This is a genomic window from Sphingomonas sp. ACRSK (assembly GCF_022346685.1).
In the GTDB taxonomy this organism is placed as follows: domain Bacteria; phylum Pseudomonadota; class Alphaproteobacteria; order Sphingomonadales; family Sphingomonadaceae; genus Sphingomonas; species Sphingomonas molluscorum.
In genome coordinates this window covers 1-51,421 of the sequence record NZ_JAKRNR010000024.1, presented here as the reverse complement: position 1 = coordinate 51,421, position 51,421 = coordinate 1, and the positions used below count along the sequence as shown (strand labels likewise).

Sequence of the window (51,421 nt, the reverse complement as noted above, 5' to 3'; positions counted from 1 at the left end):
GAAGCTCGTGCACACAAACCCATTCACAATGCAATGCACCCTGGCGCGGGGTGGAGCAGCCCGGTAGCTCGTCAGGCTCATAACCTGAAGGTCACAGGTTCAAATCCTGTCCCCGCAACCAAACACCAAAGCCCGCTTGGTCTAACGACCTCGCGGGCTTTGGTGCGTCCGGGGTATGGGCCAGCGCGAGCTACAGCAGGGCCGCTTGAGGCGCCCATCCGACCTTAGACGCTGTGGCCTGATCGCAGGCACCCCGCCACTCACGCCGACGCGCCCCGCTCCCCCACAAAACGCACCTAACTGGACCCCGGCCTCCGCCGGGGTACGAAAAGGGCTGTCTGGAGGCGGGGGCGCCTTGGCTCTCGGACGCCTTGAGCAACTCTAGCGATCTAGCGGGCTAGTGGTCCGCGCAGGGTTAGCGAAGATCCTCAAGCACCGCTGCGGCGCGACCACGGGCGGCCGCGCTAGCGGCGGGCCGGGGCGGTGCTGCTGCGGACGACGAGTTCGTGGGTGAGCGTCAGCTGGCGGCGGGCGGGGGTGGTGCCGCGCAGGATGTCGACCAGAAGCTCCACCGCGCGCTGGCCGATCAGGCCCTTGGGCTGGGCGATGGTGGTGAGCGGCGGCGAGAAGAAGCGGGCGAGCGGCAGGTCGTCGAAGCCGATCACCGAGACCTGGCCGGGACAGGAGAGCCCCGCCTGGGCGATCGCGCTGATCGCGCCCATCGCCATCTCGTCGCTGAAGCAGAAGATCGCAGTGACCCCGCCTGCGAGCAGTTCGCCGGCGCGCTGGAAGGCGGAGGCGGCGGAATAGTCGCCGGCACGTAGCTGCAGCTGATCGCCGAGGCCGTGGCGGTCGGCGGCGCGTAGTGCGCCCGTCAGGCGATCGCGGCTGATCGGGCTGATCGCCGGGCCGGTGATGACGCCGATGTCGCGGTGCCCGAGCGCGATCAGATGTTCCATCGCGTCGCTGCTGGCGGCGGCATTGTCGATATGGACGCTCGGCACGCCGATGTCGGGGCTGTATTCGCAGCCGTTGACGATCGGCGCTGCCGTCCCCTGGGCGGCGAGCAGCGGCGCAAGGCTGGCCGGCAGGCGATGGCCGAGGAACACCAGCCCGTCGACCTCGCGACGCGAAAGCATGTCGGCGTACTGATCCTCCACCTCCGGATCGTGGCGGGTGTCGCCCACCACCACCGAATAGCCGGCATCGCGCGCCGCTTCCTCCGCGCCGCGGATGACGCTGGCGAAGAAGGGATTGGAGATGTCCGGGACGGTCAGCAGGATCTTGGCGGCGCGCAGCGTGCGCAGGCTGCGCGCGGCGACGTTGGGCTGGTAGCCGAGCGCATCCACGGCATCGAGCACGCGCCGGCGCGTCTGTTCGGCCACGCGCGCAGGCTGGCTCAGCACGCGCGACACCGTCGCGGTGGAGACCCCGGCGACGGCGGCGACCTGGATGATCGTCGTCATGCCCGCTTCATGTCGCCTGCGGCCAAGCGTGTCGATAGGGGTGATGTAATCCTTTACATGCCGGTTCGCGCTGTTAGGCTGCCTCCAAGAGCAGGAAAACTGCAGCGGAGGGGATGAGCGCATGGTCGCTGCCGAAGGGACGTTGACGGGTGACGTGCGCCCGGCGTCGGGAATGCTGACGGGGCGGCTGAGCGCCCTGATGTTCATGCAGTTCTTTGTCTGGGGCGCGTGGAACGTGACCCTGGGCCTGGTGATGCAGACGGTCGGCATCGGCAACCTGATCGCCAACGCCTTTTCCGTGGGGCCGATCGCCTCGATCGTGGGCTCGTTCCTGCTCGGCATGGCGGCCGCGCGCTATTTCAGCCCCAAGATGCTGATGGTGATCCTGCACCTGGTGGGCAGCGTGCTGCTGTTCGTGCTGCCCTCGCTGGTGACGCCCGAGCATGGCGACAGCTTCGTCTGGCTGCTGCTGGGCTACATGATCCTCTACATGCCGACCGTGGGCCTGGCGAACACCATCGCCCTCAAGAGCTTCGGCGAGCGGGTCGACCGCTTTCCGTTCGTGCGCGCGTTCGGCACGCTGGGCTGGATCGCGGCCGGGCTCATCATCGGCTGGGCGGGTCTGTCGGCGAGCCCGCAGATCTTCACCATCGCCGCGGTCGTCTCGATCGCGCTCGGGCTCTACAGCGTCACCCTCCCCAATGTGGAGGTGGACGCCCCGCGCGACGAGAGCGTGATCCGGCAGGTGCTGTGCGTCGAGGCGTTCGGCCTGATGCGCCAGCGCTCGTTCCTGATCTTCATCGCCTGCGCGACGCTGATCTCGATCCCGCTGGCGATGTATTACGCCTATGCCTCCGCCTATATCGGCACGGCCGGTATCGAGAACGTCGGCGGCACCATGTCGATCGGGCAGATGTCCGAACTCGCCTTCATGTTCTCCATGCCGTGGCTCTATCGCCGCTTCGGGGTGAAGCCGCTGCTGCTGGTGGGCATGATCGCCTGGGCGGTGCGCTATGCGCTGTTCGCGATCGGCGACGGCGGTGACTCGCTGTGGGCGATCTACCTGGGCGTGGCGCTGCACGGCGTGTGCTACGACTTCTTCTTCGTGGCGGGCGCGATCTACACGGGCACCATCGCCTCGCCCAAGGGCGTCAACGCGCAGGCGCAGGGGATGCTGACGCTGTTCACCTATGGCGTGGGCATGCTGCTGGGCTCGCAGATCGGCGGGCTGCTCTATGCCCAGCTGCCCGCGACGCCGAGCGTCGCCGACTGGCAGCACATGTGGTGGTACCCCGCGATCGCGGCGGCGGTGGTCGCGATCCTGTTCCAGATCAGCTTCCGCGACGAGACCAAGGGAGAGGCGCGCGCATGACCGCGATGAAGGGGCCGGGCATCTTCCTGGCGCAGTTCCTGGGCGACACCGCGCCGTTCGACACGCTGGACGGGCTGGCCGAATGGGCGGCGGGGCTGGGCTTCGTGGGCGTGCAGATCCCGTGCGACCCGCGGCTGATCGACCTGAAGACCGCGGCCGAGAGCAAGGACTATTGCGACGACCTGCGCGGGCGGCTCGCACGGTTCGGGATCGAGCCGACCGAATTGTCGACGCATCTCCAGGGCCAGCTGGTGGCGGTGCACCCAGCCTATGACGCGCTGTTCGACGGCTTCGCGCCGGCCGAGGTGCACGGCAAGCCCGCCGAGCGCCAGGCCTGGGCGGTCGAGCAGGTGACGCTGGCGGCGAAGGCGAGCGCCAACCTGGGGCTGTCGGCGCATGCGACCTTCTCGGGCGCGCTCGCCTGGCCCTATGTCTATCCCTGGCCGCAGCGCCCTGCCGGCCTGGTCGAGGAGGCATTTGCCGAACTGGCACGGCGCTGGACGCCGATCCTGAACGCGTTCGAGGATGCGGGCGTCGACTGCGCGTTCGAGGTCCACGCCGGCGAGGACATTCACGACGGCGCGTCCTGGGAGCGGTTCCTGGAAGCGCTTGGCGGGCACCCCCGCGCGCGCCTCCTGTTCGATCCGTCGCACTATGTGCTGCAGCAGCTCGACTATCTCGACTTCATCGACCGCTATCACGACCGGATATCGTGCTTCCATGTGAAGGACGCCGAGTTCAACCCGAGCGGCCGGTCGGGCGTCTATGGCGGATACGAGAGCTGGGTGAACCGGGCCGGGCGCTTCCGCTCGACCGGCGACGGCCAGGTCGACTTCGTCGGCGTGTTCAGCAAGCTTGCCCAATATGGCTACAAAGGCTGGGCGGTGCTGGAGTGGGAATGCGCGCTCAAGCGTTCCGAAGACGGGGCGCGCGAAGGCGCACCGTTCATTCGCGACCACATCATCCGCGTGACCGAGCGCCCGTTCGACGACTTCGCGGCGAGCGGGGTCGACCGGGCCGCGATCCGATCGCTGCTGGGCCTGAAGGAAGGCGACGCGTGATGCGGCAGCCGCTCCGGCTCGGCATGGTGGGCGGCGGCGAGGGCGCGTTCATCGGCGCCGTGCACCGCATGGCCGCCGCGCTGGATGGCGACTGGCGGCTGACGGCCGGCGCGTTCAGCACCGATGCGGGGCGCAACACCCGCACCGGCGAGCAGCTGGGGCTCGATCCCGCGCGCGTCTATGGTTCGATCGACGCGATGCTGGCGGCCGAGCGCGCGCTGCCGGCCGAGGCGCGCATCGATGCGCTGGCGATCGTGACGCCGAACCATCTCCACGCGCCCATGGCGATCGCCGCGCTGGAGGCGGGCTTCCACGTGTTCTGCGAAAAGCCGATGGCGATGAGCGTCGCCGAGGCGGAGGCGATCGCGGCGGCGGCCGAGGCGAGCGGGCGGACGTTCGCGCTGGCCTTCACCTACAGCGGCTATGCGCTGGTCGAGGAGGCGCGGGCGCGCATCGCGCGCGGCGACCTGGGCGCGATCCGACTGGTGCAGGTCGAATATCTCCAGGGCTGGCTGAGCGCGCCGATCGACGAGGCCGGCAACAAGCAGGCCGAGTGGCGCACCGACCCGGCCCGCGCCGGGATCGGCGGCTGCCTGGGCGACATCGCCACCCATGCGTTCCAGCTGGCCGAGCACGTGTCGGGGCTGTGTGCCGAGGCGGTGGCGGCGGACCTGACCATCTATGTGCCGGGACGGCGGCTTGACGACGACGTGAGCGCGCTGCTGCGCTTCGAGGGCGGCGCGCGCGGCACGCTGAAGGCGAGCCAGGTCGCGGCCGGGGAGGAAAACGGCCTGAAGTTGCGTATCCATGGCGAGCGCGGCGGGCTGGAATGGGCGCAGATGGAGCCCAACACGCTGACGCTGCGCTGGCTGGACCGGCCGGCGGAGATCCTGCGCGCGGGCGGGCCGGGCTTGAGCGACGGTGCGAGCGGGCTGCTGCGCACCCCCGCCGGGCACCCCGAGGGCTATGTCGAGGCGTTCGCCAACCTCTACCGCGGCTTCGCGGCGGCGATCCGCGGCGAGGGGGAGCGGTGGTTCCCCGGCGTCGGCGACGGGCTGCGCACCATGAAATTCGTCGAGGCCGTGGTCGCCAATGCGGCCTCGGACCGGAAGTGGACCAGCATCGATCCGGGAGAGAGTGTATGAAGCGTATCATCAGCCTGGGAGCGGCGGCAGCGATGCTAGCCGTCACCGCGGCACCGGCCGTCGCGCAGACCGCGCCGCCGCCGGCCTTTGCCGCGTGCAAGGCGTGCCACACGGTCGACAAGGGGGGCCGCAACGGTGTCGGCCCGAACCTGAACGGCGTGGTCGGCCGGCCCGCGGCCGCGGTGCCGGGCTTCAACTATTCCAACGCCATGAAGGCGTCGAAGCTGCGCTGGGACGAGGCGACGCTGGACCAGTTCCTGGCCGCGCCGACCAAGAAGGTGCCGGGTACGCGCATGCCGATCGGCATGGCCGACGCCGCCAAGCGCAAGGCGATCATCGCGTTCCTGAAGGCGCAGGGCGGCAAATGATCGGGCGGGGGGCATGACGGTCTCACGCCGCACCGTGCTGGCTGCCGGCGCGGTCGCGCCGCTCGCGGCGAGCGCCGGACTGGCGCAGGGCGGCGGCGGCTCCAACGCCGCGCGCTTTTCGCTCGGCTATGCGCCGCACGAGGGCAGCTTCGCGAGCCGCGGCGGCCTGCTCGAGCAGATCGCCTATGCCGCCGACCAGGGCTTCACCGCCTGGGAAGACAATGAGGCGCGCAGCCGGCCGGTCGCGGAACAGCAGCGCATGGCCAAGGCGCTGCAGCAGCGCGGCATGACCATGGGCGTGTTCGTCGCCAGCATGCCGAAATGGTCGCAGTCGCGGCCGCTGCTGGGCGCCAACGACGGCGCCGAGCGCGAGGCGTTCCTGACCGACGTCCGCAGCGCCATCGACGTCGCCAAGCGGCTGAATGCCAACCGGATGACGGTGGTGACCGGCTTCATGGACCCCAAGGTGCCGGTGGAGATCCAGACCGCGCGGGTGATCGACGTCATGCGCCGCGCCGGCGACATCGTCGCGCCCCACGCTATCGCGATGGTGATGGAGCCGCTCAACACGCGCACCAACCATCCCGGCGTCTACATGCAGAGCATCGCCCAGGGCTATGCCGTGGCGCGCGGCGCGAACAGCCCGGGCGTGAAGATCCTGGCCGACCTCTATCACGAGCAGATCCAGTCCGGGAACCTGATCCCGGTGATGGACGCCTGCTGGAGCGAGATCGGCTATATCCAGTTCGGCGACAATCCCGGGCGCAACGAGCCCGGAACCGGCGAGATTCATTACGCCAACATCGTCCGGTGGCTGCGCCAGCGCCGCTATGCCGGGGTGATCGGCATGGAGCACGGCAATTCGGTCAAGGGCCGCGCCGGCGAGGACCGGCTGATCGCCGCCTATCGGGAAATCGACGCACAATAAGAAGGGGAGGCACGAATGCTTCGCACCACGGGAGGAGAGGCCAAGTGATCGATCGCAGAACGGCGCTTGCCGGCGTCGTCACGATGTTCGGGGCGGGACTGTTCGCGCCGATCGCGCGCGCGGCCGGTGCGGCCCAGGCATCGCGGGTACCGGTGATCTCCGACGGCCCGCCGAGCACGGCCGTCTTCACGCCGGACCAGCGCGCGCTGGTGACGGTGCTGAGCGAGCGAATCATCCCGACCACCGACACGCCGGGCGCGATCGCCGCGGGCGTGCCGATGTTCATCGAAAAGCTGCTCGCCGACTGGGGCGTGCCGGACGATCGCAAGCCGATCCTGGCTGGGCTGGAGGCGGTCGAAGCTCGCAGCCTGAAGGACTATAAGGTCTCCGCGGCCAAGGCGACGCCCCAGCAGCAGGATGCGCTGCTGACGCTGGCGATGAACGGCCAGATCCCGGGCGGCAAGGACTTCTTCGAGGCGATGCGCCAGATGGTGATCACCGGCTATTACACGTCGGAGATCGGCATCACCCAGGAGCGCGAATATCTGCCGGTGCCGGGCGAATACAACGGCGCCTTTCCTTATTCCCAAGTCAACAAGGTCTACAGCGCATGATCAGCCGCCGTACCCTGCTCGCGGGCGCCGGGGGCGCCGCGGCCATCGCCCTGTCGGACCGGATCGTCCCGGCCGCCCATGCAGCCCAGATCCCGGCGGTGGGGCTCCAGCTCTACACCGTGCGCGAGCTCTTCCAGAAGGACCCGGTGGCGACGCTGGGGCAGGTGGCGCGCATCGGCTATCGCGAAGTCGAGTTCGGCGGCGGCGGCTATGACGCGATGGATCATGCGCTGCTGCGCCGGACGATGGACCGGCTCGGCCTGCGCGCACCGTCGGTGCACATCGGCTATGACGCGCTGCTCGGCCAGTTCGAGCGATCGGTGACCATGGCGAAGACCTTGGGCGCCGACACGGTGGTGCTGCCGTACATGACGGACCAGCACCGCACCGAAGCCGGATGGAAGGCGGCGCTGCCCAACATCGCGCGCTTCGGCGCCGATCTGAAGAAGGCGGGGCTGGGCTTTGCCTATCACAACCACGACTTCGAATTCACGGTGAAGCCGGGCGGCAAAAGCCTGTTCGACCGGCTGATCGAGGAGACCGACCCGTCGCTGGTGCAGGTGGAGCTCGACCTCTACTGGGCCGCGCACGCGGGCGAGGACGTGGCCGGGCTGATCGAGCGGCTGAACCGCCGCATTTATGCCTATCACGTCAAGGACATGCGCGCCGACCGCAGCATGACCGCCGTGGGTCAGGGCAAGACCGACTTCGCCGCGCTGTTCCGCCTGAAGGGAAGCGCCGGGGTCCGCCACTTCTATGTCGAGAACGACGAGGCGCCCGCGCCCTATCTTCCCGACATCACCACCAGCTTCAAGACGCTCCGCGCGCTGCGGTTCTGAGCACGTACGGGCAGGGGAACAACATCATGGCTTCGACCAACAGGTTCGACGCGATCGTCATCGGATCGGGCGTGAGCGGAGGCTTCGCCGCCAAGGAACTGACCGAAAAGGGGCTGCGCGTCCTGATGCTCGACCGGGGCGTCATGGTCGAGCACGGCGAGGGCTATCCGTACGACGGCAAGCCCGCATTCGAGGTGCCGGCGCGCAACATCATGCCCAAGCCGGTGATGGACAGCAATTACTTCATCGCGCGCCACGGCTATGTGCAGCCCAGCAACCAGCGCTTCTACAACGACGACCGGCAGAACCCCTATGCCTATGACGAGGGGGACAAGTTCTACTGGATCCGCCCGGGCGCGGTGGGCGGCAAGTCGCTGATCTGGGGGCGGTGGAGCTTCCGCTGGGCGCCCGAGGATTTCGAGGCGAACAAGCGCGACGGCATCGATGGCGCCTGGCCGATCGGCTATGACGATGTCGCCCCCTGGTACAGCTATGTCGAGAAATATGTCGGCGTGTCCGGCTCGCGCGAGAACCTGCCCTATCTGCCGGACAGCGAGTTCCAGCCGCCGATGCCGATGAACGTCGCCGAGCAGTGGCTGAAGCAGCGGCTGGAGACGAAGTTCCCGGGCCGCAAGCTGATCCACACCCGCCTGTCCAACCTGACCGAGGACAAGCCCGAGCAGAACCGCACCAAGTGCCAGATGCGCAACCAGTGCAGCAACGGCTGCTCGTTCGGGGCCTATTTCTCGACCCAGGCGGTGACGCTGCCGGCGGCGCGCGCGACCGGGCGGCTGACGCTCCAGTCGGACGCGGTGGTGACCAACGTCGACTATGATCCCGCGCGCAAGCGGGTGACGGGGGTGCGCTATGTCGATGCCAAGACCGGGCAGGCGCAGACGGTGTCGGCCGACCTGGTGTTCGTCTGCGCATCGGCCATGGCGTCGGTCCAGATCTTGATGAACTCGCGCGCGCCGGGAAGCGAGCGCAGCCATTTCGACAGCAGCGGGACGCTGGGCCGCTATGTGATGGACCATATCTTCCGCGTCGGCGTGGCGGGCGAGATCCCCGGCATGACCGACCTGATCGAATATGGCCGGCGGCCGGGCGGCGTCTATATCCCGCGTTTCCGCAACATCGGCGGCGAGGAGGGCGTCGGGTTCAAGCGCGGCTATGGCTATCAGGGCAGCGCCAGCCGCGACCCGTCGCCGCCGGTCGGCTTCGGCGCGTCGATGAAGCAGGGCCTGCGCCGCTATGCGCCGTGGAAGTTCAGCATGGGCGCGTTCGGCGAATGCCTGCCGTACAAGGACAATCGCGTCTCGCTCCACGCCAGCAAGGTGGACCGGTTCGGGATACCGCTGATGCGGTTCGACGTGCGCTTCCGCGACAACGAGCTCAAGATGATGGCGGACGCGCGGGTGCAGGGCGAGGCGATGCTGAGGGGCGCCGGCCTCCTCAACGTGCGCAGCTGGGAGGGCGAGCATGTGCCCGGCGACGCCATCCACGAGATGGGCGGCGCGCGCATGGGCGCCGATCCCCGCACCTCGGTGCTGAACGGCTGGAACCAGGCGCACGACGCGTCCAACCTCTATGTGACCGACGGCGCGCAGATGGCGTCGGCCTCCTGCGTCAACCCGTCGCTGACCTACATGGCGATGACCGCGCGTGCGGCCGACCATGCGGTGAAGCAGCTGCGGGCGTAACCGGCGGCGCCCCGGGGTTGCCCGGGGCGCTGCGCCTGACCGCAACAAGCTTTGCGCGTGCTGCGGTCGTTCGGCCTGTCCCCAGGCCGGCCTAACCTCCGAACAGCTGCGCCAGGTGCACGTCGATGCGCAGGCCCAGCACCACGGCGTCCGGAATGTCGGTCTTGCGACTGGTCGCGTAGATCGGGTCCGGATTGATGACGTACTGGACGTTGGGCATGATCCGGAGCCCGGGCAGCGCCGCCCAGCCATAGTTCAGCTCGGTGATGATTTCGTTCGCCTCGGGCGATCCGGTGCCGCCTGCCTTGGCGCGCAGGTCGCGGAGATAGGCGATCTGCTGGTCGCTGAAGTGCGTGTTGGTGACGAGCAGGCCGATCGTGTCGTTGTCGCGGCCCTTGAACGTCCCGGTCTTCACGAACCCGGCCGAGGCGAACCAGTCGATCGACTGGACGTTGCCGGCGTTGAGGAAGAAGCGCCCGAACAGCGCCAGGTTGCGCTTGCTGGCGCCTTGCGCGCGCGACACCGTCTGGTCCGCCATCGCATACAGGCCCAGCCGGTTGCCGCCGCGCCCGGCGCGGGGAAGGCCGCTCAGCGCCGCGGAATTGCCGTTGGCGTCATAATAGGGGCTCTGGCCGCCGTCGGTGTTGAGATAGAAGCCGAGCCGATAGCGACGCGGCAGGCGCTCCTGCGCGAAGCTGGTCTGGTAGCCGACTTCGCCCGGGATCAGCACGCCCGTTCCCTTGCCGAGCGAGAAGTCGAGCCCGCCCTTGCCCTTCAGGTTGAGGTCGTTGTTGTATTCGAAGGCGCCGGTCTGGACGTACCAGCGGTCGTCGATCGCGTAGCGCGCCTTCGCCGCCCAGGACGAGTTCGGATAGGCGGTGATGCCGATGTCGCTGATCGCGCCATAGGCGGTGAGGCAGCTGGTGTTGCTCATGAACGCGCAGTTGAGCGGCGAGTTGTTGAAATAGCTGTTTACCGCCGCGCGCCCGACCATCAGGTTGAGCTTGCCGAAGTCGTGCTCGATGTTGAGCTGGGTGAGGCGGGGGCCGGAGACGGGCCGCCACGTCTGCTGGAAGCTGATCGAGTTGCCGATCGAGTCCCGGCCCAGGCTGTCGCCGGTGAACCAGGCGCCCTGGACGTGCAGCTTGGTGTCGGACCAGCCGAGCGCCTTTTCGAGATCGATGTCGGCAGCGGCCATCACCCAGTGCGATTCCGCGCTGCCGTGGCGCACGCCGCCGATCGGATTGGCGGCGACGTTGCCGACGAAGTCGAGCGTGAGATCGACGCCCTGGTCGTTGAGCGAGCGCAGCGCCTTGCCGATGGCGTTGTTTCGCTGGAACCGCGCGAAGCCGGTGGGCGCCTTGCTCTGGTCCGCGGGGGCGGCCTGCTTGGCACCGGGGGAGAAAGCGGCGGCGGCATCGCGGCCGCTCTCGCGCTCACCCTCGCCGGTCAGCGGCGGTGCGCTGGTGGTGGGGGCGGCGGTGGCGGGCACGTCGCGCGTGTCGGGCGGCAGCGGCGCCGCCTGCGCCTGTCCGGCGAGCAGCAGCGCGGCGGCAGTGGTGGTCAGAACGGGCATCGGAATCTCCTGTCCGGCCGCGTTCGCGCCGCGGCCGGTTATCATGGTCGTCGCAGCCGGGATCAGGCGGCGGCGATGTCGTGCTTGGCGCGCAGCTTGCGCGTGCCGATGGTGGCCGCGAGGGTGCGCTCGTCGAGCTTGCCCTCCCACTTGGCGATCACGACTGTGGCGAGCGCATTGCCGATCAGGTTCACGAAGGTGAGCCCCTCGGCGAGGATGCGGTGGATGCCCAGGATCAGCGCGATGCTGGCGACCGGGATGACGCCCGTGGTGTTGAGCGTCGCGGCCAGCACGACGAAGGCCGCACCGGCGATGCCCGCCGCGCCCTTGGACGTGAGCAGCAGCACCGCGATCAGCGCCAGCTCGTGCCCGAAGGTGAGGTGAGTGTTGGTCGCCTGCGCCAGGAACACCGCGACGGTGGTGAGGTAGAGGCAGGTGCCGTCGAGGTTGAACGAATAGCCCGCCGGGATCACGAAGCCGACGACGCTTTCCTCGCAGCCGACCTTCTGCATCTTCTGGATGAGGCGCGGCAGCACCGTCTCGGTCGAGGTGGTGGCGGCGACCACGACGATCTCGTCCCACAGATAGCCGAGCAGGCGCCACAGGCTGACGCCGCACCACCAGGCGACGCCGCCCAGCACCACCCCGGTGAACAGGGCGCAGACGACGAAGAACTCCAGGATCAGCTCGCCCAGCGACAGCAGCGATGCGGTGCCGAACTGGCCGACGGTGAAGGCGATCGCGCCGAACGCGCCAAGCGGCGCGAAATACATGATGTAGCCGATGATCCGGAAGAAGCCCTGCGACGCGCTGTCGATCACGTCGATGACGGGCTTCGCGCGCTCGCCGATGGAGGCGATGGCGATGCCGAACAGCACCGCCACGAACAGCACCTGCAGCACATGCGCCTCGGTCAGCGCGCTCACGAAGGTGTCGGGGATGATCGCCATCAGATAGCTGGTGATCGACTGGTCGTGGGCGGAGGCGACATAGCCCTGAATCGAGGCGGTATCGATCGCGGCGGCGTCGATGTTCATGCCGGCGCCCGGCTGCCACAGGTTGACCGCGACCAGGCCGAAGACCAGCGCGATGATCGTGATCACCTCGAAATAGAGGATCGACTTCAGCGCGACCCGGCCCACCGCGGTCATGTCGTTCATGCCGGCGATGCCGTGGACGACCGTCACGAAGATGATCGGGCCGATCATCATGCGGATCAGCTTGATGAAGGCATCGCCGAACGGCTTCATCGCGACGGCGGTGCCGGGTGCGAAGTGGCCGAGCAGGATGCCGATCACCGTGCCGGCGAGCACCTGGAACCACAGCTGGCCCAGGATGCCGAACCGTCCGGCCCGCTTCGTCGTCTCTCCTATGCTTGTCATTCTTTTTATCTCTCGTTGGGGCGGCGGGCGGCGGTTCAGCCGAACAACATGCCGTCGAACAATTTGCGGGCGGTGCGCAGCATGGCCGCGCCGGTGATCGTGCCGCGCTCGTCCACGTCGATCACGCAACCGGTGGCGCCGGTCGGATGCTCGACGTCGAGCGTCTTGGACCGGCCCTCCGGCACCACCGCCAGCGCGTGCGCGGGCGATCCGTCGACCAGGCAGGCGGTGGCGACGCTGACCGCGCCCAGCACGCCGATCGACGCGTGGCAGCGGTGCGGGATAAAGGAGCGCACGCTGATGGCGCCGCCGTGTCGCGGGGCGGCGACCAGCATCATCTTGGGCACCGATTGGTCGGCGACATCGCCCAGGTTCATCATCGGCCCAGCCTCCAGCCGGATCGCCTCGATCCGCGCCTTGAGCGACTCGTCGGCGTCGAGGGTCTCGCGATCCTCATAGCCGGTGATGCCGACATCGGTGGCGCGCAGCACCACGCAGGGCATGCCGTTATCGATCAGCGTCGTCTCCACGCCCCCGATCACGTCCACGGCGTTGCCGGTGGGGAGCAGCGCGCCGCAGCTGGAGCCGGCGATGTCGGCAAAGGCGAGCGGCACCGGGGCGGCGGTGCCGGGCACGCCGTCGATGCGGGCGTCGCCTTCATAGGTGACGGTGCCGCCGGGGGTGCGGACGGTCGCGGTGGCGAGCTTGCCGGTGTTGACCATGAAGATCGAGACCGGGGTCTCGCCGTCCTGCGCCTCGACCAGCCCGCGCTCGATCGCGAACGGGCCGACGCCGGCGAGCATGTTGCCGCAGTTCTGCGCGTCGGTGACGATCGCCTGGTCGACGAACACCTGGAGGAAGAGATAGTCGACGTCGGCGCCTTCATGGGCCGAGCGGGAGACGACCGCGACCTTGGACGTCAGCGGGTCGGCGCCGCCCATGCCGTCGATCTGGCGCGGATCGGGCGAGCCGAAGGCGCGCAGCAGGAAGGCGTCGCGCGCGGCCGGATCCGCGGGCAGGTCTTCGGCGAGGAAGAAGCCGCCCTTGGACGTGCCGCCGCGCATCCACATCGCGCGAATGCCCTCAGACATAGCGCAGGCCCTTCTGTTCCAGCCGCTCGCGCATCGCATAGATGTCGAGGCCGAGTTCGCCCTTGGCCAGCCGCTCGCGCTTCTCGGCTTCCTTGGCCTCGCGCGCCTGCGCCTTTTCGAGCACCGAGGCGGCATCGATGCGGCGGACCACGCAGACGCCGTCGTCGTCGGCGACGATCACGTCGCCCGCGTTCACCAGCTCACCCGCGCACACGATCGGCACGTTGACCGATCCCAGCGTCTCCTTGACCGTGCCCTGCGCCGAGATCGCGCGCGACCAGACGGGGAAGCCCATCTCGGTCAGGTCGCGCACGTCGCGCACGCCCGCGTCGATCACCAGCCCGCGGCAGCCGCGCGCCAGGGCGGAGGTGGCGAGCAGGTCGCCGAAATAGCCGTCCTCGCACGGGGAGGTCGGTGCCACCACCAGGATATCGCCTTCTTTCAATTGCTCGATGGCGACGTGCATCATCCAATTGTCGCCCGGCGGCACCGACACGGTGACCGCGGAGCCGGCGATGCGTGCGCCGGAATAGATGGGGCGCAGGCGGCTGCCGAGCAGGCCGATGCGGCCCTGCGCCTCGTGCACGGTGGCGACGCCGGCATGGGCGAGACCGGCGACGACGGCCGGATCGGCGCGTTCTACGGTGGTGACGACGCTTGGCATCCTGGCTCCTTCGACAAACTCGTTGCGCCGCTCTCTAGGCCGCCGTTCTGCAATCGGGGACGTGGATTTGCGCACGAGCCATAAGCTGTGCTGAAGTGTGTCACATGATCGCATTCGCTCAGATGAACCTGCGGCACCTGGATGCGGTGGCGCAGGCGGCGCGGCTGGGAAGCATCAGCGCCGCGTCCCAGGCCATGAACCTGTCGCAGCCGGCGCTGACCCAGGCGGTGGCGAAGGTCGAGGCGCAGCTGGGCCACGCATTGTTCGACCGCCAGCCCGGCGGCGTGAGCCCCACCGAGGCCGGGCGGCTGATGACCGCGCGGATCGAGCGGGCGCTCAGCTATGTGGCGCGCGGCGGGCATCGCGTGCGGCGGGGCGCGCGCCTGCCGCCGCTGCCGCGCGTGGAACGGCGGATCACGCTCGGCCAACTGCGCGCGCTGATCGCGGTGGACGAGGCGGGGAGCTTCGCGCTCGCCTCCACCCGCACCGGCATGTCGCAGCCGGCGCTGCATCGTGCCGCGCGGGAACTGGAGCAGCTGCTGGGCGTGCCGCTGCTCACCCGGCAAGGGCGCACGGTGCAGCCGACCCGGGCGGCGGTGCGGCTGCTGCGCTTCGCCAGGCTGGCGCGTGCCGAGCTGCAGGCGGGCGTGGATGAGCTGGAGGCGCTGCGCAACCAGGGGGCGGGGCGCGTCACCGTCGGCACCATGCCGCTCGCGCGCGCGATCCTCCTGCCGCAGACGCTGGCGCGCTTCGCCCGCGCCTATCCGGGTGCGTCGGTGAACGTGGTCGAGGGGCCGTATCTGGAGATGCTGGGGGCGCTTCGGCAGGGGGACCTGGACCTGCTGGTCGGGGCGATGCGCGATCCGCTGCCGGTGGGCGACGTGGTGCAGGCGCCGCTGTTTCTGGACGATGCGGTGATCGTCGGGCGCGCCGGGCACCCGCTACGCGCGGAGCCCGGCTTCGCGTTCGAACGGCTATTGGATTTCCCGTGGGTCATCGCCGCGGCCGGGGCGCCGGTGCGCGCGCGCTGGGAGCGGATGTTCGTCGATCGCGGGCTGGAGCCGCCGCGGCTGCGGATCGAGTGCGGATCGGTGCTGGTGCTGCGCGGACTGATGCTGGAGGACGACTGGCTGACGCTGATGTCGCGCGACCAGTTCCTGTTCGAGCAGCGCGCGGGGCTGCTGGCGGAGATCGCCGGCGCGGGCGAGACGCTGCGCCGGAGCATCGGTCTCACCCACCGGGACGACTGGCACCCGACGCAGCTGCAAAGCGCGTTCGTGGCCCTGTTCCGGGAGGTGTGCGCGGACTGGACTTCCGGAAAAGCAATGGAGAGCCAACCGTTCCGATATGCCTGAGGACGTGCCGGCGCACTAGCTCGGGAGCATGGACCGAGCAGTATCCCTGGCGTTCATCGGCTTCGGCGAAGCCGCGCAGGCCTTTTGCGAAGGCTGGGGCGCGCAGCCGCCGGGCGCGATCCGCGCCTTTGACATCAAGACCGAAGGCGCGGCGGCCGCCGCCAAGCGCGCCGACTATGCGCGCTGGCAGGTCGACGGCTGTGATCGCGCCGCCGACGCGCTCCGCGGCGCCGAGGCGGTGCTGAGCCTGGTCACTGCGGACCAGGCGCTTGCGGCGGCGAGCGATGCGGCGGCGGGGCTCACGCCCGGAAGCCTGTTCTTCGACATGAACAGCGTCGCACCCGAGACCAAGCGCGCCGCGGCAGCCGCGATCGAGGCGGCCGGCGGCCGCTATGTCGACGTGGCGGTGATGGCGCCGGTGCGCCCGGCGCTGCTGTCGGTACCGCTGCTGGTGGCGGGACCCCATGCCGAGGCCGGCCGCGCGCTGCTGGAGCAGATCGGCTTCCAGGCGCGCGTGGTTCCAGGCGACGTCGGGGCCGCGAGCGCGATCAAGATGCTGCGCTCGATCGTCATCAAGGGGCTGGAGGCGCTGACCGCCGAATGCCTGCTGTCCGCGCGCGCCGCCGGGGTCGAGGAGGAGGTGCTCGCCTCGCTCGACGCGAGCTTCCCCGGCTGGGACTGGCGGACGCGGGCCGACTACAACCTCGACCGCATGCTCGTCCACGGGCTGCGCCGCGCCGCCGAGATGCGCGAATCCGCCGCCACCGCCGCCGCGCTCGGCCAGTCGGGTGCCATGGCGGCCGCGACCGCCGACTGGCAGCAGCGGCTGGGCAGCCTCGGCCTCTCTCCGCTTCCCGAGGGGCTGGCCGCCAAGGCCGATGCCGTCCTCGCCGCCACAGGAAAGCACGACCAATGATCATCGACTGCCACGGCCATTATACGACCGCACCCGCCAAGCACACCGAGTGGCGCGAGCAGCAGAAGGGCGCGTTCAAGACCGGCGGAGACATCGATCCCGCCTATCCGCAGATCAGCGACGACGAGATCCGCGAGACGATCGAGGCCAACCAGCTGCGGCTGCTGCGCGAGCGCGGGGCCGACATGACGATCTTTTCGCCGCGCGCCTCCGCCATGGCGCCGCACGTCGGCGATGCCGCCACCAACCGCATCTGGGCCGAGCGCTCGAACGACCTCATCAAGCGGGTGGTCGACCTCTACCCCGAGACGTTCGTCGGCGTGTGCCAGCTGCCGCAGACGCCGGAGCTGTCGATCGACCAGTCGATCGCCGAGCTGGAGCGGTGCGTGACCGAGCTGGGCTTCGTCGGCTGCAACCTCAATCCCGATCCGTCGGGCGGCAAGTTCAGCGCGCCGCCGCTCACCGACCGCGCCTGGTACCCGTTCTTCGAGAAGATGGTCGAGCTGGACGTGCCGGCGATGATCCACGTGTCGGGCAGCTGCAACCCGGCGATGCACGCGACCGGCGCCTATTACATCGCCGCCGACACCATCGCCTTCATGCAGTTCATCGAGGGCGACCTGTTCCGCGACTTCCCGGACCTGCGCTTCATCATCCCGCACGGCGGCGGGGCGGTGCCATATCACTGGGGGCGCTATCGCGGGCTTTCGGACATGCTCAAGCGCCCGCCGCTTGCCGAGCATGTCATGAAGAACGTGTTCTTCGACACCTGCGTCTATCACCAGCCGGGAATCGACCTGCTGTTCGAGGTGATCGACGTGGACAACATCCTGTTCGGGTCGGAGATGGTGGGCGCGGTGCGCGGCATTGACCCGCAGACGGGCCAGTATTTCGACGACACAAAGCGCTATATCGACGCGCTGGCGATTCCCGACGCGGACAAGCGCAAGGTGTTCGAGGGCAACGCCCGCCGCGTCTATCCGCGGCTGGACGCGCAGCTGAAGGCACGGGGGCTCTGATGGCGGACTTCCAGATGGATCCGAACTGGCTGTGCTGGGATCCGGCGCCGAGCACGCCGCGCTTCACCCCGCCGCCGGGCGCCGTGGACGCGCATTGCCATGTGTTCGGGCCGGGCGACGTGTTTCCCTATGCGCCGGAGCGCAAGTACACGCCGTGCGACGCCAGCAAGGAGCAGCTGTTCGCGTTGCGCGACCACCTGGGCTTTGCGCGCAACGTGATCGTGCAGGCGACCTGCCACGGCGCCGACAATCGCGCGCTGGTCGATGCGCTCGAGGCGGCCGACGGCCGCGCGCGCGGCGTGGCGACGGTGCGCGACACGGTGACGGACGAGGAGCTGGCGGCGCTGGACGCGGCCGGGGTGCGCGGCGTGCGCTTCAACTTCGTGCGGCGGCTCGTCGATCCCAAGCCCGACGCCTATTACCGCGCGATCATCGATCGCATCGCGCCGCTCGGCTGGCACGTCGTCATCTATTTCGAGGCGGCCGACCTGGAGGAGCGCTGGGACTTCTTCACGTCGCTGCCGACGACGGTGGTGGTCGACCATATGGGCCGACCGGACGTGACCAAGCCGGTCGACGGGCCGGAGTTCGGCCGCTTCGTCCGGCTGATGGCCGAGCACGAGAATGTCTGGAGCAAGGTCAGCTGCCCCGAGCGGCTGTCGAAGTCGGGGCCGCCGACGTACGACGACGTGGTCCCGTTCGCGCGCACGCTGGTGGAGCGCTTCCCGGACCGGGTGCTGTGGGGCACGGACTGGCCGCACCCCAACATGACCAGCCACATGCCCGACGACGGCGCGCTGGTGGACATCATCCCGCGCATCGCCCCGAGCGAAGACCTGCAGCGGCGGCTGCTGGTCGACAATCCGATGCGGCTCTACTGGGGCGCCCGCTAGGAGCGCCCCGGCCGGTCAGGCGGCGCTGCGGCCGCCGGCCGGCGGCGTCTCGCGGAGGCTGGAGGAGCCTTCCCACAGGTTGATGCCGCCTTCGGCCGCATGGGCGTCGATGCGGGCGAGCTCGTCCTCGGAGAAGTCGAGGCGCTTGAGCGCATCGAGGCTGTCGTCGAGCTGGGCGACGGTGCGCGCGCCGATCAGCGCGGAGGTGACGCGGGGATCGCGCAGCACCCAGGCGATCGCCATCTGGGCGAGGCTCTGGCCGCGCGCCTGAGCGATCTCACCCAGCGCCCGTACCCGCGCGAGGTTTTCCTCCGTCAGCAGCCCCTGCGACAGCGAGCCGCCGCGCGAGGCGCGGGCATCGGCGGGGACGCCGCCGAGATATTTGTTCGTGAGCATGCCCTGGGCGAGCGGCGAAAAGGCGATGCAGCCGGTGCCGAGGTCGGCGAGCGTCTCGAGCAGGCCTCCTTCGATCCAGCGGTTGAGCATCGAATAGCTCGGCTGGTGGATGAGGAGCGGCACCTTGTGCTCGGCAAGGATGGCGGCGGCCTGGCGGGTCGGCTCGGGCGAGTAGGAGGAGATGCCGACGTAGAGCGCCTTGCCCTGGGCGTGGATCTGCGCGAGCGCGCCCATCGTCTCCTCCAGCGGCGTGTCGGGATCGACGCGGTGCGAATAGAAGATGTCGACATAGTCGAGGCCCATGCGCTTCAGGCTCTGGTCGCAGCTGGCGATCAGATACTTCTTGCTGCCGCCGATGCCGCCGTACGGCCCGGGCCACATGTCCCAGCCGGCCTTGGTGGAGATCAGCAGCTCGTCGCGGTGGGCGCCAAAGTCGTGCGCCATCACGCGCCCGAAATTCTCCTCGGCCGAGCCATAGGGCGGGCCATAGTTGTTCGCGAGATCGAAGTGGGTGACGCCGCGGTCGAACGCGCGGCGCAGGATCGCGCGGCCGGTTTCGAACACGTCCGCGCCGCCGAAATTCTGCCAGAGGCCGAGGCTGATCGCCGGCAGGTCCAGGCCGCTGCGACCGCACCGCCGATAGGGCATGCGCCCGTCATAGCGGGCGGGATCGGGCTGGTAGGGGGGCTCGAACGACATTCGGCAGGTCTCCGGTTGCGGGGGCCTGCGCCTTGTAGATGCATCGGCGTGCCGGAGCTATTCCGGACGCGGCCCCGGAAAGGGAAAGCGCGCGCCAGCCAGCGGCGCGGTGCCGCCGGCTGGACGTGCGAGGATCCCGGCGGGTGCCGGGAGGGGCGATCAGCGACCGCCCGAGCTGCCGCCGGTGCCGCCACCCGAGCTGCCGCCGGTGCCGGTGGTGCCGCTGCCGGTGCTGCCGGTGCCCATCGTCCCGGTCGTGCCGGTGCCGGTGGTGCCGGTCGTGCCGGTGCCCGTGGTACCCGTGGTTCCGCTGCCGCCGGAGCTGCTCCAGCTACCGGTGGCGCCGCCCGAGCTGCCGGGGAGGCCGTCCGGAGACGTGGTGGTCGAGCCGGGCGTGGTCGAACGGTCCGGCATGGTCGTGGTGGAACCGCGGTTCGTCCGCGAACCGCGGCGCGACGGACGATCGGACCGGTTGGGGGTCGTCGTCGTCGACGTGTCGGGGCTGGTGGTCTGCGTCCCGCGCTGCAAGTCGGTGGTCGTTTCCGTGCCCGGCGTGGTCGTCGGATTGGCCGTCGGGTTCGTCGTCGTCGTCGGGCTCGTGGTCGTCTGTGCGATCGCGGCGGCTGAGCCACAAACCGCCAGCATACCGATCAGGATTGTCTTGCGCATGATGGGGTTTCCTTCTCCAAAACCGACTGCTCAACGCCGTGGCTTCGAAGAAGTGCCATGTTTTGGCCAAGATTCTCGGCCGAAAAATCCTTATTTTATCATAGGTTGATTCCACCGCATTGGGCGCGGTGCAGCAGTTTCTGGTCGGCGAGGACTAGCGCGACCATCGCCTCGACTACGGGCACACCGCGAATGCCGACGCAGGGGTCGTGCCGGCCGCGGGTGGCGAGCGTCGTCGCCTCTCCGGCCCGGTTGATGGTCTCCATCGGCGTCAGGATCGAGCTGGTCGGCTTGAAGGCGACGCGCAGGCGAACCGGCTGGCCGGTGGCGATCCCGCCCGCGATGCCGCCGGCGTGGTTGGCGAGGAAGCGGGGGCCGTCCTCGCCCGGGCGCATCGGATCGGCGTTCTCCTCGCCGGAAAGCGCGGCGGCCGCGAAGCCGTCGCCGATCTCCACGCCCTTGACCGCATTGATCGACATGGCGGCGGCGGCGAGCTCGCTGTCGAGCTTGGCATAGAGCGGCGCGCCCCAGCCGGCGGGCACGCCGGTCGCCTCGCACGCGACCACGGCGCCGAGCGACGAGCCGGCCTTGCGCGCGCGGTCGACCAGCGCCTCCCAGCGGGCGGCGGCTTGCGGGTCGGGGCAGAAGAAGGGATTGCGGCCGATCTCGGCGGCATCGAAGCGAGCGTAGTCGATCGCGTCGCCGCCGATCGCCTCGACCCAGGCGGTGATCGTCACTTCCGGGATCACCAGCCGGGCGACGGCGCCGGCTGCCACCCGCGACGCGGTTTCGCGCGCGGACGAGCGCCCGCCGCCGCGATAGTCGCGGAAGCCGTATTTGGCGTCATAGGCATAGTCGGCGTGACCGGGGCGATAGGCCTGGGCGACCTCCGAATAATCCTTGGAACGCTGGTCGACGTTCTCGATCATCAGCGAAATGGGCGTGCCGGTGGTGCGGCCGTCGAACACGCCGGAGAGGATGCGAACTTCGTCCGGCTCGCGGCGCTGGGTGGTGAAGCGCGAGGTGCCGGGACGGCGCGCGTCGAGGAACGGCTGGATCTCGGCTTCGGTCAGCGCAATTCCCGGCGGGCAGCCGTCGACCACGGCGCCGATCGCCGGGCCGTGGCTCTCGCCCCAGGTGGTGAAGCGGAACGCCCGCCCGAAGCTGTTGACGCTCATGCGGTCTCCCCCAGCAGCGCGAAGGCGCCGGCGTGCGTCGCTTCGCCGCGGACGCCGCAGGGCATGGCGCCCTGCTGCAGCGGCAGCGCGAGCAGATAGTCGCCGGCATAGGGCGAGGCGAAGCCCTGCGCCCAATCGGCGGCAAAGCCGAAGCGCCCGTAATAGTCCGGATCGCCGAGCACGAAGCAGAGGTGCACGCCCGCATCGGCCAGATGCTGGAGCCCGGCGCGGACCAGCGCCTCGCCCACGCCCTGGCGGCGGTGCGAGGCGGCGACCGCGACCGGCGCCAGCGCCACGGCCGCAACGGGCTTGCCGGCAATGTCGACCGCCATGCGGCTGAACGCCACCATGCCCGCGAGCATGCCGTCGTCCTCGTCGTCCGCGACCAGCGTCAGCACCATGTCGCCGTCGATGCACAGCCGCTGGACAAGCATCGCCTCGTCGGGTGCCGGAAAGGCGGTGCGCAGCAGCGCGTCGATGGCGGCCACGTCCCCGCCCGAGGCCGGGCGGATGGTGATGCTCACGACAGTGCGATGTCGGGCGCGTCCTCGGCCTTCATGCCGATGACGTTGTAGCCACCGTCGACGTGGTGGATCTCGCCGGTGACGCCGCTCGCCAGGTCGGAGAGCATGTACAGGCCGGCGCCGCCGACGTCCTCGATGGTGACGTTGCGGCGGAGCGGCGAGTTCAGCTCGTTCCACTTCAGGATGTAGCGGAAGTCGCCGATGCCCGAGGCGGCGAGCGTCTTGATCGGCCCGGCCGAGATCGCATTGACGCGGATGTTGTCGCGCCCGAGGTCCACCGCCAGATACTTGACCGAGGTGTCGAGCGCCGACTTGGCCACGCCCATCACGTTGTAGTGGGGGACGACCTTTTCCGAGCCATAATAGGTCAGCGTCAGCAGGCTGCCACCGTTCGGCATCATCGCGCGCGCGCGCTTGGCGACGGCGGTGAAGCTGTAGACCGAGATGTTCATGGTCATCAGGAAGTTTTCGAGGCTGGTGTCGTAATAGCGACCGCGCAGCTCGTTCTTGTCGGCAAAGCCGATCGCGTGGACGACGAAGTCGATCGTCGGCCACTTCTGCGCCAGCTCGTCGAACGCGCGGTCGAGCGCGCCCATGTTCGACACGTCGCATTCGATCAGCGTGTCGGAGCCCAGCTGCTCGGCGAGCGGCTTCACGCGCTTGCCCAGCGCCTCACCCTGGTAGGTGAAGGCCATCTCCGCGCCCTGCTCGTGCAGCGCCTTGGCGATGCCCCATGCCAGCGAACGATCGTTGGCAAGCCCCATGATGAGCCCACGCTTGCCCTGCATCAGTCCCGTCACGCCGCTGTATCCTCCTGTGGTCCGGCCGGCTCCTCTAGCCCCGCTTCGGGGGTTTCCGCCAGCGCCGCGTTCAACTCTGCGCCGACGACCACCCCCAACCCCACGACGAAGAAGAAGATCAGCGCGATCATGACGCCTGCCAGGCTCCCGTAGGTGAGATCATAGCCCCCGAGCAAGTCGAGCGACAGCGGCAGCAGCGCGGTGGTGCCCAGCCACCAGCCGGCCGTCAGCGCCGCACCCGGCCATTTGGGGCACTTGCTGTAGCGATACTTGCTGGGGGTGAGGGTGTAGAAGAGCATGTAGAGCGCGATGAACAGCGCGACCGCGGGCGCCAGCCGCGCGACCGAGAGGATGCGCGCCGTGTCGGTCAGGAAGGGCATCACGCGCAGGATGAACTGCTCGACGCCCAACAGCGCCACCTGAAAGCTGAACGCCGCCATCGCCAGGATCACCGAGCCGACGATCAGGCCGATCGAGCCCAGCCGATATTCCCAGAACGGCCGGCTGAACGGGATGCCATAGGCTTGGCGCAGGATCGAGCGCACCGTCTCGATGAAGCCGGTGGTGGTCCACAGGCCCACCAACGCGCCCAGCCACAGGAGCGAGCCCGAACGCGCCTGGAGCACGTCCAGGATCGGCTTTTCGAGCACGCTTGCAACCTCGGGCGGGACGGTGCGCAGGAACGCCTCGACCGCGTGGACGCCGTCGCCGGTGCGCCCCACCAGCCGCGCGACCGCAGCCGCCACGATGAAGAAGGGGAACAGGGTGACGAGCGAGAGATAGGCGAGATTGCCGGCGTGGGTGAAGCCGTCGGTATAGGTGCCGACCGCGACCCGGCGGACGATCTCGATCACGCGTTCACTGAGGCCCATGCGCGACAGCAGCGGCGCGCGGCGGTGCCGCCGCGCCTCCGGGCTTTCGGGGGAAACCGCGCCGACCGGAAGGTCGGAGCCGGCGCGGGGATCGGTCACAGGCCGAGCTTCGACCGGGGATCCTGGTCGCGGCCGGGCCAGCCCTGCACGAATTCGACCAGCGCGTCGTCGCCGACCGGCAGGTCCACCATCAGCGTCACCAGCTGGTCGCCGCGCCCGCCGCCCTTTTTGTGGAAGCCGCGGCCCTTGAGGCGCAGCACCTTGCCCGAGGACGAGCCCTTGGGGACCTTGAGCATCACCGCGCCCTCGACGGTGGGCACGCGCACCTCGCCGCCCAGCACCGCCTCGGCAAGGCTGATCGGCAGGTCGAGGCGGACGTCGTCGCCGTCGCGGGTGAAGAAGCGATGCGGCTGCACCTCGATGGTGACGATCGCGTCGCCGGGGCCGCCGGGGCCCGGATCGCCCTTGCCCGCGAGGCGCATCTGGGTGCCGCTTTCGAGGCCGGCCGGGAGCTTCAGGTCGATGGTCTTGCCGTCGCGCAGCATGATGCGCTGCGGGCTGAGCGTCGCGGCATCGGTGAAGGAGACCGCGAGGCGATAGGGGACGTTGGCGCCCTTGGGCGCCTGACGCCGGCCGAAGCTGCCGCCGCCGAAGCCGCCGCCACCGCCGCGCTGGCCGCCGCCGAACAGCCCCTCGAACAGATCCTCGAAGCCGCCGGCATCGCCGCCGCCGCCGAAATCGAACTGGGTGCGTCCGCCGCCGCCCGGCCGCGGGCCGCCGCCGCCGAAGCCGAAGGGCGCCGTGGGATTGCCGTCGCCGTCGATCTCGCCGCGGTCGAACCGAGCGCGCTTGTCCTTGTCGGTGAGCAGGTCATAGGCCTGGGTCACCTGGCTGAAGCGCTCGGCCGCCTTGGGATTGTCCTTGTTCCGGTCGGGGTGCAGCTCCTTGGCGAGCGTACGGTACGCCTTCTTGATGTCCGCTTCGCTCGCGTCGCGGGCCACGCCCAGGGTTGCGTAAGGGTCTGCCATGCCCCGTTAGCTAGGCGGTGCAGGGCGCGGCGGCAATGGGGGCATGGCATCCATTTCCGGAGCGGAAAGAAGCCGAGGCGCACCCGTTTCGCAGGCCATGACCGCCTGCGCTTCCCCCGCCCGCCGCCGCCTGCTCGTCCAGTCCGCGCTGCTGCTGCCGCTGCTCGCCCTGCCGGGCTGTGCCACGACGCTGGGAAGCTATGGCGTGGAGGAGGGCGTGCGGCGGCTGCTGACGCTGTCGAGCCAGCGCGCCTTTGCCCGGCTGACGGAGCCCGGCGGCTTCTACGACGACCAGCTGACCCGGCTGACGCTGCCCGATCCCGGGGGCAACGACGTGCTGGGCGCGCTGCTGCGGACCAATGCGGTGCGCAGCCGGGTGGCGATGGCGCTGAACGACGTGGCGGTGGATGCGGCCGAGCGGGCGACGCCGGTGGTGCTCGATTCGATCCGGTCGATGACCGTCACGGACGCGATCGCGATCCTGCGCGGCGGGCCGACCGCGGCGACCGACCTGCTGCAGCGGCAGGTGGGCGGCGCGCTGGTGGAGGCGATGTTCCCCGAATTCTCGTCCGGCCTGCGATCGGACGCGCTGGAGATCCTGACCGCGGTGGCGGGTGCGCAGACCGGCATCGACTATATGGCGCTGGCACGCACCGGCGCGGAGCAGGCGGGCCAGGCGATCTTCCGGGCGATCGGGCGCGAGGAATCCGCGATCCGTGCCGACCCGCGCAGCACGCGGGACCCGGCGCTGATCGCACTGCTGACGGGAAGCGCGCTGGTGCGCTGAGGCGGTCGCGCTGGAGGAAGGCATCGCGGTTATGAGGCCGGGATTCGGCAGGATCCCGGCTGGAAGAGGGACGCATCCTATCCCTCTTGCGCCCCTCCGTCCGCCTTCTCCGTTTGCCTCGAGTAGCCGTCGAGTAGCGCCGCCAGGCGCGTATCGCGACGGCGTATCGAGAGGTCGGTGGCCGTACCTCGATACGAGCCCTCGATACGCGGCTTTGCCGCTACTCGATCTCTACTCGGCACGGACGGGGAGAGGGGGGGCGTCACTCCTCCAGCGGCGCGACGTCTACCGAGACGGACATGGTCTGGGCGCCAGAGCCGAGCACCACCCCGTCGATGGGCGCAATTTCCGGATAGTCGCGGCCGACGGCGACGATGACATGGTCGTTCGCCATCCAGATGCCGTTGGTCGGATCGACCCCGATCCAGCCGAGCCGGTCGCCGCACCACAGCAGCACCCAGGCGTGGGTCGCGTCCGCCCCCACCAGCCGCGGCTGGCCCGGCGGGGGGAGCGTGCGCAGATAGCCCGAGGCATAGGCGGCGGGCAGCCCGGCGGCGCGCAGGCCGGAGATCATGATCTGCGCGAAATCCTGGCAGACGCCGCCGCGCTGGGCGAAGGCGACGTGCGGGGGCGTGTCGACCAGCGTGGCGGTGGTGTCGAAGGCGAACTCGCGCTGGATGCGCTGGGCAAGCGCGATCGCCGCCTCCAGCGCGCCGCGGTCCGGATCGAGCTCCTCGGCGCACCAGGCGCCGATATCGCGGTCGAGCGGGATGTGGGGCGAGGGGAAGAGATAGCTGGCGGGGCTCGCCGGGCCGACGTCGCGGCTGTCGCGCGCCCAGGCGGCGATCTCGGCCAGGGCCGGGTCGTCGGCGGCGGGCATCGGCAGCGGCCGATCGACGGTCATCCGCGCGCGGCTCTCGATGGTGAGTTCGCGCTCCGGCTTTTCGACGACCAGCCGCATGACGTTGGCGAGCCCGGCCTGGGCGCGTGCGGGGGCGATCTCGCCGCCCGGTTCCACGGAGAGGTGGTAGTCGTCGAGCGTCTGGCCGGACCAGAGGATCGGCTTGAGCCGGAGGTTGCACCGCGCGAAGCCCGCCGCATCGGCATATTCGAAGCGGGTCACATGGCGGATGGCATAGCGCATCATGCGAGCGTCAGCCCGGAGCCGCGCAATGGCTCGGCCCCCTGGAGGAAGTAGCGCGCGGCGATCGCGTCGGAGAGGTCCATGAGCCTGGCCTCCAGTGCGCCTATGGCGGCTGGGTCGAGGCTGGCGGCGGTGGCGGTAGTGACCATCGCCTGGACCGCGGTCGCGAGTGCCTGCTGCGGCTCGGCGATGCCGGAGTCGGACAGCACGGGAAGCCGGGCGAGATGCTCGGCGATCGCCCCCACCTGGAAGGCGATGGCGCGCGGGTTGCCGGGATCAAGCGCGACCAGGTCCAGCACGGGCAGGCGCCCGAAGCTGGTGAGATAGCGTTGGCGATAGCTGATCTGGCTGTCGGCGAGGTCGAGCAGGGTGGAGAGGTCGTCCGAGGTCGCCTGGCAGCCGGCAAAGGTGCGAAGCGCGCGGGTGATCGCGAGCGCCCGCTCGATCCGCCGGCCGAGATCGTGGAAGCGCCAGGCGTCGGTGCGCGCCATGTGCTCGGCCGAGAGCCCGGCCAAGGCGGCGTAGCGGCGCTGGAGCGAGCCGGCACGGTCGAGCAGCCCCCCGCGGCTGGGGTGGGGCGCGTCGAGCAGGCGCATCATGTCCGCCGACAGCCGATCGCGCGAGATGGCGCCGATGCCCGCCGCCAGCCGGTTGATCTGGCGAACGTTGTGCCACTGGCCCTCGGTACCGTCGATCGCGACGCGGGCGAACTCGACGAGCTCGCGGCGGCGGTGGCCGGCGGGCGCGGGGGCGGCGCCTGCGTCGGCGATCAGCGCGACCAGCCGCGCGACCGTCTCGTCGGCGAGCGCGGCGCCGTTGTCGGCGCTGATCGAATGGCCGAGCAGCACGCGGGTCGCGCCCAGCAGCGCCTCGCCCCGCTCGAGGTAGCGGCCGAGCCAGAAGAGATTGTCGGCGACGCGGCTGGGAAGGGTGCCGGGATTGCGGCGTAGCTCGACCGCGCCTGCGACGGGCAGGAGCGAGACCGGGGGCACCGGATCGGCGCCGTGGACGCAGACGTCTGCGGACCAGCTCCCCTCGCCCATCACGGTCGCGCGGGTGTCCGCCTCCCCCCCGATGCGCGCGAAGCCGCCGGGAAGCACTGCCCACCGGCCGTCCGCGTCGCGCGCGGCGAAGACGCGCAGCGTGAAGGGGCGGGGGGCGAGCCGCTCCCCCTCGACGAAGGGCATGGTCGAGAGGCGCACCACCTCATGCCCGACATAGTCTTGCGGCCGGCGGGCCATGTCCTCGGCCAGCAGGCGGCGGGCGTCGGCATCGAGATCGGCGCCGAGCACCGGGCCGCCGCCCGGAAGGCCGAGCGGCACGGCGCCGAAGGCGGGCGCCACCACCATCTGGTCCAGGTTGGCGAGGACGTGCGCGCGCTCGGCCGACTGGCCGCACCACCAGGTGGCGATGTTGGGAAGCTGGAGCGGGGCGCCGTTGAGCCGTTGTGCCAGCGCGGGCAGGAAGGCGGAGAAGGCGGGTGCCTCGAGCATGCCCGCCCCGGGCGCGTTGGCGACGACGACGTTGCCGGCGGCCATCGCGTCGACGAGGCCGGGCACGCCGATCGTCGAGCTGGCGTCGAAGGCGAGCGGATCGAGCAGGCGGGGATCGACCCGGCGGCACAGCGCGTCGATGCGCTTTAGCCCGGCGATGGTGCGGACGTAGAGCCGGTCGTCGCGGACGGCGAGGTCGGCGCCCTCGACCAGCAGGAAGCCCAGGTAGCGCGCGAGATGCGCCTGCTCGGCATAGCTGGGGTTGAGCCGGCCGGGGGTGAGCAGGCCAATGCGCGGTTCGCTGCGGCGGCAGGTGGCGGCGAGGCCGTCGCGCATGGCGGCAAAGAAGGGCGCGTGCCGGCGGACATTGAGCCGGCCCTGCAGTCCGCCGAGCGTGCGCGCGATCGCCAGCCGGTTCTCCAGCGCATAGCCGGCGCCCACCGGCGCGCGCAGATGGTCCGCGAGCACGCGCCAGCGCCCGTCCGCGTCGCGGCAGAGGTCGGCGGCAAAGAAATGGAGATGGTGGCCGCCCGGCGGGGTCACCCCGACCATCGGCCGCAGGAACAAGGGGCTGCCGGTGACCAGCGCGGCGGGGATCGCCCCTTCCGACACCAGGCGTCCGGGGCCGTAGAGATCGGCGGTCACCGCCTCGACCAGCTCGGCGCGTTCGGCGATGCCGGCGGCGATGCCCTGCCACGCGTCACTGTCGATCAGCAGCGGGACCGGCGACAGCGGCCAGCGACGCTCCTCGCTCTCGCCGGGCATGCGGTGGCCGAGGCCGACGTCGTCGGCCTGGCGCTGCGCGCGTTCGCGGGCGTGATCGAGCGAGTCGCCGGCGGTGGCGGCAAGCTCCTCCAGCGCGGCGAGCCAGGCGGTACGGTCCGTCGAGTCGCACAGCACGTCGCCGGCAGGCGCCTGCGCGCAATAGTCGGCGGCCCAGCGGCCGGCGATCGTCCGAGCGTCGAACAGGCTGGCTAGGGCGGGGCTCGCCAATTCAACACTCCGGTTGCAGCTGGAGGGTGTCGACCATAATCCGTGCTGCGGCGCAACCGTTCGCGGTGGCGGCGTGCCCCGTCAAAGATCGGGCAAGGGCTGGTCGGCGATGCCCCAGCCGGCAAGGCCGCGGCCGTTGGCGCGCTCGATCAGCTCGGCGGCATCGTGGATCGAGAAGCGCTTGGGGGTCTCGATGTCGCCGAACTCGGCCCAGCTGACCGGGGCCGCGACATGGGCGCCGGGGCGAGCGCGCGCGGAATAGGGCATGACCGCGGTGGCGCCGCGCTGGTTGCGCAGCCAGTCGATGAAGATGCGGCCGACCCGTTTCGCCTTGGACATGGTGGCGGTGAAGCGCTCGGGCTCGGCGGCGGCCAGGGCGCGGGCGAAGCGATCGGCAAAGGATTTCACCGCCGGCCATTCGGCCTGGGGGGTGAGCGGCACGACGACGTGCACGCCCTTGCCGCCCGAGAGCATCGGGAAGCTCGCGAGGCCCATGTCGGCGAGGTGGCGCTTCAGGTCCTCGGCGGCGCGCTGGACGTCCTTCCAGTCGAGCCCCTCGTCGGGATCGAGGTCGAACACCAGCCGGTCGGGGCGCTCGACATCCTCGGCGCGCGAGCCCCAGCCGTGGAACTCGATCGTGCCCATCTGCACACAGGCCATCAGCCCATCGAGGTCGCGGACATAGAGATAGGGCTGGGTCGAGCCGTCCTTCTCGCGGATGTCGACGTGATCGACATGGTCGCCGAAGCTGCCGGCGTCGTGCTTCTGGAAGAAGCATTGCTTGGCGCGCCCCTGCGGGCAGCGGACCAGGCTGATCGGGCGATTGGCGACCCAGGGCAGCATGATCGGCGAGACCTGGGCGATGTAGGTGGCGAGATCGCCCTTGGTGGCGCCGTCCTCCGGGAAGATCACCCGGTCCGGGTTGGTGATCTTGATCGAGGAGGTCGGCACCTCCGCCTTGGTCCGGGCCGGTGCGGCCTCGGGCGTTTCGGCGACCACCTCCTCCGGGCGCTTGTCCTCGCGCAGGGCGATGAAGCTCGCGTGGCGGATGACCTGCTCGGCGGTAAATTCGGCGAAGGCGACTTCGGCGACGAGCTTGGGCTTCACCCAGTGCGCGCCGCGTGCCGCCGCGCGGGGGACGGAGACCGGCGGGGTCTTGGTGGCGATGGTGTCGAGGCGCTGGCGCAGGTCGTCGATGGTGTCGGCGTTGAAGCCGGTGCCGACCTTGCCGGCGTATACGAGCCCGTCCGGACCGTTCACCGCCAGCAGCAGCGAGCGCAGGCCGCGGCTGGCGGCGGTGGAGGGCGACCAGCCGACGATCACGAACTCCTGCCGGCGGATGCACTTGGTCTTCAACCACCCCTTGGTGCGGGTGCCGCGATAGGGAGCGTCCGCGCGTTTGGAGACGACGCCCTCATAGCCTTCGCGGCACATCGCCTCGAACAGCTTCTCGCCGGCGCCGACGACATGCTCGGAATAGTGGAGGCGCGCGTCGACGTTCTCGATCAGCGGGCGCAGTCGGTCCTTGCGCTGCACCTGGGGCAGGACGCGCAAATCCTCGCCGTCCACCTCGAGCAGGTCGAAGGCGAAAAAGGCCATGTCGCCGCCGTTGCTGATCGCCTCCTGCAGCGTCGAGAAATCGGGGCGGCCGTCCTTGAAGGCGACGATCTCGCCGTCGATCAGCGCGCTGCCGGCGGGGATGGCGGCGGCGGCCTCGGCGATCCCGGGGAACTTGGGCGTCCAGTCGAGGCCGCTGCGGGTGTAGATGGTGGGGCCGCCCTTGCCGATCGCGACCAGCGCGCGATAGCCGTCGTACTTCACCTCGTGCAGCCAGCTGTTGCCGGCGGGCACGGCGTCGACCAGCGTGCACAGCTGCGGTTCGGTGAAGGCGGGGCGCTTGCCGGCTTGCGCGGTCTTTGCGCGCGACTTGGCCGGGGCGCGGGGTTCGGGCCTGGCGGCGGTCTTGGTGGCCGTCTTGGCAGCCGTCTTCGCCTTGGGCTTGGTCGCGGCCTTCTTGCCAGCGGCGATCTCGTCCATCGTCCTGCCGGTCTTGACGCTGGTGAGCGCGGTTTCGACCAGCGTGTCGGCGCCGCCGGCCTCCGCGTCGTCGATCTTGCGCAGCAGCCAGTTCTCGTTCTTCTCGCGGCCGCGCGGTTTCAGCCGGATCAGCAGCCACTCGCCCTTCATCCGCTCGCCGTCGAGGACGAAGTGGAGATGGCCCTTCTCCAGGTCCTTGGCGGACTTACCTTTGATCGGCGCCCAGGTGCCGTCGTCCCACAGCATCACCGTGCCGCCGCCGTACTCGCCCTTGGGAATGGTGCCTTCGAAATCGCCGTAGGAGAGCGGATGGTCCTCGGTCCGCACGGCCAGCCGCTTCTGGTCGGGATCGAGGCTGGGGCCGCGCGTCACCGCCCAGCTCTTGAGCACGCCGTCGAGTTCGAGGCGGAAGTCCCAGTGAAGGCGGGTCGCGTCGTGCTTCTGGACGATGAAGCGGTTGCCGTGGCCGGGCTCCAGCGTGCCGGCCGGCTCGGCGGTGCGGCTGAAGTCGCGCTTGGCGTTGTAGAGGGCGAGGGGGTCGGTCTTGGGCATTTAGCGGGTCCTCCCCTCGCGTACCCCGGCGGAGGCCGGGGTCCAGGTGGGACTCACTGGCCGTTGCACCGCTGGGCTCTGGATCCCGGCCTGCGCCGGGATATGGGTGTCGCGGGCTGGGGGGAACTCAAGCACGTTTGCGGGCCGGGGCCTTGGCGGCGGGCTTCGCGGCCGGCTTCTTCGCGGCCGTCTTGCGCGCGGGCTTGTCTTCGGCCGCGTCGTTCGCCGCCTTGCTCGTCGTGCGCTTCTTGGGCGCGGGCTTGCCGCTGGTGTCGCCGGGCTTCTCCAGCGATTTCTTGAGCGCGGCCATGAGATCGACGACGTTGGAGCCGGTGGGGCGGGCGTCCTCGTCGTCGGTGGTATCGACGATCTTGCCCTTGGACTTCTTCTTGCGCTCGATCAGGTCTTTCAGTGCATCGACGTAGCGGTCGTGGAACTCCTGCGGATCGAACTTCGCGGTCTTCTTCGCGATCAGCGTCTCGGCGAGGTCGAGCAGGTCCTCGTCCGGCTTCTCGTCGGGGATGTCGCGGAAATAGCCCTGCGCGCGATGCACCTCGTCGGCGTAGCGCAGCGTCTCCAGGATCATGCCGCGGCCGCAGGGTTTCAGGCTCACCACATATTCGCGGCCGCGCAGCGCGAGCTGGCCCAGGCCCACCTTCCTGCTGCGGCGAAGCGCCTCGCGCAGGACGATGAACGCCTCTTCGGCGAGGTCGTCGGCGGGCACCACGAAATAGGGCTTTTCATAGTAGAGCACGTCGATTTCGTCGGCGTCGACGAACTGTGTGAGCTCGAGCGTCTTCTTGGACTCGAGCTTCACGGCGTCGATCTCATCCTGTTCGAGCAGGATGTAGTTGCCCTTCTCGACCTCGTAGCCCTTGACGATCTCGTCGGGATCGACCGGGCCCACGCCGGCCACGCTCTTTTCGTACTTGATCGGCTTGCCGGTCGGCTCGTGGATCTGGCGGAAGGAGACCGCCGCGCCCGACTTGGTCGCCGGATAGATTTCCACGGGGATCGACACCAGCGCTAGCCGTATCTGCCCCTGCCAATACGCCCTTGCCGCCATCGCCGTTTCCTTGTTGCGCAACCGATTCAATTCCCAGGAGAAAGAGTCGTTCCCGCCGCCCGGCGGAATCACCGCAAGGGCCAGGGGTGCGAAACCGCGCCAACGGGCGTATAGGGCCGCGCATGACGACCGACCCTTTCGCGCTGTTCGACACCTGGCTGGACGAAGCCGCGGCGAGCGAGCCCAACGACCCCAATGCCATGGCGCTGGCCACGGCGGACGCGGGCGGGCGCCCGTCGGTGCGTGAGGTGCTGCTGAAGGGCCATGGCCCGGACTTGGGCTTCGTCTTTTACACCAATCGCGAGAGCCGCAAGGGCACCGACCTGGCCGCCAATCCCCAGGCGGCGCTGCTGTTCCACTGGAAGGGGCTGCGCCGGCAGGTGCGGATCGAAGGCGCCGTGGTGCAGGCGAGCGATGCCGAGTCGGACGTGTATTTCGCGTCGCGACCGCGCGACTCGCAGCTGGGCGCCTGGGCGTCGCTCCAGTCGCGCCCGCTGGCCGCGCGCGAGCGCTTCGAGGAGCGGTTCGCCGAGGTGCAGGCGCGCTTTGCGGGCGGCGACGTGCCGCGCCCGCCGCACTGGGGCGGCTATCGCGTCGTGCCCGACACGATCGAGTTCTGGCAGGACCGCGCCTATCGCCTGCACGAGCGGCGGCTGTTCACCCGCACGGCGGACGGCTGGACCGAGGGGCTGCTGTTTCCATGACCGAGGCCGAGCGCGGGCGGATCATCCCCTATGCGGTGCGCGCCGCCATCGCCTCGGTCGCGATGGCGCTGGCGCTGCTGTCGCTCAAGGGCGTGGCGGCGTGGACCACGGGCTCGGTGGCGATGCTCGGCAGCCTTGCCGACACCGCGCTCGACCTGCTCGCCAGCCTTGTCACGTTGTACGGCGTGCGGCTGGCGGCGACGCCGGCGGACCACGACCACCGCTTCGGACACGGCAAGGCGGAGGCGCTGGCGGCGCTGTTCCAGGTGGCGCTGATCGCGGCTTCCGCCGTCGGTATCGCCTGGCGCGCGATCGCCGCCTTTGCCGAGCCGGGCGAGACCGCCGACCCCGAGTTCGGCATCGGCGTGTCGATGGTGGCGATCGTCGGCACCTTTGCGCTGCTCGCCTATCAGCGTTCCATCATCCGCAAGACCGGATCGGTCGCGGTGCGCGCGGACAGCGTCCACTATCAGTCGGACCTGCTGCTCAACCTGGCGGTGATCGCGGCGATCGCGCTCGACCACTATGTCGGCTGGTCCGGGGCCGATCCGGTGTTCGGCATCGCCATCGCGCTGTGGCTCGCCTGGGGTGCGTTCCGCGCGTCGAGCCAGGCGATCGACCAGCTGATGGACAAGGAATGGCCCGAGGCCGAGCGGCGGGCATTCCTGGACGTGGCGGCGCGCCAGGAGGGGCTGCGCGGCATCCATGACTTCCGCACGCGCCGCTCCGGCAGCCACGACTTCGCGCAGTTCCACATGGAGGTGGACCGCACGCTCAGCGTCGCCGAGGCGCACGATATCGTCGAGGCGGTGGAGAAGAACCTGCGCCGCGCCTATCCGCGGGTGGAAGTGCTGATCCACCTCGATCCCGAGGGGCATGTCGACACCGACAATCCGCTGGTGGAAGCGGACGTGACACCGCACTGGTTCGGCAAGCGGGTGGGAGGATGAGCATGCGGGTACCGTTCACGCAGGTCGATGCGTTCGCCGACGCGGCCTTTGGCGGCAATCCGGCGGCGGTGCTCCAGCTCGATGCCTGGCCCAACGATGCGATCCTCCAGCAGGTCGCGGCCGAGAACAACCTGTCGGAGACCGCCTTCCTGGTGCCCGACGCGAGCGGCGAGGCCGATCGTGAGCTGCGCTGGTTCACCCCCACGGAGGAGGTGATGCTGTGCGGCCATGCGACGCTGGCGAGCGGCCACACGCTGCTGTCGGCCGATCCCGCGCTGGAGCGGGTGCGGTTCCGCACGCGTCGTGCCGGGGTGCTGGAGGTGGCGCGCGACGGGGACGGCTATGCGATGGTGCTGCCCGCCTGGGCGCCCGAGCCGAAGCCGCTGCCGGAGATCGTCACGGCGCTGGGGTGTGCGGTCGAGGAGACGCTGTGGCACGCCAACGGCTATGCGCTGGCGGTGGTGGCGCATGCCGAGACGGTCGAGCAGCTCCAGCCCGATCCCGCGGGGTTGATGGTGGAGGGGGAGGCGATCGTGATCGTCACCGCGCCGGGCCGCGACACCGACGTGATCAGCCGGGTGTTCGCACCGGGCTGCGGCATTGCCGAGGACCCGGTGACGGGCTCCGCCCATGCGGTGATGGCGAACTATTGGACGCAGCGCCTGGGGCGCGACCGCTTCACCGCCTATCAGGCAAGCGCGCGCGGCGGCCGGCTGAACGTGCGGCTGGACGGGGAGCGCGCGGTTCTGGGCGGGCGCTGCGTCACGGTGATCGAGGGGAGTTTCCTGCTGCCGTGAGGGTGGGGGGGGCGTGTCGTCCCAATCCTCTGCCGTTTGTGCCGAGTAGAGACCGAGTAGCGCCGCAAGGCGCGTATCGAGAGCTCGTGTCGAGGTGCGGTTCCGCGCGCCAACCTGTCTCTCGATACGCCCTCTCGATACGCTGCTGACGCAGCTACTCGATGGCTACTCGAGACGAACGGGGATGGGTGGTGCCGGGGTGCTGCTCAACCTCAGGCGGCCAGCGCTATTGCCGACTCGGTCTCCGCGATCCAGCCGCCGCCGAGCACGCGGTCGCCGGCGTAGAGCACCGCCGCCTGGCCGGGTGCCACGCCATATTCCGGAGCCTCGAACACCAGCCGGTCGCCCTCTAGCCGCGCGGGCACGGGCTTGGCCATCGAGCGGACCTTGGCGGTGAGCGGCTGGCCGCGGTCGCCGCCCAGCCAGTTGATGTCGGCAAGCCGCGCCGCGCCCACCGCCAACGCGATGCGCGGACCGACCACCAAACGCCGGTTCTCCGGCTCCAGCCGGACCACATAGAGCGGCTCGGGCTGGCCGCCGATCTCGATGCCGCGGCGCTGGCCGACGGTGAAGCCGACGAGGCCGGCGTGGCGGCCGAGGACGCGGCCTTCCAGGTCGACGATCTCGCCGCCGGCGTCGGCGCCTGGGCGCAGCTTCTTCACCAGCCCGGCATAGTCGCCGTCGGGCACGAAGCAGATGTCCTGGCTGTCGGGCTTGGCGGCGATGCCAAGCCCCATCTCGGCGGCGATCTCGCGCACCCGCGCCTTGGGCATGCCGCCGAGCGGGAAGCGAATGAAATCGAGCTGCGCGCGGGTGGTGGCGAACAGGAAATAGCTCTGGTCGCGCGCGGGATCGACCGCGCGGTGGAGCTCCGCGCCTTCGCTCCCGAACACCCGGCGGACATAGTGGCCGGTCGCCAGGCAGTCCGCGCCCAGATCGCGGGCGAGCGCGAGCAGGTCGGTGAACTTGGGGCCCATGTTGCACTTCACGCACGGGATCGGCGTGCGGCCGGCGAGATATTCGTCGGCGAAGTCGTCGATCACGTTCTCGCGAAAGCTGGTCCCATGGTCGAAGACATAGTGGGCGATGCCCAGGCTGTCGCACACCGCGCGTGCGTCGCGGATGTCGCGACCGGCGCAGCAGCTGCCCGCCCGGCCGATCGCGGCGCCATGGTCGTAGAGCTGGAGGGTGACGCCGATCGTCTCCGCACCCGTACGGGCCGCCAGTGCGGCCACCACCGAGCTGTCGACGCCGCCGGACATGGCGACGACGATGCGGCGTGCGCGCACCGGGGACTCGAGCTGGAAATCGCCTTCGATCATGGGCGGCCACATAGGAGGCGCGACGAGCGGATGCAAAAAGCAGGACGGAAGGGAGCCGCTTTTACGGGCTGTTTAGCATCTTTCCCTAGACCGGACGGCTACCGAACGGTTGGAAGGAGCCTCGTTGGACCTGAGTTTCGCCCGATTGGAGCGCGGCATTGCGGTTACCGCCCTGCCCGTCGATCTGGCCGTGCTGCTTGCGGGGGCAAGCGCGCGCCAGGCGGCAAGCGCCACCGCCCGGGTGCAGGCAAAGGTCGCCATGGCACGGGCAAGCGAAGGCTTGCTGTCGCCGCGCCACGGGGCGTTCCATCCGGCGGTTGCGGAAGCGCTGCGCCCGCCGCGCGTGGCACCGCGGGAAGGGCAGGGGTGAAGGGAATCTTTACCCGCGAGGCATAACAGGGATCAGAACCGGGAGCCGGTCGTGTTGGGGCAGGCCGGCGCCCCTAGAGGTAGAAGATGATCGAGAACCAGAAGATCCGTCCCGCAAAGGTGATCGGGCCGCTAGGCGAGCCGCTGACGCTCGACTCGCTGCCGCCGCCCGATACGACGCGGTGGGTCGTCCGGCGCAAGGCGGAGGTGGTCGCGGCGGTGAACGGCGGGCTGCTGACCATCGACGAGGTCTGCAGCCGCTACAGGCTTTCGCCCGAGGAATTCGCCAGCTGGCAGCGCGCGATCGACCGGTCGGGTATGCCCGGGCTGCGCGTGACGCGCATCCAGCATTATCGCTCGCTCTACGAGCGCCAGCAGAAATACTGATCGGGCGGCGTCCCGGCTGCCCGCTGCGCCGCGCGTGGCCTCTACGGGTGGACGCGGGCGCCCCCGCGCTCTAGGGCGGCCCCGCTTTTCACGCATATAAAGGAACTGGCGTGGCGAACGTGGCGGTAATCGGCGCCCAATGGGGCGACGAGGGCAAGGGCAAGATCGTCGATTGGCTGGCGGAGCGTGCCGATGTGGTGGTCCGCTTCCAAGGCGGGCACAATGCCGGCCATACGCTGGTGGTCGATGGCAAGACCTATAAGCTGTCGCTGCTGCCGTCGGGCATCGTGCGCGGCACGCCTTCCGTCATTGGCAACGGCGTGGTGCTGGACCCCTGGGCGCTTCGGGACGAAGTGGCGCGGCTGCGCGAGCAGGGCGTCGAGGTCACCCCCGACACGCTGCGCATCGCCGACAATTGCACGCTGATCCTGCCGTTCCACCGCGACCTCGACGGTCTGCGCGAGGATGCGAGCGGCGCCGGCAAGATCGGCACCACCCGCCGCGGCATCGGCCCGGCCTATGAGGACAAGGTCGGCCGCCGCGCGCTGCGCGTGTGCGACCTGGCCCATCTCGATTCGCTCGAGCCGCAGCTCGATCGCCTCTCCGCGCACCATGACGCGCTGCGCGCCGGCTTCGGCGAGCCGCCGATCGATCGTGCCGCGCTGCTCGAGCAGCTGCGCGAGATCGCGGGTTTCGTGCTGCCGTTCGCACGCCCGGTGTGGCGCGACCTGAACGAGGCGCGTACCCGCGGCCGTCGCATCCTGTTCGAAGGCGCGCAGGGCGTGCTGCTCGACATCGATCACGGCACCTACCCGTTCGTCACCTCGTCCAACACCATCGCCGGCACCGCGGCAGGCGGTTCGGGCCTGGGTCCGGGCGCGGTCGGCTTCGTGCTGGGGATCGCCAAGGCCTATACCACCCGCGTCGGTTCGGGCCCGTTCCCGACCGAGCTGGAGGATGCGACCGGCCAGCGGCTGGGCGAGCGCGGCCATGAGTTCGGCACCGTCACGGGCCGCAAGCGCCGCTGCGGCTGGTTCGACGCGGTGCTGGTGCGCCAGTCGGTCGCGGTCTCCGGCGTGACCGGCATCGCGCTCACCAAGCTCGACGTGCTCGACGGGTTCGAGGAAATCTCGATCTGCACCGGCTACAAGCTCGGCGACGAGACGCTCGACTATTATCCCGCCCACGCCGCCGACCAGGCGAAGGTGGAGCCGATCTACGAGACGATGCCGGGCTGGCAGGAGTCGACGGCAGGCGCGCGCAGCTGGGCCGAGCTTCCGGCGCAGGCGATCAAGTACATCCGCCGGGTCGAGGAGCTGATCCAGTGCCCGGTGGCGCTGGTGTCGACCAGCCCGGAGCGCGAGGACACGATCCTGGTACGGGATCCGTTCGCGGACTGAGGCGTACTTGTGCCCCGGCGGAGGCCGGGGCCCAGTTGGGAAGGCGGTGGTGGGCCGCGGCACACCCGCCGCGCGCTGGCTCAAGAAGCAGGCCCGTTCGCCCCTTCACCGTATCCCCGCGCAGGCGGGGATCCAGGGCCAAGCAGAGCAACGGCGGTTATGCCCGGAACCCTGGGCTCCTGCCTTCGCAGGAGCACGGCGAGGGCATGCTCCATCACGGCCTGCTACCCAACTGGGCCCCGGCCTTCGCCGGGGTACCACAGGGGTTTGAGACCCCCCTACTCGTGGCTGCGGCCGAAGTCGGCGCGGGCGTCGTCCTGGCCTTGCTCGACGATCGAGCGGCGGATCGCGCGGGTGCGGGTGAAGCGGTCGAACAGCTCGTCGCCCTGACCCCAGCGGATCGCGCGCTGGAGCGCCGACAGATCCTCCGAGAAGCGCTGGAGCATGTCGAGCACCGCCTCGCGATTGTTGAGGAACACGTCGCGCCACATGGTCGGGTCGGACGCGGCGATTCGGGTGAAGTCGCGGAAGCCGCCAGCCGAATATTTGATCACCTCGCTCTGGGTCACTTCCTCGAGGTCGGAGGCGGTGCCGACGATGGTGTAGGCGATCAGGTGCGGCAGGTGGCTGGTGACCGCGAGCACGCGGTCGTGGTGCTCGGGCGCCATCTGCTCGATGTCGGCGCCCAGCCGGCGCCAGAATTCGGCGACGCGCTCGACGGCGACGGGGTCGGCGTCCTCGGCCGGCGTCAGGATGCACCAGCGGTTGCGGAACAGCGAAGCAAACCCCGCTTCCGGCCCCGAGCGTTCGGTGCCGGCGACCGGGTGGGCGGGGACGACGGCGACGCCGGGAAGCGCCTCGGCCAGCGCCTGGGCGACGCTCGCCTTGCTCGATCCGACGTCGGTGACGATCACGCCTTCGGGCAGGTCGGGCGCGAGCTCTGCCGCGACGGCGCCGATCGCGCCGACCGGCACGCACAACACCACCAGCTCGGCATCGAGGACGGCGGCGCCGGGATGGTCGGCGACGTCGTCGACGAGGGCGAGCGCGCGCGCGGTTTCGCGCACCTGGGGGTCGGCGTCGTGGCCGGTGAGGCGGACGTTCGGCATCGCCTCGCGCACGGCGCGCGCGACCGACGAGCCGATCAGCCCCAGGCCGATCACGGCGACGCGGGCGAAGGGCAGCATCAGCCGACGATCCCGCGCAGCGCCTCGGCCAGGCCGCGCATCTGCCCTTCGGTGCCGATGGTGATGCGCAGGCCGTTGGCGAGGCCCTGGCCCGGCAGCCAGCGGGTGATGTAGCCCGCGTCCATCAGCCCCTTGTACGCGGTCTCGGCCGAGACCGGCCCCTCGAACAGGACGAGGAGGAAGTTGGTTTCGGAGGGCACCGCGCGCAGGCCGGCGTTGCCGAGTGCGGCGATTTCGCCCGCCAGCCACTCGCGCCACTGGCGGTTGTGGGCGCGGCTGCGCTCGACGAAGTCGGTGTCGCCGACCGCGGCGATCGCCGCCATCTGGCCTGCGGTGGTGACGTTGAAGGGCGCGCGGATGCGGTGCATCGCGTCGATCGCCGCGGCCGAGCCATAGCCCCAGCCGATCCGCTCGGCGGCAAGGCCGTGGATCTTGGAGAAGGTGCGGGTGACGAAGACGTTCTCATGCGCCTCCACCAGCTGCAGGCCGAGATCGTCGTCCTCCGGCTCCAGATATTCGGCATAGGCCTGATCGAGCACCAGCAGCACGTGCGACGGCAGTCCGGCGTGCAGCCGTGCGATCTCCGCAGCGGGCGCGAAGGTGCCGGTCGGGTTGTTGGGGTTGGCGACATAGACCAGCGTGGTGCGATCGGTGACCGCGGCCAGGATCGCGTCGACGTCGGTCGCATAGTCGCGGTCGAGCGCCACCACCGGGGTCGCACCCACGCGGCGGATCGCGATGTCGTAGACCGCAAAGCCGTAGCGGACGTAGATCGCCTCGTCCCCCGGGCCGGCATAGGCGCCGGCGGCCAGGTGCAGCAGCTCGTCGGAGCCGGTGCCGTAGATCACGCGCGCAGGATCCAGGCCATGGGCGGCGGCGAGCGCTTCGCGCAATGCGGTCGCGCTGGGGTCCGGGTAGCGTTCCAGGCTCGAGTGGGCGCCCTCGAACGCGGCGCGTGCCGCCGGCGAGGTGCCCAGCGGGTTCTCGTTGGCCGAGAGCTTCACGACCGGCCGGCCGCCATCGTTGGTCGCGCGGCCCGGGATATAGGGCGCGATGTCGAGGACCCAGGGCTTGGGAGCGGGAGCGTTCATGGCGTGGGGAGTGGCGCAACGCCTCGCCGAAGGCAAGGCGTGGGTGGGGGCGTGGAAACACGGAGCCGTGGTAAGCTCGTCCTTCGTCCCTGAACCCGTAGGCGCAGGCAGACCTGTACCCCGGCGAAGGCCGGGGTCCAGCTACGGAGTTTTCGGTGGTGTGCGCTCCCTCGCCAGGACATCCCGACTGGGCCCCGGCCTTCGCCGGGGTACGGTGTTGCAGCTGGCAGGGGAGGTCCCCCTCGCGGCGGGCCCGCCGGCCGCTTACTCCTCCGCCGCCACCTTCGCCCGGCCCTTGAAGCCCTGGGCGATCACATACCATTCCGACGAACCCTTGCGGCTCGCCGGGGGCTTGGCGTGCTTCACGGACTGGAAGTTGCGCTTGAGTTCCGCAATCAGGGCATTGTCCGCGCCGCCCGCCAGCGACTTGGCAACAAAGGCACCGCCCGGTCGCAGCACTTCGCAGGCGAACATCACGCCGGCCTCCACCAGCGCCATGGTGCGCAGGTGATCGGTCTGCGGATGGCCGACGGTGTTGGCCGCCATGTCCGACATGACCAGGTCCGCCTCGCCGCCCAGCGCCTCGCGCAGGAGGTCCGGAGCCGTCTCGTGCAGGAAGTCGAGCTGGAAGATGGTGACGCCGTCGATCGGATCGACGGGCAAGAGGTCGATGCCGGCGATGGCGGCCGAGGGCGCGAGCTTGCGCACCACCTGCGACCAGCCGCCCGGCGCGATGCCGAGGTCGACCACGCGCTTGACGCCGCGCAACAGGTGGAAGCGCTCGTTCAGCTCCAGGAGCTTGTAGGCGGCGCGGCTGCGATAGCCTTCGGCCTTGGCGCGCTTGACGTAGGGATCGTTCAACTGGCGTTCGAGCCAGCGGGTCGACTGGGCGGTGCGGCCGCGGGCGGTGCGGACGCGCTGGCGCCCGGGAGGTGCGCCCCTCATGCGTAGCGCCCCTGCATCAGGCGGCGCAGAATGCCTTCGCGGATGCCGCGATCGGCGATGCCGAGGCGCTCGGCCGGCCACAGGTCCAGGATCGCCTCCAGGATAGCGCAGCCGGCCACCACCAGGTCGGCGCGCTCCGGGCCGATGCAGGGCACCTTGGCGCGGCCGGAGAGCTCCAGCCCGGCGAGGCGGCGGCTGACCTGGCGCATCGCGTCGGCCGGCACGATCAGCCCGTCGATCGCCGAGCGATCATAGCTGTCGAGGCCGAGATGGACGCTCGCAAGCGTGGTCACGGTGCCGCTGGTGCCCAGCAGCCGGCGCTGGCCGGTGACCTCGGGCAGGCGCGCGGCAAAGGGCGCGAAGCTTTCGGACACGCAGGCGCGCATGGCGTCGAACGCGCCGCTGGCGATCGGCGCGGCGCGACCGGCGCCCAGGCTTTCGGTCAGCGACACCACGCCCCAGGGGGTGCTGTGCCAGTCCACGACCCTGGGGACCGGCCCCGCGGTGTCGAGCAGGACCAGTTCGGTCGAGCCGCCGCCGATGTCGAACACCAGCGCCGGGCCGTCGCCCGGCTCCAGCAGCGCATGGCAGCCGAGCACGGCGAGGCGGGCCTCCTCCTCGGCCGAGATCACGTCCAGAAAGATACCGGTCTCCTCATGTACGCGCCGGATGAAGTCGGCGCCGTTGGTGGCGCGCCGGCACGCCTCGGTCGCGACCGCGCGCGACAGGGTGACGTTGCGACGGCGCAGCTTGTCGGCGCAAATTCGGAGCGCGGCGATGGTGCGTTCGATCGCGGCTTCGCTCAGCCGGCCGGTCGCCGCAAGCCCTTCGCCGAGTCGCACGATTCGCGAAAAGGCATCGACGACCGCGAAGCCCGATCCCTGCGGCCGCGCGATCAGCAGCCGGCAGTTGTTGGTGCCGAGGTCCAGCGCCGCGAAATGGCGCGCCTTGGCAAAGCGCGATTGCGCTGGTGCATGTGGTCCCGAACGGGCGGGGGCAACGCCCCGCCGGTGCGGCAACCGGGCGGTGGATTCCCCCATGCCGTCACTTTCTTCTTATGTTCTGTTCCGTCACGGCGGAGATCCGCCGCTCGGTGCTTGACGGAAAAGCTAGCGGAACCTTCTGGCAACGGCAAGGCGAGGCTGGAACCGGAACGGCGGCGAAGACGGGTTCCGCGACGGGGCGCCCGCTGGGGTCGCCGGAGCGTGCGCCGCGCGTCGATCGCGCATTCGCGTGAAAACAGGCTTGACCGCGCCGCGCGCGCCCCCTAACAGCGCGCCCTCACGACGTTGCCCTGTCGTCTAATGGTAAGACTACGGACTCTGACTCCGTCAATCGTGGTTCGAATCCACGCGGGGCATCCACTCTCTCACATCGCCGGATCTTTTCTCCCGCCTTGTGCAAAGGCGGTTGCAGTTGCGCGCCGAATGCCGATGAAGCGGCGGGCGGCCGAAGAGGCGGCGCATCGGGAGAGAGGCATGAAGTTCGCACGCTGGATCGGGATCGTGGCGGCCACGCTGCTGGCGGGGGCTGTTCCCGCGGGGGCGGAGACGATCCTGTTCGTCGGCAACAGCTTCACCTTCGGCGCCAACTCGCCCGCATGGAAATATCGTCCCGACACCGTCACCGACCTGAACGGCGAGGGGCTGGGCGGCGTGCCGGCGCTGTTCAAGCGGTTCGCGGACCAGGCCGGGCTCGACTATCAGGTGTCACTGGAGACGGCCGGGGGCCGCACGCTCAACTGGCACTGGCAGAACCGGCGCGACCGGTTCGACCGCGCCTGGGACCATGTCGTGCTGCAGGAATACAGCACCCTCGATCCGGAGAAGCCGGGCGATCCCGCCGGGCTGGTGGAAGGCGTGCGGCGCCTGTCCGCCCTGTTCGCGGCACGCAATCCCAAGGTCGACCTGCGGCTGATGGCGACCTGGTCGCGGCCGGACCTGGTGTTCCAGAAGCCGAGCCCGTGGAAGGGCAAGCCGATCGAGACGATGGCCCGCGACCTGCGTCGCGCCTACGACCGGGCGGCGACGGTGCGGCCGGGCACGCGCGTGCTGCCGGTGGGCGAGGGCTTCAACTGCGCGATGGCGCGCGGCGTCGCGGATGCGAACCCCTATGACGGCATCGCTTACGATCAGGCACCGCTCTGGTCCTATGACCAGTATCACGCGAGCGTGTACGGCTATTATCTGGAGGCGCTGATCGTGTTCGCCGAGATCACCGGCCGCGATCCGCGGACGCTGGGCCGCGAGGAGGCTTCGGCGATCGAGCTCGGCATCGGCAGCGACATGGCGGAGCGGTTGCAGGCGGTGGCCTGGGAGGCGACGCGGCCGGGCACCCGCTGCCGCTGAGGCGTCAGCCGATCCGCGCCTGCTTGCGTTGGCGGACGGCGAGCCAGCCGAAGGCGGCGTAGATGCCGAGTGCCGGCCAGCCGCCGTCGGTGACGAACAGATAGGCGATGCCGATCGCGGCGCTGCCCGCCAGCAGCCCCGCCAGCCACTTGGGCGGGAACTCGCGCGCCAGCAGCATTCCGCCCGCGATGGTGAGCGCGAGGGCATTGGCGGCGAGCCAGAGGTAGGAGGCGGTGGCGCCGATCGAGCCGGCCAACGGCAGCTTCACGGTCGCATAGCCGGTCATGGCGTTGGGAAAGGTGTCGGCGGCGACGTGCAGGCCGATGCCGAGCGCCAGCCCGGCCGCGGCGGGACGCCAGCGAGGCGGCCCGAGCAGCAGCAGGGCGGGCAGCAGCGGCCCGTGGGTCAGGATGCTGCGGTGGACCAGTCCCAGCGACAGGTCGAGGTCCGGCAGCGTCGTGCCCGACAGGCAGGCGAGCAGCACCGCGCCGGCACAGGCGGCACGGTGGCGCGACAGTTCCGCCAGCAGGATCGCGCCCGCAAGCCACAGCACTGCCGTCATTCTCTATGCCCGTCCTGCATCAAGCCCCTTCCGCCCGCCTTCCCGCCCGCCTAACAGCAAAGCCATGTGGCAGCTCCTGCAATTCCCGCTGTGTCCCTTTTCGCGCAAGGTCCGCCTGCTCTTGTCGGAAAAGGGCGTCGGTTACGAACCCGTGCGCGAATCGCCCTGGGCGCGCCGCGACGAGTTCCTCGACCTGAACCCCGCCGGGCAGACGCCGGTGATGGTGGATGTCGAGCGCGGCGTCACGCTGATCGATTCGATGGCGATCTGCGAATATTTCGAGGAGACCGTCGACAAGGCGGCGATGCTGAACGGCACCGCGGCCGACCGGGCGGAGATCCGCCGGCTGGTCACCTGGTTCGACACGCATTTCTTCCGCGAGATCACCGGGCCGCTGCTGCTGGAGCGGATGGAGAAGCGCATCGTCCATCGCCTGCCGCCCGACACGCGCGCGCTGCGCGACGCGATGAAGGCGGCGGTCGAGCATCTCGACTACATCGACTATCTGCTCGACCACCGCGCCTGGCTGGGCGGGGCGACGATGAGCCTGGCCGATCTGGCGGCCGCGGCGCAGATTTCGGTCGCGGACTATCTGGGCGGGATCGACTGGAAGACGCACACCACCGCCAAGCGCTGGTACGTCGGCATGAAGAGCCGCCCGAGCTTCCGCCCGCTGCTCGCCGAGCGGATGGAGGGCGTGGCGCCGCCGCCGGATTACGAGAAGCTCGACCTGTAGGATCGCTCGACGTTCAAAAGGAGCGTCGAATCCTCACCTTCTGCCGTTTGTCTCGAGTAGCCGTCGAGCTCGTCGAGACGGCGTATCGAGAGACCGGTTGTTGTGGCTCTCTCGATACGGGCTCTCGACGGGCTCGATCCCTACTCGAGACAAACGGGGTGGGCGTAAGGGGCAATCGGGCCGAGGCGACCACGTCGGAACATCAGCTGCGGCCTCCCGTTCTCCGGCTAACCCCCAGAGACGAAAAGGCCTTCCGCGATGAGCGACTTCGACCCGATGATCCATGAGGATGCGCTGCCCGGCCATGAGAGCCGGATGGACGACAAGCCGGACTGGACGCCGCGCTATCCCGGCTCCGGCAGGCTGAAGGACAAGGTGGCGATCGTCACGGGCGCCGACAGCGGCATCGGCCGGGCGGTGGCGGCGCTCTATGCGCGCGAAGGCGCGGACGTCGCGATCGTCTATCTGTGCGAGCATGACGACGCGGAGAAGACCGCGGAGATCGTGCGCGGCGAGGGGCGGCGCGCGCTCACCATCGCGGGCGATGTCGGCGACAAGGCGTTTTGCGAGCAGGCGGTGGCGCAGGTGATCGCGGAGTTCGGCAAGCTCGACGTGCTGGTGAACAATGCCGGTGAGCAGCATGCCGACAAGGAAATCACCGACATCACCGAGGAGCAGCTGCGCCGCACCTTCCAGACCAACATCTTCGGCATGTTCTTCCTGGTGCAGGCGGCGATGCCGCACCTGAAGCCGGGTGCTGCGATCGTGAACTGCACCTCCGTCACCATGTATCAGGGGTCGAAGGAGCTGCTGGACTATTCGTCCACCAAGGGGGCGATCACTGCCTTCACGCGAAGCCTGTCCGAGAACCTGATCGAGAAGGGCATCCGCGTGAACGCGGTGGCGCCGGGGCCGATCTGGACGCCGCTCAACCCCTCGGGCGGGGCGACGCCGGAGAAGCTGGAGAGCTTTGGCGAGTCGACGCCGATGGGCCGGCGCGGCGAGCCCAATGAGGTGGCGCCGTCGTTCCTGTTCCTGGCCTGCGAGGACGCGAGCTACATGTCGGGGCAGGTGCTGCACCCGAACGGCGGCACGATCGTCAACGGGTAAACCAGAACCGGTGCTCCCGCGCGGGTGGGAGCACCGGGCCACAATGCTGCCGGTTGGTCTGCTTGGCCCTGGGTCCCCGCCTGCGCGGGGACACGTGGGGTTCAGGCGGGTACCGCGCTTCCGACCGGGCCGATGTCGGCGGGTTCGTCGCGCGAATAGGTGGCGGTGAGTAGGCCGGCGGCGAGCACGCGGCCGGCCATGGCATGGACGACGGCGCCACGGCCGGGAGTGGGATCGAGATCCTCGCCCGGCCCGAGCGCGAACAGCTGGAAGACATAGCGATGCTCGCCATGGCCGCTCGGTGGATCGGGCGGCAGCCAGCCTTCCCGCAGATAGCTGTTGCGGCCGACGTCACTGCCGTCGAGCGCGCCGTCGCCATCCGCCTGGATCGCGCCCTCGCGCAGCTGGTCGGTCGAGGGCGGCATGCCCCAGACGATCGCGTGGACCAGCGGCTGGGCGGCGGGGGCGTCGGGATCCTCCACCACCAGCGCGAGCGACTCGGTGCCGGCCGGGACGCCCGTCCAGTAGAGCGGCGGCGACACGCCGGTGCCGTCGGCGGTGAAGCGTTCCGGCAGCCGCGCGCCATCGGCAAAGGCCGGGCTCGCGAGGTTCAGCGCGGCGAAGTCGCCGAGTGCCGGGTCCACGATGGTGAGCTTGCTCGCCCCGGCGCGCACGTCGTGCAGGAGCGCACCGAGCCAGCGTGGTAGATGTTCGAGCATCCCAGTTCCTCTTGCTGCTTTCGCCCTGGAGAACCGCTCAGCGGCGGCTTGGGTCCGCGGTATACCCTAAGGTTCGTTGCGAAGACGGAACAAGGGGCGGGCGCAAAGACGGTTTCGCGTCAGGCGATGCCGCCGGTGAAGGGCATGCTGGTCGCGACGATCACCGTGGCGGTGGTGAGGAAGGATGCGAGCGCGATGAGAAAGGGGCGCATGGCAGGTCTCCGGTTCGAAGGAGAAGCTGTCCCGGTCAGGCGACCGGGACGACCGATGCGGCGGCGCTGATCGTCAGCGAGGCGAAGGCGACGGCGGCGACGAGCGAAGCGAAGCTGAACTGCAGCGTCTGGAGACGGGTCGACATGGTGGAAACTCCCTGATCCTTTCGGCCGCCAGACCATCCGGCGGCCGATGCCAGGGACTTTGCAGGGGTCGTGCCAGTTTCCTAAGTGCTTGAAAACATGAGTGCTGCATCGGTCAGAAGCGCCAAGTTGGCGAGACTCGCCGAGCGCGTGCGGCGCAATGCGCCACGACTTGGTGGAACGCGCGGGCGCGTCAGCTGCGCCCGCCGCCGTGCTGCCGGTGCCAGCTCTGGACCGCCGCCAGCGTGCGCTGGACGTGTTCGAGCGGGCTGGCGTCGTCATGGGCGTAGAGGATGCGGCCGTCCGGCGCGATCACATAGCTGGTGCGGCTGGTGCGGACCGGCGCGTTCTTGCCCGGAGCCGGGCGACCCAGCGCGACGTCATAGCCGCGCACCACGCGCGGGGTGGCGCTCGCCACCGCGAACTTGCCCGCGCAATGCTGGGCGGAGAACGCCTCCAGCTTGTCCAGCGGATCGGCCGACATGCCGATCACGGTGGCACCGGCGGCGCGGAACTCATCGACCGCCTCGGCAAAGGCGCGCGCCTCGGCATTGCAGCCGCCGGTGAAGGCGGCCGGGAAGAAGTAGAGCACCACCGGCCCCTTGCGGAGCTGCGAGCGCAGGTGGAGGGTAAAGGGCTTGCCCGCGATCGCGCCCTTGGCGACGAAGTCGGGCGCCTTGGCACCGGGGGCGAGTGCCGCCCCGGCGGGGGTGGCAAAGGGCAGCAGCAACGAAGCGATCAGCAGCATCGGACGCATGGTCGAACTCCCGCAGGACATGCGCCAGCCTAGCCGGGTGGCCAGGCCCCGTCACGCGGCTTCGCAGCCGCTTGGTGGTTGGCGCGCGGCCGTGCCGGGGGTAGGGATGGGCATGGCCGTTTCCCAGACCGACATCGACCTCGCCCTGCGCCTCGCGGATGCCGCGGGCGCCGCGATCCGCCCCCGCTTCCGCGCCGAGTTCGGGCTGGAGACCAAGGCGGACGCCTCCCCGGTGACGCTCGCCGACAAGGAGGCGGAGGCGGCGATGCGCCGGCTGCTGATCGCCGAGCGGCCGATGGACGGCATCCTGGGCGAGGAGGAAGGCGAGCGCGCCGGCACCAGCGGCCGGCAATGGGTGCTCGATCCGATCGACGGCACCCGCGCCTTCATCGCCGGGCGGCCGATCTTCGGCACGCTGATCGCGCTGGTGGAGGACGGCTGGCCCGTGCTCGGCATCATCGACCAGCCGATCCTGCGCGAGCGCTGGCTGGGCGTGGTGGGGCGCCCGACGACGCTCAACGGGCAGGAGGCGCGCACCCGCCGCTGTCGCGACCTGGCCGATGCGCTGCTGGCGACGACCTCGCCTGCGCTGTTCACCGACGACCAGCTCCATGCGTTCGAGCATGTCGACGGCGCCGTGCGCAGCACCGTGCTGGGGGGCGACTGCTATAATTATGCGTGCCTGGCGTCCGGCCATCTCGACGTGGTGATCGAGGCGGGGCTGAAGCTCCACGACTTCGCCGCGCTGGTGCCGGTGGTGGAGGGTTCTGGCGGGCGCATGTGCGACTGGGCGGGCGACCCGCTCCACGCGGCGAGCAACGGCGAGGTCATCGCCGCGGGCGACCCGGCGCGGATCGAGGAACTGGTGGAGGCGCTCGCCTGCCGCGGCGGGCACTGAGGGGCGGGGCCCCGTCGGCGCACGGCGCTATCGTATCCCTGCGCAGGCAGGATCCAGGGCCAAGCAGGGCAACGGGTTGCGGCGTTTGGGGCCCTGGGCTCCTGCCTTCGCAGGAGCACGGTAAGAGATCTCCGAAGGTCCTGCGTCCGTCAGGATGACGAAGGGGGTGAAGAGGGGGCGATGCCCGCATCCTCCCTGCGCGCGCGCAGCTCGTCGCGGATCTCGCGCAGCAGCGCCACTTCGGGCGGATCGGCGGCGGGGGGTGCGGTGCCGGTCTTCTGCTCCTCGTGCACGACCGCGATCGCGCGGTTCACGAACTTCACCAGCAGGAACACGATGAAGGCGAGGATGATGAAGTTGATCACCACGCTCACGAACTGGCCATAGCCGAACAGCGGCACGCCTGCGGCCTTGAGCGCGGCGTAGTTGTCGGGGGAGCCCGCATAGGTGGCGGGGATCGGCCCCAGGCGCAGGAAATAGCTCGAGAAATCGAAGCCGCCGAACAGCCAGCCGATCACCGGCATGATCATGTCGTCGGTCAGCGACTTGGTGATGGTGCCGAACGCCGCGCCGATGATGACGCCCACCGCCAGGTCGAGCACGTTGCCGCGCGCCACGAACTTTCGGAACTCGTGCAACAGCGTCATGAATCCCTCGTTGATCGATTGCCCTTCGCGGAGCGTTCCTGCCCCGCTACAAGCGACGATGGCAAGGCTTGAGGAGAGACAGATGCGCTTTCGGACGATGCTGACGATGCTGGGTGCGGGGCTGCTCGCGGCTTGCGGGGTGAACAGCGTCCCGACCGCCGAGGAGAATGTGAACGCCAAGTGGGGCGAGGTGCAGAACCAGTATCAGCGCCGCGCCGACCTGGTCCCCAATCTGGTCGCGACCGTGAAGGGCTATGCGGCCCATGAATCGGGCACGCTGACCAAGGTGACCGAGGCACGCGCGCGTGCCACCTCGATCAACATCACCACCGACGACCTGTCCGACCCGCAGCAGTTCGAGAAGTTCAGCCAGGCGCAGAACCAGCTGACCCAGGCGCTGGGCCAGCTGCGCACGGTGGTGGAGGCCTATCCGCAGCTGACGGCCAACCAGAATTTCATGGCGCTCCAGAGCCAGCTGGAAGGCACCGAGAACCGCATCGCGATCGCGCGGCGCGACTATAACGAGGCGGTGCAGGCCTATAACACCCGCATCCGCACCTTCCCCGACGCGGTGGGCGCGCGCATCTTCTATGGCGCCAAGCCCAAGGTGCCGTTCCAGGCGCAGGCGGGGGCGGAAACCGCACCCACGGTCAACTTCGGCAACGCCAGCTGAGCCGGGCCATGGCGCTGGTTCGGCTGCTGCTGGCGACGCTGCTCGCGCTGGGAAGCGCGGGCACGGCGCAGGCGCAGGACTTTCCCCAGTTCACCGGCTTCGTGGTGGATGCGGCGAACGTCCTGCCGCCGGATCAGGAGGCGGCGCTCACCCAGAAGCTCGACCAGCTCCAGCAACAGACCAACCACCAGCTGGTGGTGGCGACGGTGCCCGACCTGCAGGGCTATCCGATCGAAGATTATGGCTATCGGCTGGGCCGGGCCTGGGCGGTGGGCCTGAAGGACGCGGACAATGGCGCGATCCTGCTGGTCGCTCCTAACGAGCGCAAGGTGCGCGTCGAGGTCGGCTATGGCCTGGAGCCGGTACTGACCGACGCCTATTCGAGCGTCGTCATCAACGGCACGATCCTGCCGCGGTTCAAGGCGGGCGACCTTGCCGGCGGAATCGTCGCGGGCGCCGATGCGCTGGCGACGCAGCTGTCGCTGCCCGACGCCGACGCGCAGGCGCTGGCCAAGGCGGCGGCCGCCGAATATGACCGCACCCACAGCACCGCGGCGAAGCGCGGCAACGGCGGCGGCTTCCCCCTGGGGCTGGTGTTCTGGGGCATGGTGCTGCTGTTCGTGCTGCTGTCGATGTTCCGCGGCCGGGGTGGCCGGAGCGGGAGCGGAGGCAAGTGGCGCGGGCGGCGCTATCGCTCGCGGGGGGGCGGCGGCAGCGACTGGCCGATCGTGCTGTGGACCATCGCCAATGCGATCGAACACGGCTCGCGCGACGACGACGACCGCGGCGGCTGGGGCGGTTGGGGCGGCGGCTCCGGTGGTGGTGGCGGCTGGGGC

General features: G+C 69.9%; 50 protein-coding genes and 2 tRNA genes. 27 read left to right on the top strand and 25 right to left on the bottom strand.

The window, feature by feature from the left end:
- The first annotated feature begins 44 nt into the window (after positions 1 to 44).
- Positions 45 to 121, top strand: a tRNA-Met gene (locus MHZ35_RS13445).
- Positions 122 to 464: 343 nt separating this feature from the next.
- On the opposite strand, the gene MHZ35_RS13440 is transcribed toward MHZ35_RS13445, so the two are convergent.
- Positions 465 to 1,466, bottom strand: a complete 1,002-nt coding sequence (locus MHZ35_RS13440) for a LacI family DNA-binding transcriptional regulator (RefSeq protein WP_239436113.1) — start codon at positions 1,464 to 1,466, stop codon at positions 465 to 467.
- A 121-nt stretch (positions 1,467 to 1,587) separates the two neighbouring features.
- Between MHZ35_RS13440 and MHZ35_RS13435 the strand changes: the two genes are divergently transcribed.
- The 8 genes from MHZ35_RS13435 to MHZ35_RS13400 are packed head-to-tail and all read left to right on the top strand — an operon-like array spanning position 1,588 to position 9,493.
- The gene (locus MHZ35_RS13435) at positions 1,588 to 2,838 is read left to right on the top strand and encodes an MFS transporter (protein WP_239436112.1); all 1,251 of its coding nucleotides are present in this window, start codon (positions 1,588 to 1,590) and stop codon (positions 2,836 to 2,838) included.
- Entirely contained in the window at positions 2,835 to 3,899 is a 1,065-nt protein-coding gene (locus MHZ35_RS13430; RefSeq protein WP_239436111.1) for a sugar phosphate isomerase/epimerase family protein, read from the top strand. Before MHZ35_RS13435 ends, MHZ35_RS13430 begins: the two co-directional genes overlap by 4 nt.
- Positions 3,899 to 5,044: a Gfo/Idh/MocA family protein gene (locus MHZ35_RS13425; RefSeq protein WP_239436110.1), complete on the top strand. Its 1,146-nt coding sequence runs from the start codon at positions 3,899 to 3,901 to the stop codon at positions 5,042 to 5,044. The genes MHZ35_RS13430 and MHZ35_RS13425 overlap by 1 nt, the downstream gene beginning before the upstream one ends.
- Positions 5,041 to 5,412: a c-type cytochrome gene (locus MHZ35_RS13420; RefSeq protein ID WP_125961338.1), complete on the top strand. Its 372-nt coding sequence runs from the start codon at positions 5,041 to 5,043 to the stop codon at positions 5,410 to 5,412. The genes MHZ35_RS13425 and MHZ35_RS13420 overlap by 4 nt, the downstream gene beginning before the upstream one ends.
- A gap of 13 nt (positions 5,413 to 5,425) precedes the next feature.
- The gene (locus MHZ35_RS13415; RefSeq protein ID WP_239436109.1) at positions 5,426 to 6,340 is read left to right on the top strand and encodes a hydroxypyruvate isomerase family protein; all 915 of its coding nucleotides are present in this window, start codon (positions 5,426 to 5,428) and stop codon (positions 6,338 to 6,340) included.
- Positions 6,341 to 6,384: 44 nt separating this feature from the next.
- On the top strand, positions 6,385 to 6,954 hold the full coding sequence (locus MHZ35_RS13410; protein ID WP_239436108.1) for a gluconate 2-dehydrogenase subunit 3 family protein: 570 nt from the start codon (positions 6,385 to 6,387) through the stop codon (positions 6,952 to 6,954).
- Positions 6,951 to 7,793 (top strand): sugar phosphate isomerase/epimerase family protein, encoded by an 843-nt coding sequence (locus tag MHZ35_RS13405; RefSeq protein WP_239436107.1) that lies wholly within the window; start codon positions 6,951 to 6,953, stop codon positions 7,791 to 7,793. Before MHZ35_RS13410 ends, MHZ35_RS13405 begins: the two co-directional genes overlap by 4 nt.
- Before the next feature lie 26 nt (positions 7,794 to 7,819).
- Complete coding sequence (locus tag MHZ35_RS13400) at positions 7,820 to 9,493, top strand: GMC family oxidoreductase (RefSeq protein WP_239436106.1); 1,674 nt, start codon at positions 7,820 to 7,822, stop codon at positions 9,491 to 9,493.
- A 91-nt stretch (positions 9,494 to 9,584) separates the two neighbouring features.
- Here the strand turns inward: MHZ35_RS13400 and MHZ35_RS13395 are convergent, their stop codons facing one another.
- The 4 genes from MHZ35_RS13395 to MHZ35_RS13380 form a co-directional block, all read right to left on the bottom strand.
- A complete protein-coding gene (locus tag MHZ35_RS13395; RefSeq protein WP_239436105.1) occupies positions 9,585 to 11,069 on the bottom strand; it encodes a carbohydrate porin in 1,485 nt (494 codons plus the stop codon).
- A gap of 62 nt (positions 11,070 to 11,131) precedes the next feature.
- Positions 11,132 to 12,451 carry a C4-dicarboxylate transporter DctA gene (gene dctA / locus MHZ35_RS13390; RefSeq protein WP_239436104.1) on the bottom strand — a complete coding sequence of 440 codons (1,320 nt, stop codon included), beginning with the start codon at positions 12,449 to 12,451 and terminating at the stop codon, positions 11,132 to 11,134.
- 35 nt (positions 12,452 to 12,486) lie between these two features.
- Positions 12,487 to 13,542, bottom strand: a complete 1,056-nt coding sequence (locus tag MHZ35_RS13385; RefSeq protein WP_239436103.1) for a 4-oxalomesaconate tautomerase — start codon at positions 13,540 to 13,542, stop codon at positions 12,487 to 12,489.
- Positions 13,535 to 14,206 carry a 4-carboxy-4-hydroxy-2-oxoadipate aldolase/oxaloacetate decarboxylase gene (locus tag MHZ35_RS13380; protein WP_239436102.1) on the bottom strand — a complete coding sequence of 224 codons (672 nt, stop codon included), beginning with the start codon at positions 14,204 to 14,206 and terminating at the stop codon, positions 13,535 to 13,537. Before MHZ35_RS13380 ends, MHZ35_RS13385 begins: the two co-directional genes overlap by 8 nt.
- Positions 14,207 to 14,310: 104 nt before the next feature.
- On the opposite strand from MHZ35_RS13380, the gene MHZ35_RS13375 reads away from it, so the two are divergent.
- The 4 genes from MHZ35_RS13375 to MHZ35_RS13360 are packed head-to-tail and all read left to right on the top strand — an operon-like array spanning position 14,311 to position 18,389.
- Positions 14,311 to 15,561, top strand: coding sequence for a LysR family transcriptional regulator (locus MHZ35_RS13375; protein ID WP_239436101.1), 1,251 nt, complete (start codon positions 14,311 to 14,313; stop codon positions 15,559 to 15,561).
- A gap of 28 nt (positions 15,562 to 15,589) precedes the next feature.
- A complete protein-coding gene (locus MHZ35_RS13370; RefSeq protein WP_239436100.1) occupies positions 15,590 to 16,477 on the top strand; it encodes an NAD(P)-dependent oxidoreductase in 888 nt (295 codons plus the stop codon).
- Positions 16,474 to 17,496: an amidohydrolase family protein gene (locus tag MHZ35_RS13365; RefSeq protein ID WP_239436099.1), complete on the top strand. Its 1,023-nt coding sequence runs from the start codon at positions 16,474 to 16,476 to the stop codon at positions 17,494 to 17,496. Before MHZ35_RS13370 ends, MHZ35_RS13365 begins: the two co-directional genes overlap by 4 nt.
- Positions 17,496 to 18,389 (top strand): amidohydrolase family protein, encoded by an 894-nt coding sequence (locus tag MHZ35_RS13360; RefSeq protein WP_239436098.1) that lies wholly within the window; start codon positions 17,496 to 17,498, stop codon positions 18,387 to 18,389. The genes MHZ35_RS13365 and MHZ35_RS13360 overlap by 1 nt, the downstream gene beginning before the upstream one ends.
- A 15-nt stretch (positions 18,390 to 18,404) precedes the next feature.
- On the opposite strand, the gene mgrA is transcribed toward MHZ35_RS13360, so the two are convergent.
- The 7 genes from mgrA to MHZ35_RS13325 all read right to left on the bottom strand — a co-directional run bounded on the left by mgrA (position 18,405) and on the right by MHZ35_RS13325 (position 24,555).
- The gene (gene mgrA, locus MHZ35_RS13355; protein WP_239436097.1) at positions 18,405 to 19,484 is read right to left on the bottom strand and encodes an L-glyceraldehyde 3-phosphate reductase; all 1,080 of its coding nucleotides are present in this window, start codon (positions 19,482 to 19,484) and stop codon (positions 18,405 to 18,407) included.
- Between the two features lie 159 nt (positions 19,485 to 19,643).
- Positions 19,644 to 20,153 (bottom strand): hypothetical protein, encoded by a 510-nt coding sequence (locus MHZ35_RS13350; RefSeq protein ID WP_239436096.1) that lies wholly within the window; start codon positions 20,151 to 20,153, stop codon positions 19,644 to 19,646.
- Between the two features lie 98 nt (positions 20,154 to 20,251).
- Positions 20,252 to 21,331 (bottom strand): chorismate synthase, encoded by a 1,080-nt coding sequence (gene aroC / locus MHZ35_RS13345; protein ID WP_239436095.1) that lies wholly within the window; start codon positions 21,329 to 21,331, stop codon positions 20,252 to 20,254.
- A complete protein-coding gene (locus tag MHZ35_RS13340; protein WP_239436094.1) occupies positions 21,328 to 21,855 on the bottom strand; it encodes a GNAT family N-acetyltransferase in 528 nt (175 codons plus the stop codon). The genes aroC and MHZ35_RS13340 overlap by 4 nt, the downstream gene beginning before the upstream one ends.
- Entirely contained in the window at positions 21,852 to 22,655 is an 804-nt protein-coding gene (fabI, locus tag MHZ35_RS13335; RefSeq protein ID WP_342453528.1) for an enoyl-ACP reductase FabI, read from the bottom strand. Before fabI ends, MHZ35_RS13340 begins: the two co-directional genes overlap by 4 nt.
- The gene (locus MHZ35_RS13330; RefSeq protein WP_239436115.1) at positions 22,652 to 23,527 is read right to left on the bottom strand and encodes a YihY/virulence factor BrkB family protein; all 876 of its coding nucleotides are present in this window, start codon (positions 23,525 to 23,527) and stop codon (positions 22,652 to 22,654) included. Before MHZ35_RS13330 ends, fabI begins: the two co-directional genes overlap by 4 nt.
- 95 nt (positions 23,528 to 23,622) lie before the next feature.
- A complete protein-coding gene (locus MHZ35_RS13325) occupies positions 23,623 to 24,555 on the bottom strand; it encodes a DnaJ C-terminal domain-containing protein (protein WP_239436093.1) in 933 nt (310 codons plus the stop codon).
- A 97-nt stretch (positions 24,556 to 24,652) separates the two neighbouring features.
- Between MHZ35_RS13325 and MHZ35_RS13320 the strand changes: the two genes are divergently transcribed.
- Positions 24,653 to 25,342: a DUF4197 domain-containing protein gene (locus MHZ35_RS13320; RefSeq protein WP_239436092.1), complete on the top strand. Its 690-nt coding sequence runs from the start codon at positions 24,653 to 24,655 to the stop codon at positions 25,340 to 25,342.
- A gap of 262 nt (positions 25,343 to 25,604) precedes the next feature.
- Here MHZ35_RS13320 and MHZ35_RS13315 read toward each other — a convergent pair whose 3' ends face one another.
- The 4 genes from MHZ35_RS13315 to ku form a co-directional block, all read right to left on the bottom strand.
- Positions 25,605 to 26,486, bottom strand: coding sequence for a transglutaminase family protein (locus MHZ35_RS13315; protein ID WP_239436114.1), 882 nt, complete (start codon positions 26,484 to 26,486; stop codon positions 25,605 to 25,607).
- Positions 26,486 to 28,972 (bottom strand): circularly permuted type 2 ATP-grasp protein, encoded by a 2,487-nt coding sequence (locus MHZ35_RS13310; RefSeq protein WP_239436091.1) that lies wholly within the window; start codon positions 28,970 to 28,972, stop codon positions 26,486 to 26,488. The genes MHZ35_RS13315 and MHZ35_RS13310 overlap by 1 nt, the downstream gene beginning before the upstream one ends.
- Before the next feature lie 81 nt (positions 28,973 to 29,053).
- The gene (gene ligD, locus MHZ35_RS13305; RefSeq protein ID WP_239436090.1) at positions 29,054 to 31,561 is read right to left on the bottom strand and encodes a DNA ligase D; all 2,508 of its coding nucleotides are present in this window, start codon (positions 31,559 to 31,561) and stop codon (positions 29,054 to 29,056) included.
- 127 nt (positions 31,562 to 31,688) lie between these two features.
- Positions 31,689 to 32,627, bottom strand: coding sequence for a non-homologous end joining protein Ku (gene ku, locus MHZ35_RS13300; protein ID WP_239436089.1), 939 nt, complete (start codon positions 32,625 to 32,627; stop codon positions 31,689 to 31,691).
- A gap of 122 nt (positions 32,628 to 32,749) precedes the next feature.
- Here ku and pdxH point away from each other — a divergent pair, with 122 nt between their 5' ends.
- The 3 genes from pdxH to MHZ35_RS13285 are packed head-to-tail and all read left to right on the top strand — an operon-like array spanning position 32,750 to position 35,078.
- Positions 32,750 to 33,331 carry a pyridoxamine 5'-phosphate oxidase gene (gene pdxH, locus MHZ35_RS13295; RefSeq protein ID WP_239436088.1) on the top strand — a complete coding sequence of 194 codons (582 nt, stop codon included), beginning with the start codon at positions 32,750 to 32,752 and terminating at the stop codon, positions 33,329 to 33,331.
- Entirely contained in the window at positions 33,328 to 34,281 is a 954-nt protein-coding gene (locus tag MHZ35_RS13290) for a cation diffusion facilitator family transporter (protein ID WP_239436087.1), read from the top strand. Before pdxH ends, MHZ35_RS13290 begins: the two co-directional genes overlap by 4 nt.
- Before the next feature lie 2 nt (positions 34,282 to 34,283).
- Positions 34,284 to 35,078 carry a PhzF family phenazine biosynthesis protein gene (locus MHZ35_RS13285; RefSeq protein ID WP_239436086.1) on the top strand — a complete coding sequence of 265 codons (795 nt, stop codon included), beginning with the start codon at positions 34,284 to 34,286 and terminating at the stop codon, positions 35,076 to 35,078.
- A gap of 212 nt (positions 35,079 to 35,290) precedes the next feature.
- On the opposite strand, the gene mnmA is transcribed toward MHZ35_RS13285, so the two are convergent.
- On the bottom strand, positions 35,291 to 36,400 hold the full coding sequence (gene mnmA, locus MHZ35_RS13280) for a tRNA 2-thiouridine(34) synthase MnmA (RefSeq protein WP_239436085.1): 1,110 nt from the start codon (positions 36,398 to 36,400) through the stop codon (positions 35,291 to 35,293).
- A gap of 124 nt (positions 36,401 to 36,524) precedes the next feature.
- Here mnmA and MHZ35_RS13275 point away from each other — a divergent pair, with 124 nt between their 5' ends.
- The 3 genes from MHZ35_RS13275 (at position 36,525) to MHZ35_RS13265 (ending at position 38,556) form a co-directional block, all read left to right on the top strand.
- Positions 36,525 to 36,770, top strand: coding sequence for a hypothetical protein (locus tag MHZ35_RS13275; RefSeq protein ID WP_239436084.1), 246 nt, complete (start codon positions 36,525 to 36,527; stop codon positions 36,768 to 36,770).
- 86 nt (positions 36,771 to 36,856) lie between these two features.
- The gene (sciP, locus tag MHZ35_RS13270) at positions 36,857 to 37,156 is read left to right on the top strand and encodes a CtrA inhibitor SciP (protein ID WP_125961312.1); all 300 of its coding nucleotides are present in this window, start codon (positions 36,857 to 36,859) and stop codon (positions 37,154 to 37,156) included.
- Between the two features lie 110 nt (positions 37,157 to 37,266).
- A complete protein-coding gene (locus MHZ35_RS13265; RefSeq protein WP_239436083.1) occupies positions 37,267 to 38,556 on the top strand; it encodes an adenylosuccinate synthase in 1,290 nt (429 codons plus the stop codon).
- Between the two features lie 278 nt (positions 38,557 to 38,834).
- Here the strand turns inward: MHZ35_RS13265 and MHZ35_RS13260 are convergent, their stop codons facing one another.
- The 4 genes from MHZ35_RS13260 to MHZ35_RS13245 all read right to left on the bottom strand — a co-directional run bounded on the left by MHZ35_RS13260 (position 38,835) and on the right by MHZ35_RS13245 (position 42,819).
- Entirely contained in the window at positions 38,835 to 39,743 is a 909-nt protein-coding gene (locus MHZ35_RS13260) for a prephenate/arogenate dehydrogenase family protein (protein WP_239436082.1), read from the bottom strand.
- Positions 39,743 to 40,834 (bottom strand): histidinol-phosphate transaminase, encoded by a 1,092-nt coding sequence (hisC, locus tag MHZ35_RS13255; RefSeq protein ID WP_239436081.1) that lies wholly within the window; start codon positions 40,832 to 40,834, stop codon positions 39,743 to 39,745. Before hisC ends, MHZ35_RS13260 begins: the two co-directional genes overlap by 1 nt.
- Before the next feature lie 264 nt (positions 40,835 to 41,098).
- Positions 41,099 to 41,779 carry an RlmE family RNA methyltransferase gene (locus MHZ35_RS13250; RefSeq protein ID WP_239436080.1) on the bottom strand — a complete coding sequence of 227 codons (681 nt, stop codon included), beginning with the start codon at positions 41,777 to 41,779 and terminating at the stop codon, positions 41,099 to 41,101.
- On the bottom strand, positions 41,776 to 42,819 hold the full coding sequence (locus MHZ35_RS13245) for a Ppx/GppA phosphatase family protein (protein WP_204991306.1): 1,044 nt from the start codon (positions 42,817 to 42,819) through the stop codon (positions 41,776 to 41,778). Before MHZ35_RS13245 ends, MHZ35_RS13250 begins: the two co-directional genes overlap by 4 nt.
- A gap of 250 nt (positions 42,820 to 43,069) precedes the next feature.
- On the opposite strand from MHZ35_RS13245, the gene MHZ35_RS13240 reads away from it, so the two are divergent.
- Positions 43,070 to 43,143: transfer RNA gene (locus tag MHZ35_RS13240), tRNA-Gln, on the top strand.
- 114 nt (positions 43,144 to 43,257) lie between these two features.
- A complete protein-coding gene (locus MHZ35_RS13235; RefSeq protein WP_239436079.1) occupies positions 43,258 to 44,127 on the top strand; it encodes a PEP-CTERM sorting domain-containing protein in 870 nt (289 codons plus the stop codon).
- Between the two features lie 4 nt (positions 44,128 to 44,131).
- On the opposite strand, the gene MHZ35_RS13230 is transcribed toward MHZ35_RS13235, so the two are convergent.
- Positions 44,132 to 44,689: a hypothetical protein gene (locus tag MHZ35_RS13230; RefSeq protein ID WP_239436078.1), complete on the bottom strand. Its 558-nt coding sequence runs from the start codon at positions 44,687 to 44,689 to the stop codon at positions 44,132 to 44,134.
- Between the two features lie 64 nt (positions 44,690 to 44,753).
- Between MHZ35_RS13230 and MHZ35_RS13225 the strand changes: the two genes are divergently transcribed.
- Together MHZ35_RS13225 and MHZ35_RS13220 are read left to right on the top strand one after the other, a co-directional pair.
- Entirely contained in the window at positions 44,754 to 45,425 is a 672-nt protein-coding gene (locus tag MHZ35_RS13225) for a glutathione S-transferase family protein (RefSeq protein ID WP_125961305.1), read from the top strand.
- Positions 45,426 to 45,683: 258 nt separating this feature from the next.
- Positions 45,684 to 46,535: a glucose 1-dehydrogenase gene (locus MHZ35_RS13220; RefSeq protein WP_125961304.1), complete on the top strand. Its 852-nt coding sequence runs from the start codon at positions 45,684 to 45,686 to the stop codon at positions 46,533 to 46,535.
- A 101-nt stretch (positions 46,536 to 46,636) separates the two neighbouring features.
- On the opposite strand, the gene MHZ35_RS13215 is transcribed toward MHZ35_RS13220, so the two are convergent.
- Positions 46,637 to 47,254 (bottom strand): YbhB/YbcL family Raf kinase inhibitor-like protein, encoded by a 618-nt coding sequence (locus MHZ35_RS13215; protein ID WP_125961303.1) that lies wholly within the window; start codon positions 47,252 to 47,254, stop codon positions 46,637 to 46,639.
- Between the two features lie 549 nt (positions 47,255 to 47,803).
- The gene (locus tag MHZ35_RS13210) at positions 47,804 to 48,367 is read right to left on the bottom strand and encodes a peroxiredoxin (protein ID WP_239436077.1); all 564 of its coding nucleotides are present in this window, start codon (positions 48,365 to 48,367) and stop codon (positions 47,804 to 47,806) included.
- Positions 48,368 to 48,479: 112 nt separating this feature from the next.
- On the opposite strand from MHZ35_RS13210, the gene hisN reads away from it, so the two are divergent.
- A complete protein-coding gene (gene hisN / locus MHZ35_RS13205; protein WP_239436076.1) occupies positions 48,480 to 49,265 on the top strand; it encodes a histidinol-phosphatase in 786 nt (261 codons plus the stop codon).
- Between the two features lie 149 nt (positions 49,266 to 49,414).
- Here hisN and mscL read toward each other — a convergent pair whose 3' ends face one another.
- Positions 49,415 to 49,912: a large conductance mechanosensitive channel protein MscL gene (gene mscL, locus MHZ35_RS13200; RefSeq protein ID WP_239436075.1), complete on the bottom strand. Its 498-nt coding sequence runs from the start codon at positions 49,910 to 49,912 to the stop codon at positions 49,415 to 49,417.
- Positions 49,913 to 49,994: 82 nt separating this feature from the next.
- Between mscL and MHZ35_RS13195 the strand changes: the two genes are divergently transcribed.
- Together MHZ35_RS13195 and MHZ35_RS18085 are read left to right on the top strand one after the other, a co-directional pair.
- On the top strand, positions 49,995 to 50,585 hold the full coding sequence (locus MHZ35_RS13195; protein WP_125961300.1) for a LemA family protein: 591 nt from the start codon (positions 49,995 to 49,997) through the stop codon (positions 50,583 to 50,585).
- An 8-nt stretch (positions 50,586 to 50,593) separates the two neighbouring features.
- Positions 50,594 to 51,421: TPM domain-containing protein (locus tag MHZ35_RS18085; protein ID WP_274615959.1), on the top strand; the 828-nt coding region annotated here is incomplete at its 3' end.

Coding starts and splice junctions, on each gene's coding strand:
- MHZ35_RS13360 (WP_239436098.1), top strand. CDS start 17,496: ATGGCGGACTTCCAGATGGATCCGAACTGGCTGTGCTGGGATCCGGCG.
- MHZ35_RS13290 (WP_239436087.1), top strand. CDS start 33,328: ATGACCGAGGCCGAGCGCGGGCGGATCATCCCCTATGCGGTGCGCGCC.
- MHZ35_RS13260 (WP_239436082.1), bottom strand. CDS start 39,743: ATGCTGCCCTTCGCCCGCGTCGCCGTGATCGGCCTGGGGCTGATCGGC.
- MHZ35_RS13315 (WP_239436114.1), bottom strand. CDS start 26,486: ATGCGCTATGCCATCCGCCATGTGACCCGCTTCGAATATGCCGATGCG.
- MHZ35_RS13325 (WP_239436093.1), bottom strand. CDS start 24,555: ATGGCAGACCCTTACGCAACCCTGGGCGTGGCCCGCGACGCGAGCGAA.
- ligD (WP_239436090.1), bottom strand. CDS start 31,561: ATGCCCAAGACCGACCCCCTCGCCCTCTACAACGCCAAGCGCGACTTC.
- MHZ35_RS13400 (WP_239436106.1), top strand. CDS start 7,820: ATGGCTTCGACCAACAGGTTCGACGCGATCGTCATCGGATCGGGCGTG.
- MHZ35_RS13245 (WP_204991306.1), bottom strand. CDS start 42,819: ATGGGGGAATCCACCGCCCGGTTGCCGCACCGGCGGGGCGTTGCCCCC.
- mnmA (WP_239436085.1), bottom strand. CDS start 36,400: ATGATCGAAGGCGATTTCCAGCTCGAGTCCCCGGTGCGCGCACGCCGC.
- hisC (WP_239436081.1), bottom strand. CDS start 40,834: ATGAACGCTCCCGCTCCCAAGCCCTGGGTCCTCGACATCGCGCCCTAT.
- MHZ35_RS13250 (WP_239436080.1), bottom strand. CDS start 41,779: ATGAGGGGCGCACCTCCCGGGCGCCAGCGCGTCCGCACCGCCCGCGGC.
- MHZ35_RS13430 (WP_239436111.1), top strand. CDS start 2,835: ATGACCGCGATGAAGGGGCCGGGCATCTTCCTGGCGCAGTTCCTGGGC.
- MHZ35_RS13440 (WP_239436113.1), bottom strand. CDS start 1,466: ATGACGACGATCATCCAGGTCGCCGCCGTCGCCGGGGTCTCCACCGCG.
- MHZ35_RS13395 (WP_239436105.1), bottom strand. CDS start 11,069: ATGCCCGTTCTGACCACCACTGCCGCCGCGCTGCTGCTCGCCGGACAG.
- MHZ35_RS13350 (WP_239436096.1), bottom strand. CDS start 20,153: ATGCGCAAGACAATCCTGATCGGTATGCTGGCGGTTTGTGGCTCAGCC.
- mscL (WP_239436075.1), bottom strand. CDS start 49,912: ATGACGCTGTTGCACGAGTTCCGAAAGTTCGTGGCGCGCGGCAACGTG.
- hisN (WP_239436076.1), top strand. CDS start 48,480: ATGGCCGTTTCCCAGACCGACATCGACCTCGCCCTGCGCCTCGCGGAT.
- MHZ35_RS13195 (WP_125961300.1), top strand. CDS start 49,995: ATGCGCTTTCGGACGATGCTGACGATGCTGGGTGCGGGGCTGCTCGCG.
- MHZ35_RS13370 (WP_239436100.1), top strand. CDS start 15,590: ATGGACCGAGCAGTATCCCTGGCGTTCATCGGCTTCGGCGAAGCCGCG.
- aroC (WP_239436095.1), bottom strand. CDS start 21,331: ATGAGCGTCAACAGCTTCGGGCGGGCGTTCCGCTTCACCACCTGGGGC.
- mgrA (WP_239436097.1), bottom strand. CDS start 19,484: ATGTCGTTCGAGCCCCCCTACCAGCCCGATCCCGCCCGCTATGACGGG.
- sciP (WP_125961312.1), top strand. CDS start 36,857: ATGATCGAGAACCAGAAGATCCGTCCCGCAAAGGTGATCGGGCCGCTA.
- MHZ35_RS13435 (WP_239436112.1), top strand. CDS start 1,588: ATGGTCGCTGCCGAAGGGACGTTGACGGGTGACGTGCGCCCGGCGTCG.
- ku (WP_239436089.1), bottom strand. CDS start 32,627: ATGGCGGCAAGGGCGTATTGGCAGGGGCAGATACGGCTAGCGCTGGTG.
- MHZ35_RS13405 (WP_239436107.1), top strand. CDS start 6,951: ATGATCAGCCGCCGTACCCTGCTCGCGGGCGCCGGGGGCGCCGCGGCC.
- MHZ35_RS13215 (WP_125961303.1), bottom strand. CDS start 47,254: ATGCTCGAACATCTACCACGCTGGCTCGGTGCGCTCCTGCACGACGTG.
- MHZ35_RS13415 (WP_239436109.1), top strand. CDS start 5,426: ATGACGGTCTCACGCCGCACCGTGCTGGCTGCCGGCGCGGTCGCGCCG.
- pdxH (WP_239436088.1), top strand. CDS start 32,750: ATGACGACCGACCCTTTCGCGCTGTTCGACACCTGGCTGGACGAAGCC.
- MHZ35_RS13365 (WP_239436099.1), top strand. CDS start 16,474: ATGATCATCGACTGCCACGGCCATTATACGACCGCACCCGCCAAGCAC.
- MHZ35_RS13330 (WP_239436115.1), bottom strand. CDS start 23,527: ATGGGCCTCAGTGAACGCGTGATCGAGATCGTCCGCCGGGTCGCGGTC.
- MHZ35_RS13230 (WP_239436078.1), bottom strand. CDS start 44,689: ATGACGGCAGTGCTGTGGCTTGCGGGCGCGATCCTGCTGGCGGAACTG.
- MHZ35_RS13425 (WP_239436110.1), top strand. CDS start 3,899: ATGCGGCAGCCGCTCCGGCTCGGCATGGTGGGCGGCGGCGAGGGCGCG.
- dctA (WP_239436104.1), bottom strand. CDS start 12,451: ATGACAAGCATAGGAGAGACGACGAAGCGGGCCGGACGGTTCGGCATC.
- MHZ35_RS13210 (WP_239436077.1), bottom strand. CDS start 48,367: ATGCGTCCGATGCTGCTGATCGCTTCGTTGCTGCTGCCCTTTGCCACC.
- MHZ35_RS13320 (WP_239436092.1), top strand. CDS start 24,653: ATGACCGCCTGCGCTTCCCCCGCCCGCCGCCGCCTGCTCGTCCAGTCC.
- MHZ35_RS13220 (WP_125961304.1), top strand. CDS start 45,684: ATGAGCGACTTCGACCCGATGATCCATGAGGATGCGCTGCCCGGCCAT.
- MHZ35_RS13225 (WP_125961305.1), top strand. CDS start 44,754: ATGTGGCAGCTCCTGCAATTCCCGCTGTGTCCCTTTTCGCGCAAGGTC.
- MHZ35_RS13380 (WP_239436102.1), bottom strand. CDS start 14,206: ATGCCAAGCGTCGTCACCACCGTAGAACGCGCCGATCCGGCCGTCGTC.
- MHZ35_RS13420 (WP_125961338.1), top strand. CDS start 5,041: ATGAAGCGTATCATCAGCCTGGGAGCGGCGGCAGCGATGCTAGCCGTC.
- MHZ35_RS13235 (WP_239436079.1), top strand. CDS start 43,258: ATGAAGTTCGCACGCTGGATCGGGATCGTGGCGGCCACGCTGCTGGCG.
- MHZ35_RS13385 (WP_239436103.1), bottom strand. CDS start 13,542: ATGTCTGAGGGCATTCGCGCGATGTGGATGCGCGGCGGCACGTCCAAG.
- MHZ35_RS13285 (WP_239436086.1), top strand. CDS start 34,284: ATGCGGGTACCGTTCACGCAGGTCGATGCGTTCGCCGACGCGGCCTTT.
- MHZ35_RS13375 (WP_239436101.1), top strand. CDS start 14,311: ATGATCGCATTCGCTCAGATGAACCTGCGGCACCTGGATGCGGTGGCG.